Below are 57671 nucleotides of genomic sequence, written 5' to 3'. Positions count from 1 at the left end.
ATCTCCCTTAGTGTAAACATATATGGGATTGCCTTCGAACAGAAACAGCTCCTCGTTATTATTGATGGCACTGTATTTACCGACGAACTTCCACGTTAATCCCCTGTCTGTACTTATTGATACGTCTGATCCATAAGTATAGATGGTATCCGTACCAGGTACGTGTTTTATTCTAATTGTGTTATCGCCCGCACTGACTGGTCTGAAATACACCAGTTTAAAAGTTTTACCTCCGTCGGCAGATCGCAGCAGGGCCGGATCAGAACTAAATCTGGCACCCACAAATACTTCGTTTGCCGAGATAGCCCCCACATAGCTAACATAGATAGTAGCAGCCGTGTCAACGTAAATACTGTTTTTATCAATGTTACTCCATGATATTGGAAGCGGACTAAAGGTTCTTCCGCTGTCAGCAGAATTGTATATTGTATGCTGCTCATCAGAAAAAAGCCCATATGCATGGGCAGGGGTTCCAAAACTAAAGTCATAAATATAACCGTTGGGTGGTAGTCTGTATATCTCTGTCATCTGTGCCCTGGTATGCATAAAGGTCAACAACAGCATAACAGTTACAAAGTATATCTTCGGGATGATAGTCCTGAAATACGAAAAGGGCATTAAGCTTAAGTTTAGGGATTGTCAACGCAAAAGCGCGTTATGTGTTACGCAACTTAATACATTTATGATACAAAAATAGCAATACAGAAATGTAGAATAATAATATACTGAAAGAAAAAGGGTATTATGTGTTTATTTTTTGTTCCCAGATTATCATGTACTGATTGTGGCCTGGAAATGACTGAATTTTAACCAGTGACTGCTTTGCTCCGAATGAAGCACAAAAGCTAACAGGGCTAACTAACGATCGCCAATAAAGATTTAATTTATCAATAATTTTACGTCGTTATTTAACGGCCTCGTGTAACGCAATTCTGTTGCCTTCACTGTCTTCCAGTTCTGCCACAAATCCTAACTCACCATTGGACGTTTTGGGATAAAGGATCTGGCCCCCGTTGGCTAGTACCCGTTTTAAAACGGCATCAATATTTTCTGTGTTAAAGTAAATGACCACCCCATTTTTAGTCGGTTTGTAAATCTCTCCTTTGGCCAATGCACCGGATATCCCGGAATGCTCATCCGAAAAAGGGAATAGTGCCATTTCATTATGGTCGATTATTGTTTTGGAGAAATCAAAATCAAATACTGCTTTGTAGAACGTAATTGCCCTGTCCATATCATCAACCGGAATTTCAAAATAAACAACAGGATTGTGTTTCTTTACCATAGTTTTATTTACTGCTTGTTCCTCGTTTTTTAATTTGTTTTTGCAGGAGCTGATCATTTGACTGAGTAGTCCAAGTGCAAAAATAAGTAATGTGCGTTTTAATGTAACCATTTACATTGCTTGATTTAATGTGGGCTATGAAGCCACAGGACTATTTAAAAATTGACAACCGTTTTGCTTGCCCAAATTGCTAAAATAAGTCTGGAATTTGGAGATTTATTTTTGAGTCTGGCGTTTTGTTAGGAGAAACACTGATTCCAACACTACGGGCTTTTACTGTTATAAATACCTTTTATGCTGTAGTAAACAGGCACGGAATGGCTGGTCAGTCGTACCCAATAAATTGTTATTATACCATGCGGTAATAATGCAGTAGGAATAAATATTATTGCACTGCAGCTGTAGCACAGTCTATGCCGTTAACTCGTGTGAATACAGCTATGCAACCCTATTATTTAGTGTTTTAAAACCCATTTTCCATGAAAAAAAAGTTAATCGCCTTGGGACTGACCTGCTTCCTGTTATTGGCGACCTTGCCCATCTTTGCCATGCAGATTTACATTAAATCGCTTAGTGGCGCTACCATTACACTTGAAGTAGAAGAAACAGACAGTGTTGAAAAGATAAGAGAACTCATTGCTGACAAAACTGATATTCCTCCAGGCTGGCAAAGGCTGATATTTGCCGGCAAACAATTAGAAGACGGCAGAATTTTAAGAGACTATAATATTAAGCATCAGGCTACCATTCATCTGGTTGTAAGATAGGTAGATATTTTGTAAAGCCAGAAAAGTTAAAGTCTTGCATACATGCAAGACTTTAATTGTGCTGTCGGGCGTTCTTTAGTTGGTTATCCTGAAGCAATCATGGCCGCCGGCAGTTATATTTTACTTACCGTGAATAGTGGTGTGGCGGTAGCATCCGAACTCGGATGGGGAGTACCTGCATAAGTTATTGATAACCGTACCCGGGCAACCCATACCAATGGGCCACCTCCGCCGCTCACTTGTAAGGTGCCGGATATAATGCCGGAAAAACTACTCCCGTTCCATGACGCGGAAGAAGTTCCGCCGGGATAGCTGAACAATATGGGTTGGGCTCCGGTCACAGCGACCATGCTAGCCCAGGTATAGTCTCCGATAGTAGGATCGTAGGTCCCATCCCAGATACATCTGTAGGTAACGGAAGTAGTAGCGTATACCGATCCTCCCGGAACGGAGCCGCTCACCGTAAAACCAGTGTTATAGTCTCTTATTACAGACATGGTTGGGTTTTCATCCCTGGCATTATCTGTTTTGCGCTGATCAACGCTTTTTGTAGCTGTTTTAATGGATATATTTTTTTCCAGTTCCCGGAAGGCTTCATAGGCTTCTTTATAGCTGTTGAAATGAGCGGTAGGAACAGCCGTCTGCTGCCCCTGTGGTGCCGGTTGTAAGGTAACCAGGGTGGCCAGTTTTGCTTTGTAATCTGCTTCGGTCTGTACTGGTGCCGTATTTTCTTTTTTGCAGGAAAACAACAGCATGCTGCCCGCAAGCATAAAAATGATCTTCTTCATAAAATTGTTGTGATAAAGGAATTGGATGATAAAATAGATGAATAACAATTGTTTCAGCGATAACCGGGTATTTTAAACCGCTTATAATTTTGTGATGGCGATATTTGCTACAGCGGTGGGGTCGATACCTGGGTGCGTTGAGCCGGTATACGCTACCTGTACATTTACCCGGGCTGTCCATACATCTGTTCCACCATTACTGTTAGTAATGGTCCCGCCTATCGCCACTGAACGGGATACTCCATTCCAGGATACTACATCATTGTAGGAGCTATATGCCAATGATAATGCTTTAGCGCCGGTTACATTGATCGTGCTGCTCCAGATACCTGTTCCCATGCCATCCGGATCGAGGAGCTCATCCCAGATACATTGGAAATATGTAGTTGAAGTGGCATTTACCAATATGCCTCCGGGTGTGGTGCGGCTAATGGAAAAGATGCCTTCAAAGTTTCTGGTGTTGGAGGAACGGGCTAATGGGCCGGCATTAGCTGATAATGGCCGGTTGATAGGTTTAACAGTTACTGGTACCGTGATTGGTTTTTCCAATGAACGGAGTGTCTCGTATGCTTCCTGATAACTGCCAAAGTTATGGGTTGCCGGAACAAACGTCTGGCTACCCGCGGGCGCCGGTTGTAAGGTGACCAATGCCGCCAATTTTGTTTTATAGGCTGCTTCCGTCAGTCCGGGCGATGTATCTTCTTTTTTACAGGAAAAAAGCAGGATGCTGCAGGTCAGCACAAAAATGATCTTCTTCATAAAAATGTTGCAGGAAGTGGGTTAAATAGGGTGATAAAATGGGTTAATAATTACTTCAGGGATAACCGGTTACTTTAAACGAGAGGCAAGTTAGGGGCTGTTGATGAGATGATTTTGCAGCTGTTAGCCTGGAATCTTATCCAGTGCTGCATTTGGGGGGATATAGATAAGGGCTTTTTATTGTGTCGGGTAGGCTGGATTTGAGTGAGCAGCCTTTGTTCAAGCTAGCCTTTGATTTTGTTTATGCTTTCAGTAGCAGGGGGATATCGATTGGTGTCAAGTGTACTCCAATCGATATTCCCTTTCATCATTACACCAAGTGCATTAATATACTTTTTCAGAATAGGGTCAATGTCCGAAGAAAATGGGAATAAGTACCGAATGGATTTTTCAAATAAAATAACCTCTTTGTCATGTACTGTGACAGCTAAATCCAATGCTCTGCTTAGTGTAATATGACGCTCTTTTCTTAGTATCATCACCAGGTTCATCTCATCGCCTTCTTCCAGCTCTTTTTGGTAAGAGAAAATATCATTTGCATAACATACGGAGTCAGCGCAATAGCGTAAAATATTCTGCATTAATGGAAAATCAAAAATATGAGCAGGTATATTTACATCAATCATAATTTCTACCAGATGATTAAAGACATTTGCCCCTCCGATCATACATCTGTTGGACATGTATTCTTCCAATGTTGGGAGCCGGCATTGGTCAATAAGCTCCATCCGCCAAAGGTTTGCCAGGAGCGCATCACGTAAGCTTGAGGCGAATCTATGTTGCCATTCAATACTGGACACCTCACATAACCTTTCCCAAATATCGAGAAAAGCAGTAAGTACTGCTCCCTTTACCTTTACGTAGGGCCTTTCTACAATTTCGATCAATTTGAAAACAAAGCCTTGAAAAAGCAATTTTTTATTTCGTTTTTCAATACCGGTATCCCAATGGTCATCAATTAAAAACAGCCACGCATTAAGGTCCGAGGCAATCTTTAATCGGCTAAACGCTGCATTGGGAAACATTCTGGCTATCATGTGCGAGAACTTTCCTTCTCTGTTGTACCGGATTTCCTGTTCGGTACGAAGCAACGAGAATTGCTGTAACCAATCGTGTGTAGCCTGCTCTAGATGTGCTACATAGGGGTTAATTGCGCCCTGGTAAGGACAATAAAGTGTTGGCATAATAACAGGTTTTTCTTAGGTTAGTGTAATAATAAAAATATTATATATTTCTAATGTAGACAAATGAAAAAAGCCCACTGGTAGATGGGCTTTTGATAAGCAACTTTAACTAAAAATTGTTACTGAAAAGAATAAACATAACATGCAAACAAAGTTTCTGTTGATGTCTTCTCTTTAATGCGAGTAGAGCATCTGACCTTAATCCTAAGCGGTTAATACTATCCCCAAAAATACTTTCATAGTCAGATTAATTATCTATTACCTTATCTGAAAATTACAGATTGGGATGCTTGATAGATGGGGATTGGCCTGTAATGTTCTGTGGATGCTGTCCTCACGGGCAATATAGTGTCCTACCATAATGAAGGGGACGATAACCAACAAATCGTAAACACAAACTTAGCCACCCATCTTATTTTACTATTATTGAATTCTACATCTTGCGTCACCTCCGGCACTGATGATATTGGGATCATCATTACCATTAAGCTGTTCCAGCAGATATCTATAGACAGGAAGTTGATGCGCACATGCCCGTCCGGTTTTCGGATCGTGGTTTACATTTGAATTATTGGTTGAATCAATCCTGAAACCACCAATGACATGTGTATAGATATTATTACCTTTTAAATCAGGCAATACGGGAAGTTTGGGAACGGAATCTTCTTCATTATAAATACGATTGCTTTCACCGATCTTACCAGTGGCGAAAGCCGTAAATGTCTTATCTCCTGTCATCGGTGATGCAAAAGTATCGAGGGAAAGATATTTCTCCAGTTTGAAAGCGGCAGCTGCAGCAAAATAGGTGGCCACAGCGGCTCCCAGACTATGTCCTGTTACCGTTATCTTTTTGGGCCCGCCTGTTGTAGGCATATATTTTTGCGGATCGGCAGCAACCTGGCTTAACGAAACAGGGTTAAAGGTATTGTCTCCCGGCAGGACAATCCGACCAGATTGAAAAATGCTATAAAAGCCTTTTGCTACTAACCCGGTTTTATTATAAATTTCATTGAATTGAACCAGCGCAATTTGCTTGTCTGCTGCGTATTCAAAATCATTTTGCGTACCTCGGAAGACGATCACATAATTGCCAGCTGTCTTATGCTGTGCGATAAAACCAAAATAGGACCAGATAGTAGCGCCGTTGTCATTCTCCTGCACCTGTATATTATATCGTACGTTGTATTTGGTGAGGAATGAAGTGTCTAGCAATAGCGAATAGGCAGGATCTGAAAGGATATCCCGGTATGCAGCCAGGGAAGGATTGAAATCTCCCGCCTTCGCCTTTTTGTTAATGCCGACCGCGATGGCGACGAATCCGGATGTAGCAATAGCTTCAGAAAAAGAAAGGGCTGCTGAGGTTACTTGAGGTTCCATAAAGTATTAATTTTTAGCAATGAAGAATGAAATGATTATTGAGGTATTACATGACAGTTATTTTGAGGTATATCCAATTGAAGTTAGTGTTTTTTTATAATTCCCAATGAACATCACAGTACCCGTAAAATAACCAATAATTAAAATAAGTAGAGGCTATTCTGGAAACTTAAAAAAGAGGAAGTGGTAATAAAATCTAAAGTAAATCGTGTATGCAGAAAATTGGGAACAGGTGTACCTGTTTAGTGATAGCTGTTCCCACTTGTGTATTTGTTGGGACGACCGGACGAGAATCAGTTTGAAAAATAATCAGGTTAAACCATACTACGGCTTCTTTTCCTTTTTCTGATGATCCAGGCTACCGCAAACAAGATTATCAGGAATAAGGTGATTGAAACAATCCATGGCATTAAAGTATTGCTCCTGTCTGGTGCATGTAACAAGCTATTGGGTTTTAGGTAAATATATCCGTTCCGGTTATCCAGCAATACATTAAATCTTTTCAGCAGCCTATTGCCCATTAGCCCCCTGGGACTATCATTCGGCTGCCTGCTTTTAACCAGGGTCTTCACATTACTGAAAAGCTTCCCTCCAACTTCAAATCCCGGCAACACGATTCGGGTGCCCCATAAGCTAAAAGCCTTTTCTACCTTACCATTCAGCTGATGCTTTTCATAAAGAACGGAGGATATACGCAGGTAACCCGAAAAGCCGGTATCAAACATATACCAATCGGTAAACAAGATGCCATTTACTTTTATACTGGCCTGTATAAAAGGTACTACGCCTGCATCTAAAATAATACCGTGCTGAGTATATGCTTTCCCTATTTCGGGCATCGTATCATGAATCACCATAATTTTGCGGTCATAATTCAGTTCTACTACCTTATCCAGAAACAAGGAGTTGCCCAGCAGGCCGTCTTCGCCACGGTCCATATTATCGCCAACAACCCACGTAATGTTATTTTCCCAGCGCATGGAGCCGACTGTCAAGGTATTTTTGCTGCTGGTGGGCACTTCATGGCGGCCATCCGAATTGATGAGGATAGTTTTTCCATCGAATTTCAGTTTGATTTTATCCAGGGATCCCTTTTTAATGATATTTCCGCCTGCTCCTAAATCAAACTGAAAATTTAATGGGGCGGAACCATTTATGCTGCCCGAAATAAAAATCTTATCGTTGCTGCCTATCGTTATCGGTATGGTGTCGCTCTTTTGTGCTTCGGATTTTCTGTTACTCGTAAAATGCAGCAGATCGTTTTCCTTTGCCACAATGCGGGTAAAACAGCTGTCTCTGTTATTTAAGAGAATGATAAAATCGTACACGCCGTTGTATTGCGTATCAAAAGCAATGGAATCTACATCGGTGCGGAACATTACCCGGTGCGGTTTATGCGGAATGATGACATAATACAGATCGGGTTTTTTATCGGGCAGTATGCGCCAGACTCCCTTTCGGAAATCGTCTCCGTCCATTACATCCACTGTTCTGGAAGTAGCCTTGATTACAGGCAGCTTGTCTTGAGCCTGGACAGCCGTATGAATCATCATCAAAACTGAACAGACAATGATGATAAACTTGAATGTCTTCATAATGGAGTATTTAAATACTGGTTTAGGGATCTTGCGTTCCGTTATTGAGCGCTGTAACTAAAAGGAATATTAATTTGAATAAGGACGGCTGGTGGATGGAATTAAATAGACACTACGCTGTTGCACGGATAATCAAGATAGGAAAGAATTGCTAAAGAAGCAACAGGATAATATTTATAACCTGGTAGGCGATAGTTAGCAATAAAGCTGTATAAACCAGTAATAGACTATTAACAGGAGCTCGGAGAAACATCTGGATAGAAAAAGGGAAATTATCTACTGCAGCAGGTTTTAAAAGATAATTATGGACCTGTACATAAGGAAGTGACTGGGGGATTATTAAGAAGAAATGAATAACCATCTTGAAATTAAAAAATCCGGTTGAAACATTTTCAACCGGATTTTTTTGTTATTCAGCAACTTCGCCTTCGCCTTCTCCTTGGCAAGGAGCAAAACAACCGCCGCCACTACAGCAGGTCTGGCAACCAGAACAACGGCTACCTGCATGATAGGTATGGCAGCTGATAATGGAAGTGAGCCCACCAACTACATTGGCCATCTGACTTTTGTTGAGGTTGGCAACAATTCTTCTGTCAAGAGACAAACCTGAACCTGTTTTTTTTAATTCTACTTTTTTCATGGTAAAAGGTGATTTGAGTGGTTAAAAAAAGAACGTATGAATGGAATGAAAAGTCAATAGTGATATATCCCGATAAATCGGGATCGTGACAAAATATATCAGATGATGCGTTAAAATGATGGCAGGAAAAATTTACTACACATGATAGCATTATTCCTATTGCATGAATCTTAGTGTTTAGTGTGAATGGATCTTTTTTCGGAATTACATCGCCGGTGCCTGCCGCATTTCAAGGGTTGTGCCAATAATCGGGATCGTATATTATAGGTCGAAGTTCTGCAAAAAAAAATAACGGTGAATATCAGGTGTTTATCATACTGTTATTGTTGATGTTTTAATTGAGATATTAACGAATGTATTGTTTCTTTATAACATCCAAAAATTATTTTCCCTTTAAAGAAAAGATTTCGCTAAGCAGATGAAGGCTATCATCTCTCAGGGTTACGTCTCTGCTTAAATCCTGGAATATAAACTCATCTACCTCCAATGTTTTTTTCCATTGATATAAAGTTTCCATGAATAATTCCGGTGTACCTATCACGCAATGAAACGGGAATTTTCCTGCTTCAAATTCCGTTTGATATAACTCAATTGCAGTCTCATGATGATGATGGCAGATGCCCGAAAATGCAATACTGACGGTGGGATATGCCTGATGCTGCCGGAAATAATTTTCTCTGAAAGTATCGAGCTTCTCCTTCTCATGATAAATAGCGTTGGCATCATGAAAAACTGATTTCGAAAAATTTATCCTGTTGGATACAGCTATGTCAAGTGAGTTGTAGGAAGAACCAAGTAACCAGCATTCCGGTAGTTCTGAGTTGGTAGGCGCGATCAACACACCAGGTTGTTGATGCACATGTTCATCACGCAGGAACTGCAACGTTTCAGCTACATGCTCGTTGAAAGCGTTGGCTGAAAGTGGCGTAGATGCAGCTTTTTTTAGCATTAATAAAATCTTCTCTTCCGTGACTTTCCCTCTTGCAAAGCCGAGATCTATTTTGCCCGGAAATAAGGCACTCAGTAATTTGAAATTCAGGGCAACACGATAAGGTGAATGCATTTCCATCAGGATTCCTGCTATACCAATTTTCATGTTGTTACACAGTCCTGCAAGTATAGGTAGCAGCATTTCCGGGTTGTTCCATGCAGGACTCAGATTATGATGTTCTGTAAGCCAGAACCGCGAGTAGCCAAGATCATCTGCTGCTATGGCATAATTTAGCACATCCTGCAACACATCCACCGGGGAGGCTGTTGTTGATCGTAGGCCAAATTCCAGTAAACCTATTTTAAACATCTGTATTTGGGTTTTTGAATAATTTGATATATTGCGACAAATATATATTATGGCTGCTGAATTCTATTGTCCCTATTGTTATATTATCCCTTAAGTATTGTTTACCACGAATGAAAAAGAAAGGAAATGCAACGCTGATCACTTACACAGGAATAATTGCAATAACAAGAGAACATCAACTTAAAAATAGGTGCCAATAAGTAAGGACGCGTTGGGCTACTCGAAAAGTATACAAACATGGCCCCCGACGTCGTTAATACCATCGCAATGAAATATTACGACGAATTAAAAACAGTAGTACCTCAAAGATAATAGCAGTCCGAAAAATTATTAATGCATGAAACAGGAAAACTGGCGCCCTATATCGGCAATGCAACCCCATGAGGTCGAAGAAATTGTGTGGAGTATCCATCGCAATATCCAGGCAAACTATGACGACGGATTCAGTTATGAATACGATACATCTCTGATGTATGGAAAGTTTGGCTTTGTACTCTACTACGCCTATGCCTATAAAACTTTCAGGGAAGAAAAATATTATGAACTGCTGACGGAAGCATTGTCAGCGGCGATTGAGCTGTTAAATGAAACAGAGCTGACTTTCAGTTTCGGCAAAGGACTGGCAGGATGTGGATGGGTACTCCAGCATCTTATCAACATGGGATTGCTGAATCGGGAGGATGATGTGATCGTTGCGTTATATGATCACATAAAAACTTATTCCCTGCAGTGTTTTGAGCAGGGTGATTACGATGTGATGCTCGGAGGCCTCGGATGGGGCATGTTGCTGCTGGAAAATACTACTACCAGCCAGGAAGACGTGGACGCCATCGTAGATGAACTATATCATCTTGCTATCACGCATGAAGACGGGTTAATATGGCAGCAACTGCTCGCAGATGCTCCGCCCAGGATTAACCTGGGTATCGCGCACGGCATGCCGGGCATCCTGGTGTTTTTATCTAAATGTCTGCAGAAAAGTGCGGATCCCGAACGTTGTACTTACCTGATCAACAGCGGGATGGAATTCCTCCTGAAACAACGCCTGGTAAACCAGGCATCCATCTTCTCCTATTCCATTAGCAACAACCGGCAGGAAGGAATTACACCGCTAAGATGGTGTTACGGCGATATGGGCACAGGCATAGCTATACTGGTAACAGGTATTAACACCGGAAACGAAGCATGGATAGCAGAAGGTACACGCATAGGTCTGCATTGTGTGAAGCGTTTGGCAGAACTGGATTACATGCCGGATGCGCATATCTGCCACGGAACAGCAGGTCTTGCACATATTTTTAACCGCTTCTTTCACTATACCGGCGATATTGCTTTCAAAGCAGCCGCCCAGCATTGTTTCGACCTTACGCTGAAAAAAATACTCCGGGAAGGAGAGGGGATTTCATTTATTGCTGACAAAGGGGATTTTGGGAATCTCAGGATCAATGGCGTCATGGAAGGTGCCGTGGGAGTAGGACTGGCTTTCCTTGCTGCTACAGCGGATTTTGAGCCTGAGTGGGATGGGATTTTTCTCTTATCATAACCTGTTTCTATGCGCATTTTTGCTGCCGACTTTTATTTGCTCAGAACTCCTATATTATCAATCGGGAACATCTATTCATTTTACAATAATGATGATCATTCCATTGATGCGCTGCTGACTTATTGTTCCGCTCATCCGGTATTACTGGAAGCTATCTTTTTATCTTCTCCGGAGTTGTATGACCAGATCAGAAAATACCAGGCCGGGGAGCTGAAGAAAGAAAAAGATATATGGAAACTCACCAGGGCCGTATATAAATACTTCGCCCGAATGACCACGAGGTGTACGCCTTATGGCCTTTTCGCGGGATGTGCGCTGGGGAAAACGACTGCCGGTACCACGGATATCCGTATCGGTAATATTGAAAGTCACCGCCGTTATTCCCGGCTGGATATGAATATCGTATGTGAGCTGGTGGAAGCTGTCATCGCACTTCCTGGTGTAAAACCACAACTCTCCTATACCAGCAATAACAGCATTTATATTGTTGGGGATCAGCTGAGGTATATCGATTACACATCTGCCCGTAAACTCCGCTTTTATAATATCGTTGAGATAACCGTTTCCGAACCGCTGATGAGTATCCTGGCGTTCTGTAAAACAGCCGTCAGCTATACGCAGATACTGGATTTCCTGATGGAACAAACCGGGGAAGAGGTGAGCCGCGAAGAGGCTGCTGCTTTCCTGGATGAACTGATTGACACACACCTGCTTGTTTCCAATCTGGAGCCTACCATCACCGGTGAAGAATATTTTGCGATCCTGATTCGCCGGTTGTCTGTATTGAATATAGACCCTGCTGTGGTAGCGCATATAAGGGAGATAGAAAATCTGTTGCATGCGGAAGATACCGGCACGGAAAAATATTACGAGATCAGAAAGTTGCTGGGATTGCTGATAGAAACCAGCATTAAGGATATTGTGCAAACAGACCTGTTCGTAGAGACGCCCGTGAACGTGATGGATAAAAAGCTGCTGGATGACCTGGGAGAAAGCATCGCACAGCTGACCGTTATGAGCAGGATAAATAATAATCCTGACCTGGAAAGTTTTACGAGACGATTTTTTGAACGGTATGAAATGCAGGAAGTACCGCTTAATATAGCGCTGGACCCGGATACCGGTATCGGTTATGGACAGAACAGTGCCAATCGTGTGAATCACACGCCACTGGTAGATGATATCCACATCGCTGCTGATTTACCACCATTCAAACCGGAATGGACAAACGTAAGACAGTTTCAGGCAGCGAAACTAAATACGGCCTTTAAAACAGGTAATGATGAAATTGTGATAACGGAAGAGGAACTGAAATCACTGGGAAATCAACAGCCGATGCCTGCCAGCTTCTGTGCGATGGGATCTTTCATCAACCAGCCGGATAGCTGTGATTTCCAGCTGGCGGTTGCTTACGGGCCAACCGGCGCCAATATACTGGGTCGCTTTTGTAGTGGCGATGCGGAGCTGACAAACAAAGTGAAGGAGATGCTGGCATATGAAGAACAACAGGAGAAAGATGCCATCTTCGCTGAGATCGTACACCTGCCACAGTCGAGGGTGGGCAATATCTTAATGCGGCCCCGGCTGCGGGAATATGAGATACATTTCCTGGGTACCTCAGATATTGATGATGATAAAATCATCACCATTAATGACCTCGTCATTTATCACAATGGAAAACAACTGATCCTTAAAAGTAAGCGATTAAACAAACGGATTATTCCGCGGCTCTCTACAGCACACAACTTTTCATCCGGCAACCTGGGTATTTATAAATTCCTGTGTGACCTGCAGGCACAGGGGATGGTTACCAATGTCGGCTGGGACTGGAACGTTTTCCACCAGGAAGTTTTTCTGCCCCGGGTACGCTATAAAAATATTATTCTCCAACGTGCGAGATGGAATATGAGTCGTAATGATGATTGTTTCAACCCCAAAACGGAAGAAATTGATGAAGCAAAATTCAATGTTTTCCGGGAGCAACACCGGATGCCGCGCTACGTTTACCTTTCGGAAGGTGATAATGAGCTGATACTTGATCTCTCCAATGAGCTATGTATGGCTATACTGTCTGAGCAGTTGAAAAAATCGGGCCGGCTGTCGCTCATAGAATGCCTGCACGACCGGGATAACTGTCTGGTGAAACACGAGGTGGGAGTTCATACGCATGAAATCGTGATTCCATTTTATTGTGAGCAGGAACGCAAGCCGGAGGGTAGCTTTAAAATGGATACAACAGCAGCAGTACAGCGTACTTTTCTGCCAGGCAGTGAGTGGCTGTATTTCAAAATTTATGGATCTTCCAATTTCAGTGAACAGATATTAACCGGAGCCATGAAAGAAGCTGCTGAAAGCCTGATAGCACAACAGGTGATTGATTCCTGGTTCTTCATCCGGTACCAGGACCCGGAAAACCACCTGCGGTTAAGGCTGCATCTCGTTGACCCTGTAACAGGGTTACAGGAGGCCATGCATACCATCTATACGATGTTGCAGGATTACCAGCAGCAGGGAGTTATTTCCAGCATTCAGCTGGATACCTATGTGAGAGAGCTGGAACGTTATGGCGGCGCTAATATTATCAACAGTGAAATACTTTTCCACCACGACTCCAGATGTACCGCTCAGTTTCTGGGCATGATCGAAGGAGATGCCGGGGAAGTGTACCGCTGGCAGTTTGCATTGAGAGGTATAAACCAGTTGCTGGATGACTTCCGTTTTGACACGGATAATAAACTGGCACTGTTAAAACAGTTACAGTCGGGTTTCTTTATGGAGTTTGGTGGGAGTACTTCGTTAAACAGGGCCTTAAACGATAAGTACAGGGCCGCCATGCAAAATGTGAAAGCTGCTTTGGAAGAATCTACTGATGAGGATTTTCAGGTGATCAGGGACCTCTTAAATGAACGCTCCGAAGCGACCATTCCTATTGCGGCGGAAATCCTGGCATATTGCAGTAATAATGCGTTGGACAAAACTTTTCTGCTTAGCAGCTATATCCACATGTTCCTTAACAGGTTGTTTAAATCAGAATCACGGAAGCATGAACTGATCATTTACCATTATCTGTTCCGTTACTATGAATCCAGTAAGGCAAGGCAACGCAAAGGCGGCAGCTGAAAAATTTGGGTTTGAGGTCAGTTCGGACGGGATCATCATGTGTGGGTGCATAAAAGAGAATTTTATTATAACTTAGTGAAGAAGAGTAGCAGAACGAATACCTGACTGCAGATTTCGGGTAGCTGCGCTATGAAGATAGGATCAACGGGGGACGCTTGTATTTCCGGCTGGAGATAAAATACTATTCAGAATTTTTAATAGCTATGCTGAAAACCTTATTATTGATTGCATTGGGTGTTGTACTGTATGGTGGCGGCGTGTTTGCCCAGGATACGGTTGCCGAAGATGCGTATTTATCCGCGCATCATTATTCTTTTTCTGTTACAGATGGATTTAGTGAGAAAGCCCAGCAGGCGCTTATAGAAAAATTATCTCCCTATAAAGTGATACTACTGGGAGAAGGAGGTTCGCATTATCTCCGTTTTTATGAACAGGTACAATTGCCATTGCTGAAATTTCTGCATGAGAAATTAGCGGTCAATGCCTTCTTCATGGAGATGGGACATTCTTCCGGCATGGTAGGCACGAGGTTTCTCCGTACCGGTGATACGGTTTTTATGCCGGGATGGAAGCCCCTGAAAGAGAGCGTTTTCTGGACAGGGATGTATCAGTACCTGCTACCGTCGAAGGGGGCGGACATCGCCTGTTTCGGGATCGATTTTGAAAACCCGCGAAATTACGGGAAGGCGATGCGGGCACTGATACCTTTACTTCCGGCGGATGCCCCACTCACGGCACTATTACAGTCGTTGCCGCAACCACTTAACTGTGATAAACTGGTGGAATACAATAAGAAAATAAAGCGGGAGGTGGAACAGGATACCGCGTTGTACCGGCAGCACCTGAAAGGGCAGTATGATGATCTGCTGCTGATCCTCAATAATCCGGGTTCCTGTAAGGATGTGATGAAAGACCGGAATAATAACCTTTATCGTCGCTTCATAGAGGGCGATAAGCGTATCGGCTCTCCACGTTATTACGGGCAAATGGGCGTTGCACATACAGCAAAACACCTGCGCAGCTTCGCAGCGAAGCTGGATAAGGATGCCGCTTTTGAAGGCAAGGTATGTGTGATCAACACCTATTGTCTGGAATGCTCCACCCCCGAAGAAGAAGTCTCGAACTGGCAGCTACGTGCCGTGGAAAAAGATATCCTGCGGTTGCTGGTAAAGTACTGCCAATCTGATTTTACCTTGTTTGATTTCACGGGTGCTGATAAGCGTTTCGAACAATTCCGGAAGATGGGTGAGTTTATCCTGGTGGCGAGGCACCAACATTGAGTCTTTTGCAAAAGTATGAAATGGCATGTCGTGCGACAATAAAAAAGTACCAATCTCTTGAAACGTCACCAATAAGGCCATCAGTTCATGCTGATGGCCTCCTGGAAAGTCGGAATGACGGGATTCGAACCAGCGGCCGCTGGTTTCCTCATTTATTAACTCAGCAACCGTTTTTGTTAGAGGTGCGTTTATAAATTATTTTACTTTCTCGTTCTACATAGTCGCCTGATACGATTGGATATCCATACTTGGGCGCGTGCGACACACTATGGCTTCTTATAATTATCTTGTCGTTGACTTTCAGGCTGTGCAATTGTTGATATTCATTGAAGTTCAAAAAATTCTTGTCAGACTTTTCCGGTCTGAAAGTAAGAATATAGTCGTCACCATTAATCCTGGCCATCACGCCGAAACCGAGTCGTGATCCTGGCGGAAGAGAAAGAGACGTTACAACAGCCTCCATATCGGTAAAAGCACTTATATGCTTCCTTATTTTCGCAGCCCCGGCAAGCACTTTTTTACCTTCGGGAGATGCTTCCCATTTTTTGTACTTGATACCGGCAGGGGTAGCCTCCCATTTTTTCAATTCATCTTTCATTTCAGCAGCAGAGAGTGGCTGAGGGGTTGGTTTTTTAGCAGTTTCATTGTTGATGTCGCGATTAGCAAATACTAATCCGCTGACTACAACCAGCGGTAGGATCAGCGCATAAATAACTTTTTTCATGTTTTTTGTTGGTTTAATTGACATAGATTTATCTCCTGATAAATCAGATCCGTTTAAGGCATTTTTTGTGTTTTTCATATCTTATAAAATTGATTTCAACGAAATTAACTGCCTGTTTTTCAGCCTGGAAATCTGGATTGTAAATAATAATGTAACCTTTGTAAATAAATGGTAAATGGTATGTCGGATCGCCTACATCTCCGCTCCGGGAAACGCAAATACCTGTTCGGGTTGATGCTCCTCTCGTTTGTCTCCATCGTCTGTGTGGCTTTCAGCATGAAAAGAAACGATGATTTTGACGTCGCCAGAAGGGAGGTCTTACTCCGCAAAATCGGACATGAACTGCTTTTACAGTCGGGCGACAGTACGTCAAGGGTACTGCCGGTAAAAACGATCGGAGCGCATGAATACCGGATCAGCTTTGAGCATGCTTTTACTTTTTACCCCGACTCACTGGTAAACATTACGCAGCGTTTGTTGGCAAAAGACCCGCTCGCAGGTGATTATGTTGTTAACATACTTAACTGTGGCAACGCCACTGTAGCCTATGGATTTGCTATTTCCGCAAGTAAAAAAGATGATATTGTAGCATGTCAAGGGAGAAAGCAACCCACAGCCTGCTATATGGTGGACATTAAGTTTAAACCGGCGAATGTAAATATTGTAAAAAAGGTATCTTTTTGGGGTAGCCTATCGGTTTTAGCATTCGCTGGCGTTATTTTTTTGAGGTCTGCCAGGCCGCGAAGAGTCCCACCTGCCAGCCAGCAAATTGGTGTGTTCAATTTGGGGTCGATATCGTTCGATGCGGAGGCGCGCAAGCTGATGATAAATGGGAACACCATAGACTTAACTGCTACGGAAACGCGTGTACTGCACATTTTCGCATTGTCTCCGAACGAGACTATAGAACGAAGCCGGTTGCAGAAAGAGATTTGGGAAGATGAAGGTGTGATTGTAGGTCGCAGTCTTGATATGTTCATTTCAAAACTTAGAAAAAAACTGGAACCTGCCCCAGATATCAATATTGTGGTTGTACGTGGCAAAGGATATAAGCTGGAAATTAGCGCTTAAGAAGAGTTTTTCTGTCCAGACCAGATCAAAATGGATTGTCTCAGGCTTTTGAGACGGCCTATTTGATTTTCTAAGTCGGGGTGACTGGACTGAGTTCGAACCTTATTGTGACAGATTTCCTAAGATTTGGCAACTTTTCTGCTGAAATAATATATTGGGTTTAATAAGAAGAGGATGAATGTCCTGATCAGATAGCAATAAATAACAACAGCGATAATATCTGCGCTATATTTTGTGTGCTTTTAAACTAAGATCCATGCTCACAGCATGATTGGTGATAGCGCCGCATGAAACGAAATCGACACCGGTGCGGGCATATGAAATAATGTTATCGAGATTGATACCGCCCGACGCCTCGGTCTCGTACTTACCGCCAATCAGCTCAATTGCTTCTGCCAATAGTTCCGGCGTGTAGTTATCGAGCATGATGCGGTGTACATTGCCCACAGCAAGCACGCGGCGCACATCGTCGAGGTTACGGGTCTCGATCTCTATTTTCAGATTGCGGTTGTTGGCCGCAAGGTATTCGTTGGTTTTCTGTATGGCCAGCTCTATGCTGCCACAAAAATCGATATGGTTGTCCTTCAACATAATCATATCGTACAAGCCCATACGAAGGTTGTAGCCGCCTCCAATGCGCACTGCCTCCTTTTCGTATTCGCGGAACAGCGGCGTGGTTTTGCGGGTATCGAGTATTTTTGTTTTGTAGTCTTTTATTTTATCGGCGTACTTATTGGTTAGCGTTGCGATGCCACTCATGCGCTGCATGCAGTTAAGCACCAGTCTTTCTGCTTTTAATATGGTATGCACGCTGGCTTCAACGGTAAACGCGGTTTCGCCATTATTTACAGCATCACCATCTTTTTTAGAGAGGGTGAATTTTGCATCTTCTTCCAGATGATGGAAAATATCCTGCGCCAGCTGCATGCCTGCCAGTATGCCTTCTTCCTTTATTTTAAGTACCGCCTTACCTTTCGCATCGGCTGGTATGGATGCCAGTGTAGAGTAATCGCCGCTACCCACGTCTTCAAGCAATGCTGCGGCAATGAATTCCTGTGTTGTCAAACGCGCTGTATTTTAGGACACCAAATTAAGTAAATGCTACTAACTTAACGATAATAATTAATAAAGTTAATTCCAGCTTACTGTTTTCATTGGGCGATACGAATGCGGTATGGTATTTAACTAATTTTAGTTTTGAAAAGCAATTATATATATTTGTTTATCAATTATTAATCATTTGTACAAATGATCAAACTACTTCTTTTGGGGTTAGTATTTAATTCCAACTCTGACAATCCAGGTTTGGAGAAAACCAAACAAAAATATAGAAATGCAAAGCTCATTAGCTATACTCAGACTGCCTACTATCCTCTTCCTGATGTAGATCTCGTGGATTCGAATACGGTTTCTTACACCATTTTTAACCCGGCAAATTATGATTTTGAGTATTTCGCCAGGAGAGGATCAATTGATGAAGCTTATCAAAAAAAGATCTTCACAGAAGTCAGGCATAACGAAAAAACATATTATCGTTACGAAGATACTGTCAACCAATCCGGCTATCTGAAATCTTCTTTACTGAAAAAATATGGCCCGGTTTCTTTGTTAACTCACGAATGGACATATGTGAACGACACACTTATGGCAGGAGTGTCGTACGCCGATTATTCCAGGATTGAAAGCAGCTGGGAATACGAAGGAAAAAAAATTGTTGTAAAGCACCATATCTATATTTCACCGGATTATTCCATTGCCCGGTTTGAAAGAAAAAATTATGTAGAGGGCAAGCTGACTCAAATAGTCATCTATAAATTCTATAATTATGTATTTGAAGCTAAAGCGTCGAAAACTGCGTTTACAACTCCTGAAAAATACTCGTTGAAATATTTTGAAAGGATAAAAAAACTAAAGCCGCTCGAACCGGGCGTGAAAGTTCCGCCTTTTAAGGGCATAGATATCAGAAACAGTGAAATTGAACTGAGTAAGTTTATTGGAAAGAAAACACTGCTGTTATTCTCTGCTACCAACTGCGGGTATTCCCAACTTGTTACGGATCATATTAACCAATCTGATTTTATACTAGAGGGTAATATCAGGCTCATCAATTTTTTTGGATCAGACTTGAAAGAAAGAGTGACAAAGTATTTGAAGAGATATAAAGTGAACTATCCTGTCATAACGGATCGCAAAGATATCGAGACGGAATACGGAATATCCGGCTATCCCATCCTATACATGCTAGATGAGAATGGGATCTTGTCAAAATCACTATCCGGCTCTTCTGACATAATTGGTTTTCTTGATAGCCAGAGAAAGAAATAAGTATTCATCTTTAGGTGTAATCTCTTCTGCTGAAACGCAAAGTAAAAATGGTCAGTATTTCAACACCAGGGGAATATCGATTTGTGTCAAGTGTACTCCAATCGATATTCCCTTTCATCATTATACCCAGTGCATTAACATACTTTTTCAGAACAGGATCAATGACCGAAGAAAATGGAAGTAAATACCGAATGGCTTGCTCAAATAAAACAACCTCTTTGTCATGTACGATGACAGCTAAGTGAAATAGTTAAAACTATGTCAGACAATGTTTCTGCAACAGCTTCATCTAAGACTTTCGGACTGCCCGACTGGAATATTCCGGCCAATGAACGATCCATTAATCTGTCGTTAACGCTGTAACTGACCTTGTAGTCTGTAAAACTTCATATCAGGTGTGGTAAAGAATGTTTGCGAATGCCCTTCCGGAAAGTTATCAATATGGACTACTGTAGCGCCACTGGCTTCCTGCCATGAAATTGCAAATATCCCATCAGCGATTTGATGCCATTCACAAGGCGATTCACCTTTTGCACCTTTGCCTGGGCCATCAGTAATTTCATAACTGACCACATTACCATCTTCCGAGTAAAAATTATTTGCTGAAAGACCGGCATAGTCGACGCGAAACTTACGACCGAAAAAAAAAGTATACAACCATAGAAAGTTGATTAACAATAGTTTTTTGCAATATCCTCAAATAATATTATATTTCCACATTATACATAATATCGGATACTCTAAAACTTAAATCAAATATGTTTGAAGGACAATCACCGGACAACTATGAACAAAAATGTCTCTGCGTACTCGTTGTTGACATATCCGGCTCTATGGCTGGAGAACCTATAAATCAACTGAATAGGGGCTTGCAAGACTTTCATAAAGAGGTGTTGACAGATTTTGTTGCATCACAGCGTTTAGAAGTTAGTATGGTTACATTTGGAAGCACAGCCCAATGTATTCAAGAACCAACATTGGTTAATAACTTTCAAATGCCAACGCTTTTTACAAACGGAAGTACCAAATTGGTCGATGGTGTAAGATTAGCAATGAACTTGATTGAAAATAGAAAGAAATGGTACAAAGAAACGGGACAAAACTATTTCCGCCCAATGATCATATTAATTACCGATGGTGAACCCGATGCGGAACAGGATGTTAATGGGCTTTCAAATGAAGTTTCAAGTGCTATTGGTTCTAAAAAGTTTATGTTCTACAGTTTAGGTGTCCGAGGGTATAATCATCAAAAACTTACCCAAATTTGTTCTACACCTCCACCTTTGCCACTTGATGGATACAAATTCTCCGAATTTTTTAGCTGGTTAAGTAATAGTATAAGCATAATAACCAAATCTACAGAAGGCGAGACCTTATCGCTCCCTCCTATAAGCGATTGGACACAAATTCAAATGTAAAATGTATCAACCGAACTGGATTTTTGCATTCGCTTCTACAATTGGTAGTGGACATATTCTGGAAAAAAAACCTTGTCAAGATGCTTGTAAGGTAGAGTGTTACGATAACTTCTGTATAACAGTTGTTTGTGATGGAGCTGGCTCTTGCCCAAACTCCCATATTGGTTCGAAACAAGTAGCTGAACTTTGCGTATATCATTTTGAAAAGGTAATAACTTCTAAAAATTGGAATTATCAGAAGGAATTGCCTAATCAGGATATATGGCATAAGGTTGCTAAGCAAACTCTATTTGTAATTAGGGAAGACTTGGATAAGTTTAGCATGAGTAATGATTTAGACTTTAGATCATTAGCATGTACGGTTATCTTAACTATCGCTCTTCCCAAAGGACTGCTAGTTACCCATATAGGGGATGGCCGCGCGGGATATTGCAATAATAACCTTGAATGGTATCCAACGATTACACCATTTCATGGCGAATTAGCTAACGAAACTGTTTTTATTACATCAGATATCTGGAACGATGATATTGTTGATAATTATATTGAAAGCAAGGTAGTTATAGATGAAGTGAAAGCATTTTGCTTACTCTCTGATGGTTGTGAAAAAGCATCTTTCGAGTGTAATTTATTTGACAAGGAAAAGGAAAATTATTTTGATCCTAATAGACCTTTCCCTCTTTTTTTTAATCCTAATTTGAGAATTTTGCCGGAATTATATAAACAGGGTAAAAGTCAAGAAGAAATTAATAACCTTTGGATGAATTTTTTAATGTCAGGGAACGAAAAACTAAAAGTAGAAACGGATGATAAAACGCTGATTTTAGGTGTTAGTTTTTCTGAAATAACCAACAGTTAATAGTTAATGTCTAAAATAGTACAATTAAAAAATGGGACAAAACTATTACTAGAAGATAAAGCTTTTGCCAGTGGTGGCGAAGGTGACTTGTTTAGAATTATTAACCCAGTAAGCTTTCAAAAACAGGTTGTAAAAATATACAAACCGGACAAGAGAACTAAAGAACGAGAACAAAAAATAGAGTACTTAGCAGCCAATCTCCCTTTATTACATCAAGATGATCATCATTCAGTTATTTGGGTTAACCAAGTTGTATATGAAAATGGAAAATTTATTGGGTTTACAATGCCTGCTGCCAAAGGTGAGAAGCTAGAGTTGCTGTGCCATGTGCGAATGCCCAAGAATTTGACAGATGAATGGAAAAAGTTTGACTTTTATAATCCTAAAGCAATAGAACTTCGATTAAAGCTGTGTTTTAATATTGCCGTAGCCATTTATCATATTCACAATCTGGGCAACTATGTTTTAGTTGACATGAAGCCCGAAAATATAATGATTCAACCTAATGGGCTTATTTCAATAATTGACATGGACAGTGTAGCTGTTACCCAAAACAACAAAATTCTGTTTCCTGCACCAGTAGTAACACCGGAATATACACCTCCCGAATATTATAAAGGAGTAAAAATTAATAAAGACGGGTTAAATGAAACATGGGATAGATTTAGTTTATCCGTAATTTTCTACCGCTTACTTTGCGGAATACATCCATTTTCTGGTAGCTGTATAACTCCTTATGACAAGTGCAATGGATTAGCAGAAATGGTTGAAAATGGACTTTTCCCCAACGGGCAGAAACGCTCCTTTTTCAAAGTAATCCCTCCACCACATAACAATTTCCATAAATTAGAAACAAGTGTACAAGAGCTTTTCAAACGATGCTTTGAGAATGGGTATACTAATCCAAGTGACCGTCCTTCAGCAGATGAATGGTGTAGGAATTTATCACCTCAACCTGTTATTAAAAGATCCCTTCCTTCAACGCTATTATTTTTCCCGACTTTTGATTATTCAAGAGGTATAAATTACAGTCCCGTTATAAATGTAACCTTCCCAATTGTGAATTATTTGAATCCCTTCCCTTTAAAGGGTTTGAAATTTATAATTGCTAACATTGTGGGAAAATCAAAGCAGCAAAAATTAGAAGATTTAATAAGAACTCGAGAAAATGACCTGAAATACAAGTATGCAATGCAGCAGGTATATGAGCTGGCCTTGAAAGCATTGTTTGATAATTTCAGATCGGATGAAGCTCTTATTTTATCTAAGGAAAAATCCCAAATAGGGCAACTAAAAAGTCATTTTACTGTAGAAATGGCAAATATTGATAAATTAGCGAAAGGATTGCATATTCAAGAAGTACAGGAAATAAAAATAATGTTTGAGATTTTAAAAACAACCCATGCTAAGATTGACCAAGAAATAAAACAGCTATATTCGGACATTTTAGAGAAACGTTATGAAAGTCATGAAATGCAAAAGTCTGCCTTGCAGAAAAATATATATGACTTACAGAAACAAGAACAGATTGATATTAATAATTTAACTCAGAACCCCGCAAAGCTTTCGAAATATAGAATATCAGAGGAAGTGAGAGAAATTTTTGGTTCAAATAATAAACAGGCAGTTATATCCTTATCGTATGTGGGCATTTACACTGCTTCGGATTTTATTGACATTAGCTCAGACGGTAATTTGAAAATTCGTTCTGGCCAATGGATAAAGGCAACAGGTATTGGTTGGAATAGAGCGTATTTGTTGAATGAATGGAGAAAAAAATGTGAAGTAAAAGCAAATGAAACAATTACCAAAACGGTGAAACAAAACTATCAAAATCAATTTGGTGCTTTACATCAGTCATTAAATAATATGGATGCTATTTTTCAAAAAAACATCCAACCTTTTTTGATAGAATATAACAAAGCGAAAGATATGCTAGATACGGAAAAAGCTAAACACAACAAGATATACCAAGAAGAAATTTCAGACATACAATCAAAATATGAAAAACTACATCTGCCATTAACCACACAAGCTAAAGAACTTTTGAATTCAATACCTGCCCAAATTAAAAGCATTACAAATGAAATCCACAGTGCGTTGAATGATAATTTGCAAAAGTACACTTTGCTGTTTGCATCAAAGCAAAATGAGATAAAAGAGTTTATTGTTCAATTAACTATGGAGGCTAACGATTTATCCATCCTTCATCAAGAATTAGCTGTAATAGTTACGATTTGATCCAACAGTCGGGTCAAAATATCATGCAGCTGGCGCCAAGTCGTCCAGCTGTTTTTCTTTAGCCAAAGATAGTGTTTCCTCAAAAGTCTGTAGTGGTGTCCGTCCAAAGCAGTATTTACCAGGATGCATTCTATTGCGATTGTATTCGTTTAGCCAGGCATCAAGGTCGTCCTGCAGCTGTTCGATGGTATTATAGATCTTTTTACGGAAAGCGATTGCGTAGAACTCATCCTGGATAGTCCGATTCAGCCAATCGCAGATACCATTTGTCTGTGGACTTCTGGCTTTGGTTCTGCTATGGTCAATATCCTCCAGAGCCAGATAAAGCTGGTATTCGTGATATTCTCTGGCACCGCAGTATTCTGTACCCCGGTCTGTTAAGACGCGTAGCAGGCGTATACCATATTCTTCATAAAAAGGCAGGACCCTGTCATTGAGCATGTCCGCAACTACAAGCGCATTCTTTCTGTCATAGACTTTGGCAAAAGCAACCTTTGTGTATGTATCAATGACGGTTTGCTGATAGATCCTGCCGATTTCCGGGAAATGAAAACAGAGTACAGCACTAAATTTGAAAAGCTGGAAACCAAACTGAGCACCTTTGACCAAGACCAAGTAAATATTGACGACCTTCTGGACAAGGGACTGAATAACCTTTTGAAGCTGGATCATGCGTATGAAACCGGAGAAATTGAAAAGAAACGGGAAGTAATAAGTTCGATGTATCCTGAAAAATTAATTTTTGACGGATTTTCATTTCGAACTAACCGCATCAATGAAGCGGTACGCATAATATACACGCTGGACAAGGCTTTTAGTGAAAATAAAACAGGACAAAATGGTAATAATTCCACTTTGTCCTGTCTTGTCGGGATGACTGGATTCGAACCAGCGGCCTCTTCGTCCCGAACGAAGCGCGCTACCGGGCTGCGCTACATCCCGTGATGTGTTTACTAATTTAATAACCTTTTTCATAAATAACCAAAATTCTCCCGGAAAAATTATTTATGGCTAACTTTCCCCCATGAAAATGAAACATTACCTGCGGGAGGGTAAATCAGAAAACTACCAGGATGCCGAAGCAAAAGGGTTGTTGAAAGCCGGAGCGGTAGCTGCTGCATTATCCAAACAGTTGAATACGAAGATTGCCGCAAAGGAGCTGGAGGTATTTGCTACGGAGTGGCACCATGCGGGTGTATTCAAAAGCGGCGAAGGACAGGCATTGCGGGGGCGTAAGGTATATTTCTTTTCAGCAGCGGATGTGGCAAAAATTACCCTGGAAAAAATAATGGCGAACCGGCAAAAGGTGGCACGTAAGCCGGCGCCGGATAAAAGGGCGGTACAAGGCTGGTACCCCCGTTATTTTCGTATGACCGACCCCGTTACCCGCAGAACGGTATCGAAATCTTTTATAGGTATTTATAAGGGAACGGCTGATCAGGCGCCGAAAGGTTTTGTAGCCCTGGACGATGCGGCCCTGGCGGTAGCCGAAAAGCAACTGAATAGGGAGCTGAAACCGGGTGTGCCACCGGTATTTTAAGGTAGCTGCCAGCTGGCGGGGAGTGCCTGCCGGGTATGGTGGTATTGTGTGGTGAAAAGTGTAGCGGGTAGCTTTTGTTCCAGCAGGAGCAGGATCGCTTTAAATTGTTTGGTCAAAAAAAAACTCCGGGCGATCGTAAGGGTACGGTCGCCGTAATAGAGGATGATCTGCGGATCATCATATTTTCCCACTGTTTTCAGGTCTACCTGTGTAATATCGTTCCAGTCTATCTCCTGGGATTTCAGGCTGCCTTTGCGTGTCAGCAAGCTATCGGTGAGGAGGAGGTATTGTCGGGTGTAGGCAAACATCGACCAGGCCAGAAACAGGAAGACGGGTAGCACGAAGACCATCACGGGGCTGGTGTTGATAAAGGCGATGGTAAAGGCGCTAAGTCCCAGCATGACTACGCTCAGGACACGGAACAGAATACGGGGAAAGGTGGGAAGCCGGAAAAGCTGTGTAGTATGGAGGGGATTGGACATAAGTACTAATATATATCATTTATATTTGCGCCTTCAAAAAAAGTGACATGAATTATCAGAAAAGGATGGAAGGGGTGAAGGCATATTATCCTTTTGCCGGATGGCGGGAGAAATATTATGGTGATGCGGATGATGTGGGAGGCGTAGAACAATATTGCCCGGAAAACTGTGAACGGGCGGAAGCCATTGCGGATACCCTGATAGCGGAGCTGGTGGCTGCCGGTCAGGAGGCGGGTGAATCGGAGAAGCTGGCCTGTGTGGAAAATGGAGTTGCGGCTTTTAATGAGCTGGCAGAAGAGTTGAAAGGGCTGATTGAGTGGGAAGAGCAGGAAGACCTGTGTGAGTTGTTCGACCGTATCAGCAGGGCTGCCGGATTAACGCCCCAGGACTATGGTACCGGGAGTATCGCGGATCAATGGCGCACCTGGTAGTACGGTAAAAAAGTTCAGGCAGATAGCATGGCGGTTTACTGGTTTTTGCTTAACTTAAGTAAGAAAATATACTACGTTATGAGAAGCCTGTATACCTTGCCAGCTATCACCAGGTATGCCCTGGAACAGCCGCGCTTTACTCTACTGGATTCCGTGGCCAACAGGGTAGCGCTGATTACATTTTGCAGTGTTTTCAGTTTCCTGTTCATGTATATCTTTTTACCTTTCAATATCAACATCTGGTACGAAGGGCAGCAGCTGACGCTGGCCCAGTTATTCCTGCTGTTTACCCTTTGTGGCGTAGGAGCGCTGACGGTCTCCCAGTTTTGGCTGTTCCGGCTGAAATGGCGGCAAAAGCTGACCAATGCCACTTATCTGTGCTGGTTCCTGGGAGAGATGGTGTTGATCGCCTTCCTGGTTACCTTGCTGGATGTGATGCTCATCGATAAATTTCTGCTCACCTGGACAGAATTTTTTAATACCCTGCGCTATACTGCGCTGATCATGCCTTTACCTTATTTAATTGCTTTGCTGTGGTTTTATACCCGGGAAAAATGTGCGCAGTTGCGACAGCTGGAAACAGTTGTGCCGGAAGAGAAAACAGCGGTGCAGCATGCCTGTGTGCAGATCTGCGATGAACATAACCGGCCGGTGCTGACACTGCTGCCGGCAAAATTGCTGCTCATCAGGGCCGAAGATAATTATGTACATGTCTTCTACCTGTCGGGACATACCATCTGTAAACAGCTGGTACGTACTTCGCTGAAAAAACTGGAAACACAGTTGTCGGAAGAAGGATTCACCCGGGCGCATCGTTCCTATTTAATCAATATGTCTAAAGTGGTACTTTTTAAAAAAGGTACAAAAGGATATTTCCTGCAGTTGGAGGGATTGGAAGAGATGGAAGTGCCGGTATCGGCTTCCTGCCTGCCGGTCTTCCAGGAGCGTTTTGCCCCAACAGGCTGATTTTACCCCGTATAGCCTGGTTTTCGCCCCAAAGTCAATGCCATAGGCACTATGGTGCAGTGGATTGAAGTAATATCGCTGGTGTACGACACAACGTGAAAACTAAACCAGGTTATCTAAATCCCTCCAGCCGATGTTAAAATCTGTACTATTCAGTGTGGTCTGCCTGTTCCTGTTACCGGTAGTGGTGATGGCGCAACAGGAAGTCGCCGGTAATATCCGCAACAGTGTCACCCATGAGGTGGTACCCGCCGTATCTGTTGTATTAAAGGATACGCCTAATGGTGATTATACCAATGACCAGGGAAATTTCAGGTTCTCTACCCGGAAGTCTTTTCCATTGACGCTGCTGATTTCAGCCGTTGGTTTTGAATCCCGGGTACTGACAATCACGGCACCCGGATTTCAGCGGATCGTACTGACGCCGGCTACGGTGTTGGGAAAAGAAGTGGTGGTGTCGGCCAGCCGCCTGGTACAGCGGAAAATAGAGTCGCCGGTGACGATTGAAAGGATAGGTACCAAAGATATCATTAACTCGCCGCAGCCGAGCTATTACAATATGTTACAGGGTTTGAAAGGAGTGGATGTAACCACTTCCAGTTTAACATTTACCACGATTACCACCCGTGGCTTTAATACCAGTGGTAATACCAATTTCACCCAAATCGTGGATGGGATGGATAATCAGGCGCCCGGACTCAATTTCCCGTTAGGCGCTGTCATCGGGCTCACGGAATTGGATGTCGATAATGTGGAGCTGCTGGCAGGCGCTTCTTCGGCCTTGTATGGTTCCCGTGGATTGAATGGTACACTGGTGATGACAGGGAAAGATCCTTTTAAATACCAGGGGCTGAGTGCACAGATCACGCAGGGCGTGAATCATATCCGGAAAGGAAAGGGCAATGATCCGCTGGGACCTTCCCCTTACTACGACTGGACGGTCCGCTGGGCGAAAAAGATCAATGACCGGCTGGCATTTAAAATCAATGTGCAGTATACCCGGGCGAAAGACTGGGTAGCGGCAGATACCACCAATACCAACGGCGTCGGCGGCCCTTTGCAGGACCCCAACTACAATGCGGTGAATGGCTACGGCAGCAAAACTTCCATCGATATAAATCCCTTTCTGCAGGGAGCATTGGCCCAGCAGCCGGAGCTGGCGCCGCTGATCAATCCCTTGCTGGGAAAAGGAAGTAATAAAGTGGCCCGTACCGGGTATCCGGAATATGGGTATCTCAGCAGTGAGGCGATCTTGTTTAAAGCCAATGCGGAGCTACGATATAAGATCCGGCCGCAGCTGGAGATGATTGTATCGGGTACTTTTGGTAAAGGCAATGCAGTATACAGCAATGATACCCGATATGCCCTCACGGGTTTCAGCCTCGGACAGTACCGGGCCGAATTAAAAGCGGCCAATTGGTTTGTGCGGGCATATACCAGCCAGGAAAATTCAGGGCGTACGATTATTGCCAGTCCTACGGCACAGCTGATCAACGAAGCCTGGAAGCCCAGCTATCATGAAGCAACGGGTGATGGCTGGTATCCGCAGTATACGGCTGCGTTGCTGACAGCGATGGCAGGTGGTAAGAGCTATGAAGAAGCCTGTGTATGGGCCCGCAGTGCAGCCGATGCCGGCAGGCCGGAAGCAGGCAGTCCGCAGTTTCTGCAGCTGAAAGACAGTATTGCAGGCATTCCTACTTCCAAAGGAGGCACCCTTTTCCTGGATAAGAGTAAGTTGTATAATGTGGAAGGACAATACAATTTTTCTTCTCTCCTGAAATATGTTACGCTGATAGCAGGACTTAACTACCGGCTCTATCGCCTGGATTCCAAAGGCACTCTTTTCCCGGATGAAGCACAGCCGATTGATGTGGCGGAGTATAGCGCCTATGTGCACCTGGCGAAAAAACTGATCCGGGATAAACTCAGTCTGAGTGCCGCTTTCCGCTACGATAAAAATACGTTGTTTGAAAAACCGCGTATGACTTCCCGGGCAGCTGCGGTGTTGGAGGTGAATAAAGAAAGTTTTATCCGTTTCTCCTATCAGAATGCCTATAGCTTTCCTTCCAATATACAGTCGCTGCAAAGTACGCTGATAGATTACAACAGCTTTGCTTCCGGTGGGTCTGCACGATTGCTGCAGGGCGTATATCAGTTCGATCAGTATCCGGCGTATACGCTGGAAAGTGTACAAAAATACCAGCAAACCAACAATCCGGCAGACCTGCAGAAATTTCAGCTCAACGATATCATGCCGCAGTCCGTAGATGCGTTTGAGTTAGGATATGCATCCCTGATCGGCGGCTGTGTGTTGGTGGATGTGTTGGGATATTATGCTACCTGGAAGAATTTTATCGGGTATGTGAATGTGGCCAACACGCCGGGTACGCAGGATATCACTGCTTTTAAAAACCACAGTACCTATACGCAATACAATATTGCCTATAATGGTGCAGAGCATGTCAATACCTATGGATATGCCGCCAGTGTGAGTGTGGATTTGTCGCGGCATTTCCTGGCGAAGGTGAATTTCTCTGCAGATTTTTTAAAGAACAGGAACAATAGCCAGGTCAATAATTTTAATACCCCTAATTATAAGTTCAACATCGATTTTGGTAATACTGGTTTCGGTAAAAAGGAGCGGTATGCTTTTAATACCACTTTCCGGTACCGGCCGGCTTATTTCTACCAGATAGGTTTTGGTAGTGGTACCGTACCCGCATCTGCCGTGATAGATGCGCAATGCAGCTACCGCTTGCTGCAGGCGCATTCAACAATTAAGCTGGGCGCTACCAATCTTACCAATACCTATTACCGCAATGGCTTTGGCAGTCCGGCTATCGGCGGATTGTACTATATCAGCTTTGCCTATAATGTTTTTTAACCTGTAATAAAATCCATGAATGTATGAAAAAGCATCATTTTTATTTATGCCTGATAGCCTTACTGGTGGCTTGTAACGGCGGTGTAAAAGAGGAGGGTGGCGATGGGTATAAAACCCGGCTCACCTTTGGCCCGGGAGAAGAAGCCCGTATTGTAGAGGCGATGCTGTCGCTGACAGACAGCAGTAGTATTACCCTGAAAGAAGGGACTTATCAGTTCGATAACCTGAGTATAGCGCAGGTAAAACATATTCTCATACAGGGCGCCGGCCCGAAAAAAACCATCCTGGATTTTTCGGCGCAAAGCCAGGGTGGAGAAGGCATCCGGGTAACAGATGTGAAAGGTTTTACCATAGATGGGATGACCTTGCGGGACTCCAAAGGAGATCTGATTAAAATCAACAAAAGTGAAAAAGTGGTGGTGACCAATCTGCATGCGATCTGGCAGGTGGCTGATTCTACCAGTGGCGGCTATGCCATTTACCCCGTGTTGTGCAAAAATGTATTGATAGAAAACTGTTATGCAGAAGGTGCATCTGATGCAGGTATCTATGTAGGACAGTCGGATAGTGCTATTATCCGCAAATGCAGGGCCTATAAAAATGTGGCCGGTTGCGAAATAGAAAATACGTCGCATGCAGAAGTATACGACAATGAATTTTATGGCAATACATCCGGGTTCCTGGTGTTCGATCTGCCGGATCTCTCCCAGCGGGGCGGCTACGTAAAGGCCTACAACAACTATATGCATGATAACAACGAACGGAATTTTGCAAAGGCAGGCAGCTTCGGTAATACCTGGGGTGTGGGCAATGCGGCGCCGGGCAGTGGTATTATTATATTGGCGGCTTCTGATGTAGAGTTGTACAATAACCGGATCATTAATAATAACTCCGCGGCTATTGCAGTGGTGTCCGGATTTTTTATAGATGAAAGTGCCGGAGAAAAAATGAATGATAAATATTTCCCCATCCCCCGCAACATACATATCCACGACAACGTCATGGAAATGGGCAATGCTTTCCCCGAGCCGGTATATGCGCATCATATAGGGAAGGTGCTGGTAGGGCTGGATCAGCAGCTGAAAGCGCAGGATCCGGCGCGGAAGGATATGCGGCTGCCATTCATTTTGTATGATGGTATTACCACGAATATACTCACGAAAGGCACTGCAGTAAACCCGGACTCACTCTGTATCCGGCAGCAGGGTACCAACCTGTTTGTAAATATCGATGCATTGAATATCCGGTCAAAAAACTGGCGTCCCAGTACAGATATGACCCCTTTTACTTGTAAATAATGCAGTTAATTTTTCGGGAGATGAGGAAGCTTTGTTTATGGACCAGCCTTTTGATAACAGGTATGATCGTTGGGGTCAGCTGTCAGCAGCAACCCGCTAAAACAACAACGGCAGGCCCTTTTCGTTTCAGGGACCGGTTGTCGGAGTATGGTTTTTTTACCGGGGAACTGCGACAGTTACAACCCCGCAAGGGAGTGGTGAACTACGACCTCACCACGCCTTTGTTTACCGACTATACGGTGAAAGACCGGTTCGTGGTATTGCCGGAAGGCCGCAGTATCAGCTATACGGCTACCGGTGCACTGTCTTTTCCGGATAGCACCTTTATTATAAAAAACTTTGCCTATACAAGTCCGGAACACAGGAAGGTGATGCTGGAAACCCGGTTGCTGTTCAAAGATCCGGCAGACGGGCAGTGGAAGGTGATGAACTACCTGTGGAACGATACACAGCAGGATGCCGTGAAATGGATTGTGGGAAAGAAAATTCCGATGACTTTCCTCGACGACCAGGGCCAGCAGCGGCATACCGTATACCAGATGCCGAATACCAACGATTGTAAACGTTGCCATATCAATAACAGCGTATTGACGCCTATTGGCCCGAAGGCGCGCAACCTCAACTATACCCGGGTGGGAGATACGGAAAATCAGCTGGAGAAACTGGCTGCTGCGGGCTACCTGACAGGGATGCCAGCACTGACCCAGGTACCGCAGCTGCCGGGTTGGAAAGATAGTGTACACTTCACAGTGAGTGAGCGTGCCCGCGCCTACCTGGATGTCAACTGCGCGCACTGCCACACCAAAGGCGGCGATGCCTTCAATACGGGCTTGTTCCTGGAGTATGAGCAAACCAGTCCCGATCGCCTGGGAGTACGCAAATCGCCGGTTTCTGCCGGCGGTGGCGCTGGTGGCCTCGACTACGATATCGTGCCGGGCGATGCGTTGCATTCCATCCTGGCCTACCGGATGAACAGTGCCGAGCCGGGAGTGGCTATGCCCGAGCTGGCCCGTACCGTCGTTCATACGGAAGGAGTGGCGCTGATTACCCAATGGATCAACGCGTTGCCAAATGCTAAAAAATAAGGATTAACAAATGTCCGGATGCCCGCTGCCAGGGCATCCGGATAATAATCAGCCGGGGTAGACAGCGCCTTGCTGCCGGTTTTAGGGCGGGAAAATGTATACTTGCAGCGCCTAATAAAAATACCCCGTATGATACCCGTAAAAAATACCTGTTTATTATTCCTGTTACTGATCATAGGCGTATGCTCCGAAGGGCAGGCGCAACAGGCCCGCTGGACTGAAAAGCGTGCCCACGACTGGTATCAGCAGCAAGGCTGGTTGGTAGGCGCCAATTTTACCCCTTCCAATGCCGTCAACCAATTGGAAATGTGGCAGGCCGCCACCTTTGATACCGCTACCATTAATAAGGAACTGGGATATGCCGCCGGTATTGGTATGAACTGTATGCGGGTATACCTGCACCATGTGGCATGGGTGAGTGATCCGGAAGGATTCAAAAAACGGATGCACCAGTACCTGGCTATCGCCGGCCGGCATCATATTAAAACCATGTTTGTTTTTTTTGATGATTGCTGGAAAGATGATTACGCCCCGGGGCCGCAACCTGCTCCGGTGGCGGCCACCCACAACAGCCGCTGGCTGAAAGATCCGGGTAACCGTATAGATTCGTTGCCGCTGCTCATGGATACCTTGCACCGGTATGTAACCGACGTGCTGGAAACATTCAAAAAAGACAAACGCATATTGTTATGGGACCTCTATAATGAACCCGGGCACTTTGGGCATGGCGATAAAAGCTGGCCCCTGCTGAAAAATGTGGTGGCCTGGGCACGGGCAGTAAAGCTCACCCAACCTATCTCTATTGGTATCTGGCGGGATGATTTTACCGCTTTTAATGCTTACCAGCTGGCCCAGTCAGATATTATTACTTTTCATAATTACCGCGATTCCGCCTCCATGGCGGGCGCTATTGATAGCCTGCAACGCTACAACCGCCCCCTCATCTGTACAGAATATATGAAACGCCCCAACAAAAGCTTTTTCAGCAGCCATCTGCCTATGATGAAGCAAAACCGGGTGGGAGCCATCAACTGGGGCCTGGTGGCCGGTAAAACCCAAACCAACTACCCACAGGGCAAGCCGGAAGTACTAACGCCACCGGTGATCTGGTACCACGACATCTTCCATACCGACGGAACCCCCTTTGACGCTACCGAAACCGTATTTATCCGGCAAATGACGAAAGCGGAATAATGGAGTCTTGATAATTTCCCGATTGCGTAAATCATTTTCCTGATTCGCGTAGGGGTATCTGTGCAAAAGTGTCTTACTTCGCGCAAAATTACTCCGCTAAACATTTATTAATTGAGACATTTATACTTGATCGTCAGTTTGATATTGTTCAACCTGGCTGTATTCGCGCAGAACGGTAGCATTAAAGGAAAAATCTCCACGTCAGACGGCCAGCCGGCAGCATTTGTAACGGTTGGGTTAAAAGATACCAAAAAAGGTACGCTCACCAACGAAGAAGGGGTATTTACCCTGAAAAATGTAAAACCAGGCGCTTATCACCTGGTCATTTCCTATACAGGGATGAAAACCCTGGAAAATAATGTTACGGTTACAGCCGATCAGGCCACAGATGTGACCTACACGCTGGAATCCTCTTCCAGCCAGCTGAATGAAATTGTGGTAGAAGGTACCCGTACCAGAACCATTAATAAAAGACCTGTATCGATCGGTAAATTGCCGGTTCCGGCGATGGACCTGCCACAGAGTGTAGCCATCATCGGACATGAAGTACTGGAAGACCAGCAGGCGCAACGCCTGAGCGATGTGGTGAAAAATGTAAACGGTGTTTACATGGCTTCCCAGCGCGCCGGTACCCAGGAAACCTTCAATGCCCGTGGCTATGGCTTCTCCAGCACCAATATGTTCAAAAATGGTATCCGGGTAAATACCGGTGTGATGCCTGAAATGAGTTCCCTGGAAAGAGTAGAGGTATTGAAAGGTAGCGCGGCTATCCTGTATGGTAACGTGTCTCCGGGCGCCGTGATGAACATGGTGACCAAACAACCTAAATTCAATTTCGGTGGCGAAGTAAACCTGAGAGCCGGCAGCTATGGCCTATTAAAGCCATCTGTAGATGTGTATGGTCCTTTGTCTTCCAAAATAGCCTACCGCGTAAACGGTACCTTTGAAACGGCAGACAGCTACCGCGATCAGGTACATTCCAAACGTTATTATGTAAACCCTTCCTTGCTGTTTAAACTCAGCGACCGGACGGAATTGCTGGTACAGGCAGATTACCTGAAACACGATTTTACACCTGATTTCGGTATCGGTAGCATCGCAGATAAAAATATTCTCGACGTTCCCCGCAATACCTTCTTTGGCGCGCCATGGCAGTATGCCCACACGCAGCAAACCAGTGCATCTGCGATATTGCGCCATAAGTTCAACGATAACTGGGCCCTGACCGGTACCATCGGGTATTCCAAATACCAGCGTGACTATTACGCCATCGAAAGAATTCAGGCGAAGGCAGACAGCACCTGGCAACGGCCACTGGGTAGAAATGCCAATAACGAAGATTATTACTCCGCTCAAATAGATGTTACCGGTAAATTCCATACGGGTAGCCTGGAACATACGATCCTGGCTGGTGTGGATGCCGACCGGTACCTGTCTGGCAGCTACACCTATGGGGTGCCTTCTGTATTGGGAAAGGTAAAAGGTATTTATGATATCATTAATGTATATACGTTCGATCGCAATGCCTTACGGACAGATATGCCTGTAGATACCCTGCTCTCCAGAACCAATTCGCCGATTAACCGTATTGGTGCCTATGTACAGGATCTGATCAGCATCTCTCCTAAACTGAAATTACTGGCGGGCGTACGTTATTCTTACCTGCAGACGAATGTACCGGAAACCTATAACTTCCAGACCGGCACCACTACCACCAGCAGTACGGCTACAACCCGCTACGATCAGGCATTTTCTCCGCGTGTAGGACTGGTATACAAACCGATTCCTACAACTGCAGTATTTGCGAGCTATACGACTTCCTTTACGCCTAACAATGCCAATGATATCTACAATGTGCCTTTACCTGCTTCTATTATCACGCAATATGAAGTGGGAGTGAAGAATGATTTCTTCAAAGGATTATTATCTGCCAACCTGACTTTATACCGTATCCGGAATAATAATTATGCACAGACAGCGCCTTTCGATAAAGACGGTGGCATCAATACCAATGCGGCTTTTAAAGCATTGATTGGCGAAACCCTGAGCCAGGGTGTGGAAGTGGATATTGCCGGTCATCCGTTGCCAGGACTGGATGTTATCGGTGGTTACAGCTACAACAATATCACCATTGAAAAAGTACCCGAAGGGGTAGTAGGGGCATCTGTTTCCGGCGAACGCCTGGTAGGTAACCCGAATCATACTGCTAATGCGAGCGTATTCTATACTTTCCAGCAAACAAAGGTAAAAGGCCTGAAACTGGGTGCCGGTGTGTATTATATCGGCCAGCGTTTCGCCGGATGGAACAATACCGTGGTGAAAGGGACTGAGGTCACCAATCGTCTGATCTCCGTACCAGGCTTTACGACCCTGGATTTCACCGCCGGTTATACCTTTAAACGTTTTGCGATCCTGGGTAAAGTATCCAATATCACCAATGCATATAACTATTACGTGCACGAGAATTACAGCATCAACCCGATTCCGCCGACCCAGTTTGTTGGAACGGTTTCCTATAAATTCTAGGATAGCGTTATCCTGAGATTAAAAAAGGATGTAATAGGGAGGATAGATAAGCGAAGATAATCCGCTTATCTATCCTCCTTCTTGCTTAATTGCTGATTCTTAATCCTCCTTTTCGTACTTTTGCCCCAAATGCAAAAAGAAAACTACAGCTTAGGTAATATTCTTACCAATCTCAAAATTGATTCACTCAATGAAATGCAGCAGGCATCGGTAGATGCAAATCGCCAAAAGGCCGATGTCATCCTGTTGTCTGCGACCGGTTCCGGTAAAACGCTGGCTTTCCTGTTACCGGTACTGGAAAAACTGGATGCTGCCAATAAAGATACACAGGCCCTGATTGTGGTGCCTTCCCGTGAACTGGCGCTGCAGATAGAAAAAGTGTTTAAGCAGATGGGTACCGGATTTAAGATCACGGCCTGTTATGGCGGACACCTGAGAGAAACAGAAGAAAACAACCTCATACAGCCACCAGCCGTTATTGTTGGTACGCCTGGCCGTCTGGGTGATCACATCCGCCGGGAAAACATTACCACGGCGGCTATCACCACCCTGGTGCTGGATGAATTTGATAAAACCCTGGAACTGGGTTTCCAGGAAGAAGTATCTTTTATCACCGACTCGTTGCCGGCGATCAACAAACGTATCCTCACCTCCGCTACGGAATCCGTGGATATCCCGGATTTCCTGGCTTTGCAGGACCCGGAAAAACTCAACTTCCTGCCGGAAGAAGGTACACCGGCCGCCCGCCTGGAAATAAAACAGGTACTGGCACCGGAAAATGATAAGGTAGAAACCCTGTTTCGCCTCATCTGCTACCTGGGTAACCGCTCTACCATTGTATTCTGCAATCACCGCGAAGCCGTGGAGCGTACCAGCAAAATGTTGTCGGAAAAAAGTATCATCAATACCTTCTATCATGGCGCTATGGAACAACAGGAGCGGGATGCCGCCCTTTGCAAATTCCGCAACGGCTCCGTGAATGTACTGGTAACGACTGATCTGGCTGCCCGCGGCCTGGATATTCCGAATATCCGCTACATCGTACATTTCCATTTACCACATACCGAAGACAGCTGGACGCACCGCAACGGACGTACGGCCAGAATGGAAGCCAGCGGCACCGCTATCGTGATCCTGTCGCCGGAGGAAAAACTGATGCCATACATTGCCAATGAAGCGGTGATCACCATTGAACTGCCGGAAACGGCTGTTTTACCGGAAAAACCAAAATGGACCACCCTGTTCATTGCGGCTGGTAAAAAAGACAAGGTGAATAAAATAGATATCGTAGGTTTCCTCGGTAACCGGGGTAAACTGAAAAAAGAAGATATCGGCTTAATCGAAGTAAAAGACTTTTTCTCTTTTGTAGCAGTGGTAAAATCCAAAGTAGGACACGTACTGGAGCTGATCAAAAATGAAAAGATCAAAAACAAGAAAGTGAAGATCGATATTGCCCGTTAATACGGTAAAGGATATACGAACCCGTTCAGTAACCCTGAACGGGTTTTTTTATGCCGGTTCCCGGTGATAGGATTGAGTGACTTCAATAAGACCGATGATATGACCATTGAAGGCATCCAGGTCTTCCGCAGGTATCCATAATTCGTTGTGCAGGTCGCTGCCTACATTTTCTACCGTGTATTTTTCCAGGAAGGCGCTGGCTACGGCAAACCGGGTGACAAAGCCGCTGCCATAGGCCGGCACATTCCATTCGGTGGTGATCTGAATGGCATAGGCTTCATTCATCACCGGATAGAAAATAGGCTGATCCGGTCTGCGGGGCGGAAACCGCTTCCAGCCGGACTGTTCTATCAATACCAATTCGTCGGGGCCTACCGGCCGATATAAGGTGGTGTATGTCATGGGGATAATTTGTGATGATATCAAAGATAGGCATTCCCGTTATACAGGTTTACCAATCCACTTCCACATAGTTTTTGTAGAGCTTACCATAGGTGGGCTGGTCCTGGATACCCTGTATGATAGGATCATAAATGCGGGCAGCTGCATCTGCGAGCGTCAGCGGTGGTAAAAATCCCTTTTCTTCCAGCCGGGTTTTCTTTTCAATCGGGTTGCCGGTAGACACCCATCCCACATCTACACTGTTCATATAAATACCGCTGGCTGCATAGTCGGCAGCGCTGGTGCGGGTCATCATATTGAGTGCGGCTTTGGTCATATTGGTATGTGGGTGGAAAACGGTTTTGCTGGCATAGCTGAACTGTCCTTCGGAAGAGGTGACATTGATAATGAAACGTGCGGCAAAGGAAGACTGTAGCAACAAGGGTTTCAGGCGACTGTTAAGCATGAAGGGCGCAATGTTGTTCACCAGGTTGGCAGACAATACTTCTGCGGTATCTACTTCATGCAGTTTCATGACCCAGCTGTTGCTGCTTCTGGTATCCAGTGGCTGATGGAAGTAATCCAGCTGTCCTTCCGGAAAATGACCGGAAAGTGCCGGCAGGGCAGCGGTGTGGGAGGCCGGAGAGGCAATACGGGCACGGTCTGCCGCCGGCAAGGCGGGCAGGAGGGCTTGTCGCGCTATCAGCGGGCGGTAGTATTCCGATGGATACGAAAGCGTTTGTGCGGCATTGTTGATGATGATATCCAGGGTAGGAAAGGTTGTCAGCATAAACTGAATAAACTGTTCTACTTGCGGGATGCTGATCATATCCAGCTCATAAATGGTGAGTCGTTCTTTCCATACCGCATAGTCTGGCTCAGCGGTGTAATGCAGCAGGGCATCGGCGGCAAAGCGGGTAGTGGCAATCACCCGCGCGCCATCCCGCAGGAGGCGGAGGGCGGTGGCATAGCCTATTTTCATGCGGGCGCCGGTAATCAGCGCTGTTCTACCGGTAAGGGATACACGTTGTTCCAGTTTTTGCAGGTGAGTAGCGGCGCAGGTACTGCATAGCCGGTGGTAATGAAAATGTACTGTGTGATAAGGCTGGCGGCAGGCATAACAGATCGCCGCTTTCTCCAGCTCCTGTTGCAGGGGCAGGTAAACGGTGGGCGGCGCCGGCTGGTTGCTGACAGCTGGTTGTAAGCCCATTTGGAACACAACGGTCTGCTGCAATTTTGCCTGGTCGGAAGCTTTGCGTTGTTCGCTGGCTGTCCGCTGAATATCTTTCCGGGCTGTTTTGTATATTTTGGTAACCAGTCCTTTCAGGCGTTGGGTATCCGGGGAGGCATCCGGTTTTTTGCTGAGGTATTGCAGGATGTTGTAGAAATGATCCCACTGTTCCTGTGTAAACTCCTGTGTGGCCATGATGATAGATAGTTGGAAAAGGTAGCCGGAAACGGAATCGAACCGCTATCCCCTGTCATGCAGTGACAATGCTCTTCCTTTGAGCTACCCCGCTACCGTGGGCAAAGGTAGTATTTTTAGTATATACGTATACGTTAGTTAACAGCTAAAAAGGCAACAGGACTCGAACCTGTATCTTCTCCTGGCGGGAGAGATGTTTCCACTACACCATACCTTTTCTGGTACGAATGTAAAGGAAAGTTCCGATGAACGCAAGGAAACAGGCCAGGTATGGTCTTAGGGGCGGAGGGCTTTGACTACCAGGTCAAAGGTCTGTCGCATATTTTCTTCGCTGAGGGAAAAAGGTTTGCCAGACATCGTCTGATTATCAAGATGGAATTTTACCAGCGTGTAAAAAGGGCCATAGGCAACAGACCAGAATACCTCCGGCGGGAGGGATACCAGCTGTTGCTTTTCTTCGGCATGTTGTATAAACTTCCGCATGGTTTTGCGGAAAGGATCTTCCAGTTCTTCCTGTTGTTGTATCAGCGGGGAGTTACGGAACTGTTCCGAAAACCGGAAGTGCAGCGGATATTTGAGGATGTGTTGGTACCGGTTTTTCCATTGCAGCCACAGCCCTGCTTCAAAATCCATCTCCGGATCAAAGTCCTGCAGGGTCACCGTCGTGAACACTGCTGCTACATTGATGTACAACTGATTCAGCAGGTCTTCCCTGTTTTTGAAATAGATGTAGATAGTGGAAGCAGAGATATTAACGGCTTTCGCCAGCTTGTGCATACTCAGGCCATCAAACCCTTCCTGCACAATCATTTCCATCGCTTTTTCGCGGATGGCTACTGCTTTATTTTCATCCCGGTTACGCATAGTACAAATATACGCGATTAAAGTTCCAGTTGTATGGAGTGGTTTTACCGCAGTGTAGCCAGGCTGCTGCCCGCTTCCAGTTCATACGGTATTTTGCCTGCTTCAAAAATGCGGGCAGAGAGGGTGCCGGCGAGGGTAAGGGTATCCCCTTTTGCATAAATCCAGCTGCCTTCCCGCAGGCCCACTACCGGTGTACTGTGCTGGGTGTGGAACTCCCCGATACGTGTTTCGCGGGTTTCGCCCATATGTTGTACACCGGGAATGGGATCCAGGTAATGCGGATTCAGGTTGAAAGGTACCAGTCCCATCGTGTCAAAGCTAGGTGGATATACAATCGGCATATCGTTGGTAGTTTGCATGGAAATACCGCCGATATTACTGCCGGCGCTGCAACCCATATAAGGTTTGCCGCTTTCTACAGCTGCTTTTAAAACAGACATGAGTCCTTGTTCATGCAGTTGTTTTACCAGCAGGAAGGTGTTGCCGCCACCGGTGAAAAATCCCTGTGCCGCCTGGATGGCTGCTACCGGATCTGCAAAAGTATGCAGGCCACGTACGTTGATACCAATAGCTGCAAAGGCTGCCGCCGCCCGGGCCGTGTAATCATCGTGCGAAATGCCGCCGGGGCGGGCAAAAGGAACAAAGATCACTTCTGTAACGCCTTGATATAAGGTGGTCATGGCCGGTTGTAAATAGGCCAGATAGTTCTCTCCGTAAAGAGTGGAGGTGCTTGCCAGTATAAAGTGCTTCATGGAAAAAAATAAAACAAATGTAGGGCATCTCCCTAAAAAATAATGCAATGTGTGTACACTTATGATGATATATTGCAGTAGCATGCGCTGGTAGCTGATCCCATACCTGCCATTTATCACATTAATACCGCTTTTGTTTTTTGTTGCCCTATTTTGTTCGTTGGCTAATCAGAATAAGGAAACCTATGACATGTAAACCATTTGCGGTACTAATTTTTTTAATGATGCATGTGATGCTGGCCACTGCCCAGCAACGTATTACCGGCACCGTTACCGATCAGCAACGACAACCGGTTGCTTTTGCCTCTATCGCCATTACAACTGCCGGAAAAACAATCGGCCAGACATTCTCCGACAGCACCGGTGTTTTTCTGGTGAAAGGAAAATCCGGCCATGCCTATCAGCTGAGTATTGCGGCGATTGGTTATCAGCCACGCCTCATACCTTTTGTACTTCACAAAGACACCAGCATACAGGTAGTGCTGGAAACGGCTGTCACCAGCCTCGGAGAGGTGGTGATCTCCCGTCGCCGCCCTACGATCGAACAGCAGGCAGACCGCACCATCTTTAATGTGGAAAACAATATTACCGCGGCAGGTAATAATGTGATGGACCTGTTTTCCAGGATACCTGGTGTGAAAGTATCCGGCAACAGTGTGTCTGTCGCCGGTAAAGGCGCTGTGAGGGTAATGATCAACAACCGCCTGGTACAGCTGTCCGGCGAAGACCTGGCCCGTTATCTGGGCTCACTGTCTGCCAACGATATCGCGAAGATTGAGGTCATTACACATCCGCCGGCGCGTTATGATGCAGAAGGCAATGCAGGGCTCATTAATATTGTGCTCAAAAGAAACCGCCGGGAAGGATATACCGGTAGTGTACAGGGTGTTTATAAACGCGGCAACTTCGACCATGAGTCATTGGGCGGAAACCTCAATTACAATCACAACAACTGGTCGCTGTATGGCAATGCGAATCTATACAACGGCCGTATCCTCGAAGGATTTGAAACATCCGTTTTTTATCCGGACCGTTCCTGGATATTATCGGATACCGGCGATTATAAAATCCGCAGCGCCAACGTGTCGCTGGGCGCCGATTACCAGCTGAGTCCAGCTACAACGATCGGTATCGGCTATATGGGCGGTACGGTACAGGTAACGGGGTCAGACCATGTGTTTAATCCGTTGTTGAATAAGGGCGGGCAGACAGACTCGGTATTACGTACCTATGCTGTGTATAATCCCGTAGCTTTCAACCATGCGATCAATCTGCACCTGGTGACAAATCTGGATACTGTGGGTCGTAAACTGTCCATCGATGCGGATTATTTTAATTTCGACCGTTCCGATGAATCCGATTTTGAAAGCAACAGCTATAGTCCCGGTGGTGTAGCAACGCCCTGGGGACAGGCACTGTATTACACTACCGCCCAACAGCGCATCAATATCTACACCTTAAAAGCAGATCTGGAATTACCCGGTCGCGTGGCGAACTTTACGGCCGGTTTTAAAACCAGCTATATCAATAACTACAGCAATGCTTTCTACGACAGGATACTGGCTAAAGGCAGGATGTTCGACAGTACACGCAGTAATGAGTTCCTGTATAAGGAGTATACCAATGCGCTGTATGTGAGTGCGGAAAAATCGCTGGACAAATGGAATATCATGGCCGGGCTGCGGGGAGAGTGGACGCGTACTTCCGGGTATTCCTATATGTTGCAGCAGCAACATGACCGCGACTACCTGAAACTGTTCCCTTCCTTACTGGTCACTTATAAGCCGGGCAATGAACAGACCTGGGCGCTGGCTTACAATAAAAGAATCAGCCGGCCGGATTTCTGGGCGCTGAATCCCTATAAGTCGCTGACGACTGCCTATAGCTATTTTCAGGGCGATCCGGCCCTGCAGCCGGAATACAATACCAATATTGAGTTGTCGCATACCGCCCGTATATTCCGGACTACCGCCTTTTTAAGTATTACCAATAATGGCTTTGAAAATGTTACGATTGCCCGGCCGGACACCAATCTGGTATACAGAACACCCCTGAACTTTATCACCACCTACCGGTCCGGTATAACGGAAACGATTACACTGAATCCGGTGTCGTGGCTGGAAAGCACCAATCAGCTGACGATATATCATACCGCTGCCGTGTCCGCCCTGCCGCAGATTGCCAGCCTGCGGGCCTTCAGTGCGTATGTGTCTACCAGCAATAATATTAGCCTGAACCGCAGCGGTACCCTCAGTGCAGCCGTTAATTTCTGGTGTCAGTTTCCGGAAGTACAGCATGTCAGCAAAACCAATACCTACTATAAACTGGATCTGGGCCTGAGATGGCTCACGTGGAAAAAACAGCTGGCGGTGTCCCTGAATGGTAACGACCTGCTGGCTTCTTCTGCGCCTATATTATATACAACGGTAGATAACCTGCCGCAGCGGTATGTGAACTTCCAGGTATATCGCAGCGTAAGCCTTACCCTCAATTATAAATTTGGTAACAGCCAGTTGAAAGTGAAAAAACATACAGCTGGTAACGAAGAAGAAAGAGGCCGCGCGCATTAAGTATTTGCAGGGCATTTTCAGGATATGAAAATGCCCTGTTTTTAAACTGATATTTTAATTGTTATAATGACAATTATTTTATTTTTGAGAAGATGATGTTGGGGTGAAATGTTAATACGGAAATGGTGAGGTATCCATAGCATTCATTCTGTTCAGTTTTGCGTAAATTGTTTGAGGTTCGGGAGATTATCCCGATATTTAATATTCATTTTATCACCCAATACGCAATACGTTATGGATATCAACCTCAGGGTGCTCCCCGCCCTATTGCTTGCAGGTAGCGCTATGCTGGCTTCCTGCAACAGTAATACCTCCGCCAGGCAGGTGGAGGGCAGTAACGCTACCGATTCCGCTGCAATCAGCCAGGAAGCAGCCCCCGCCAGCTACGGCAACTACGACGGACAGGAGATCCGGCAATATACCCTGAAAAATGCGGCCGGTACAACGGTAAAAATCCTGAACTATGGTGGTATTATTACCGATATTATTACAGCCGATAAAAACGGAGAGAAAGGAAATGTGGTATTGTCCTATGATGACCTGGCAGGTTACCAGCAGAAAGGACAGCCCTATTTCGGCGCCCTGATTGGTCGTTACGCGAATCGCATTGCCCAGGCTAAATTTAAACTGGATGGCAAGGAATATCCGCTGGCAGCCAACGATCATGCAAACACGCTGCACGGCGGCATCAAAGGATTCGATAAAGTAGTATGGAACGCAGAACAGGCCGGCGACAGCAGCCTGCGGCTCACCTACCTCAGTAAAGACGGGGAAGAAGGGTATCCCGGTAACCTGCAGACGAGCATTACTTACACCCTAACGCCTGCGAATGCCCTGCAGATCCAATACCAGGCCACTACCGATAAACCCACACCCATCAACCTGACCAACCACACCTATTTTAATTTATCTGCCGGTAAAGACAGCACCATCCTCGGACAGGAACTGTCACTGAAAGCCAGCCGCTATACACCGGTAAATGACCAGCTCATTCCGGATGGCCGCCTGCAGCCGGTAAAAGGTACGCCCATGGATTTTACCAATCCTAAAAAAATAGGCGCAGAAATAGCGCAGGTGAAAGGAGGATATGATCATAACTGGGTGCTGGACAAAAAAGAAGGCGTACTGGAAACCATCGGTTCCCTCTATGATCCCAACAGTGGCCGTTTGATGGAAGTAGCCACCACGGAGCCAGGTATTCAGTTTTATACCGGTAACTTCCTGGATGGCACCCTTACCCATACCCGCGACGGTAAAAAGTATGTACAACATGCCGGATTATGCCTCGAAACACAGCATTTTCCGGATTCACCCAACCAGCCGGCGTTTCCTAAAGTAATACTGAAACCAGGTGAAACCTATACACAAACGACCGTGTATACTTTCTCTACAAAATAATAGTTGTCGATTCATTGGTACCCTGCCTGTGAAATAAGGATAAATTAATAATGAGGTTGTCGTGTAAAACAAAAGAGGTGGTATCATAGGATACCACCTCTTTCATTGTTATCATCCGTATTTAGTAATTAGGATTTTGTACGAGTACGCCTTTACTGCGGTCGATGTCTGTTTGCGGTAACGGGAAGTAGTAGTGTTTGGGCCGCTGGAAGGTACGCGCCGCCCCGCCCCGGGTAATCTCCGCACCATTATAGGCCAGCTTGGGTTGTTTGTAGATAGCCGCAATATCTACCAGCTTCGCCTTATCCCAGCGGATCAGATCCTGATGCCGCTCATTTTCTCCACATAGTTCTACCCGGCGCTCATGCATCAATGCTTTCATATCAGCGCCACTGACAGCCGGTAAACTGGCTGCCGCACGTTTACGTACTGCCATGATTTCCGCATCGCCGGCACCCGGACCAGACTTGCGTATTTTGGCTTCTGCTACCAGCAGGTATACATCTGCAGATCTTAACAAAGGTGTTTTTAAAGAGTAATTCAAACCACCGGAAGGCTTCCAGCTGGTGAACTTATTGTAGTGGTAACCGCTCCAGGAAAGATCGGCCGTATAGGTAGCGGTTTCTGTACCTATATTGATACGGTCACCGGGTTTCATGATACAGATGTCTTTCCGCGGATCGCCATTTTCAAATTCGTCCACCAGGCTTTTGGTAGGATAGAAGAAGCTCCAGCCACCCCAGGCACGAGGTGCATGGTAGGTGCTGAAATCGGAATAGCCCGCACCGTCCAGTGTTTGCACGGCCAGCAACATTTCGGTATTGTTGCCGGTAGCTACGCTGAAATTGTCCTGATAGTTGGGCGCCAGTGCATAATGGGCATTGCCTGTTACCTTGCTGCCATATTCAATAGCTTTATCCAGCTGATCGCCGTACAGGTAAAATTTGCACAACAGGCCCCAGGCCGTTCCTTTGCTTACCCGCCCTTTATCATTGCTGCTGTAGGTTTCAGGCAACAGGTTCGCTGCTTCCAATAAATCGTTTTCAATGAGTGCCCGTATTTCGCTGATACTTTTTTTAGGTTGATTGTAATTACCAGCCGTTACATTTTCGGTGGTAATAACAGGTACTTCTCCATATATCAACAACAAACGCCAGTAGGCAAAAGCACGCAGGAAACGGGCTTCTCCGAGGCAACGGTTTTTAATGGCGGCATCTATATCTGTAATCTTCGGGATATAGATGAGGGCATTATTGGCGCGGTTGATCAGCTCATATTTCCATCTCCAGCCTACCCTTACACTATAGGTGGAAGCATCATAGGAAAAGCTTTCAATAGCCGCATCATAGTCGTGGTCGCCACCGCGTACCTGATCATCAGAACAGTTGTTAAAAACAAATTCATTGAATCCGGTAAAATCTTCTTCCAGTAAAATATTATAGATACCGGTGATACCATCTACGGCATCACTTTGATTACGCCAGTAATTACCCGTGGTATAATTTCCCTGGGGATGAAGGTCCAGTACATTTTTGCAGGCAGTAAACAACAACGCTGCACAAAGTATTCCGGTGATATATTTAATCCGTTGCATAATAATGTTTATCAGGAGTGATTAAAAGTTGAGGGTCGCGCCGAAGGTAAAGCTCCGTGCCTGTGGATAGGCGGCTACATCTACGCCCCGTTGGCGGTTACCATCCGTAACAGGACCATTGTAACCCAGTTGGGGAGACAGTCCGGAGTAGCCTGTGAGCATGAACAGGTTTTGCGCGGCCACATATAGGTGGATATCCTGTATACCGGTATGGCCCCATACTTTGGCTGGAACCGTATATCCCAGCGAAACATTCCGCAGGGTAAAGTAATCTCCGTTTTCAATAAAACGATCGGAAGTGCGGTTGTTCTGATTGTCGTTGCTGAGGGTCATGCGGGGTACGCTGTTACTGGTACCGGCGCCATGCCAGCGGTTCAGGGCATCTGCATAGAGGTTAAAAGGGGCGTTGTTGTCCATACCCTGCATCTTGTCTGCATTATACAATTGTACGCCGCTGACGCCCGCAAAGGAAAGGTTCAGGTCAAACCCTTTGTAGCTGGCGCTGGCCTGAATACCATATACCATTTTAGGGTTCGGGTTACCCAGGTTTACGCGATCTTCTTCATCAATGATACCGTTGTTGTCCATATCCAGGAAGCGTACATCGCCTGGTTTGATTTTAGCCCGTTTGGGATCTTTGCTGATATTGGGATCGGTGTCGATTTCTGCCTGCGATTGGTAGATGCCGCCTGTCTTCCAGCCATAGAAGGCCGCCAGCGGTTCGCCTGCATAGGTGCGGGAAATTTCCTGTTCCTGTCTGCCATACAAGGCTGAGCCGATAAAGGAATTCGGATCGTATAACTGTTGTACTGTGTTTTTAATGAAAGAAGCATTGGCGCCGATGTTGTAATGAAACTGTTCATTACCGCCGGTGTAGTTTACTTCTATTTCCCAGCCTTTGTTGTTCAGCTGGCCGAGGTTGCGGTCCGGAATAGCGGAGGTACCGTGTAAATCCAGTTCCGGTGCCGGTACCAGCATATCGCGGGTATTTTTGTTGAACCAGGTAATGGTGGTATTCAGTTTATTGTCGAAGAAACCAGCTTCCAGACTGATGTTGGTCATCTCTGCTTTTTCCCACGTAATATCCGGATTGGCCAGCCGGGAATTCCAGATACCGGTAAAGGGATTATCGCCGAAATTATAGCGCCTGTTTTTATTAACCGGCGCCAGGTATTGGAATTCCGTTACGTTTTGATTACCCAGCTGTCCCCAGCCACCCGTGATTTTCAGGTTGCTGACGAATTTCACGTGTTCTTTGAAAAAGCTTTCATCAGAGATGCGCCATCCGGCAGAGAAAGCCGGAAAATAACCCCAGCGTTTACCGGGTGCGAAACGGGAAGAGCCATCGGCCCGGAAGGTAACGGTCAGCAGGTATTTGTTGCGGAAGCCATAAAAGCCCCGTACAAAAGCGGAAGCAAGACCAGACTCCGGTTTGAAATTACCGGTGGCATCATGTATTTCGTTGCCGTTGTCAAGTACCCGCTGATCAGTGGCTTCATCGTTGTAACCCCAGCGGTCACCGCGGAAAAAGTAGCCGTTGCTGTATTGCTGGGAATAGCCACCGGTGAAGGTCAGGTGATGCTGTTGGGCCAGTATTTTATTATAGGTCATGAAGATCTCACCGATCTGGGTACCATTGGTTTCACTGCGATTCCATAATTCTGCACGGTCGCGCGTGCGGGTTTGATGCAGCACTTTGGGGAGGAAACTGTATTGGGTATTCAGTTCGCCTTCGTAGGCGTAGTTACCCCGCAGCGTGAGGCCATCAAGGATGGTCAGTTCGCCGTAGATATTAGCCAGCATACGATAGGCTTTTATCCACCCGTCGGAGGTTTCGGTAGTGAACAGCGGGTTGTTGATATCACCGAGTTCATTGCTGGCCTTGGAAGAGCCATAACTGCCATCCGGATTTTTTACGGGGATAGCGGGATTAAAGCGGAGTGCACTGAAAATAAGACCGGTTTGGGACGAAGAGGTATTAAACCCGTTGTCTTGTTTATAGGTGAGCTGTAGATTTTCGCCTACTTTGAAGCGTTTACCCAGCTTGTGTTCTGAGTTGATGCGTACAGTATATCTTTTAAAATAACTGTTGGCGATGATGCCTTTTTCGTCGTAATAACCAGCACTGAACAGGTAGTTGGAAACGTTGTTTCCGCCCCGCAGACTCACATCTGCATTCGTTACCTGGCCGGAACGGAGGAGGGCCCGTTGCCAGTCGGTGCGTTGTTCGGCGTAATAGGGATTTTTCCAGAAAGGATCTATGGGCACGCCATCATTGGTATAACGTTCCTGTTTCATGGCTACCAGTTCCGGCGCCGTGAGCAAGGGGATATAACGGATGGCGTTGGAAGTACCATGGTATACGTTAACGGAGGCTTTCAGCTTTTCGCCGTAGTTGCCTTTGCGCGTGGTGATGAGGATAACACCGTTGGCTGCACGGGTACCATAGATGGCGGAAGAAGAAGCATCTTTCAGGATTTCCATGGAAGCAATATCATTGGGATTGACGTCGCTGATACTGGTGGAAGGTACCCCATCTATGACGACCAGCGGATCGGCATTGTTGATGGTACCGGTACCGCGTATACGAATACTGGGGGCGGCGCCGGGAGTAGCGTTGGAGCGTACAATGTCTACGCCGGTAACGCGGCCCTGCATGGCCTGCGCCGCATCGCTGACAGGCAGGTTTTTAATATCGGCGCCTTTTACGGAAGCAATGGTACCGGTAACATCGCGGCGGGTTTGTACGCCGTAACCGACTACCACTACTTCGCCCAGCCCTTTGCTGGTGGACTTGAGGCTTACTGCTAACGTGGTTTTGTTGCCAATCGGCACTACCTGTGGTTCATATCCCAGGAAGGAAAAGGAGAGGGTAGTGGCGGCAGCTGGTAACTGCAGGCGGAATTGTCCTTTGCTATCGGTAGTGGTACCACTGCTGGTACCGGGTACGGTGATGTTTACGCCGGGCAGTGGCTGGCCGTCTTCTGCACCGGTAACCTTGCCGGTAATACTGCTTTGTGCGAAGGTGGCAACAGCCAGGCACAGTAAAACCGGCAGCAGACATAGTTTTCTTAATAGGAAATGTTGCATAGTCGAAGATGAATAGTTGATGAGTAAAGATGGTATAGCGTTTTAAGGTTTATCGTTGCTGGTTGATAATGTGGGGGCGATAGACTTGGACAGGTGGAGAAGTACCTGACTAAATCGTTATTGCATCTGCCACATGACACGGGGCCGGATCTTCACAGGATTTTTTTGGGTATTAATAAGCGTGGATGAAACAGCCGGTTTTTCAAAGCGCTGTTGCTGACCGGCAGGAGAGGACCTGCCGCAGCAAAGATAGCGAACCAAATGTAAGGAGCTCCTGCCTGATCCGGATAGGACAGCAGGTTAACTGTACATTAATTAATGACGATCAGGTAGGTTGCTCATGTTCTTCGATTTCTTCATACTCACGCAGGTAGGTGCGGGGCGATTTACCTGTAACGGTTTTAAACACCCGGTTGAAATTGGCGATGCTATTGAATCCGCAGTTGTAGGCTACCGTGGCGATACTGTCGAACGAGCCGCCGGCCAGCTTTTTACAGGCTTCATTCACCCGCACTTCATTGAGAAACGAAACAAACGTAAGCCGGGTATGTTTCTTGAAATACCGGCAGAAAGCCTGTGGGGTCATGTGCGCTTCCTTGGCAATATCTTCCAGTTTGATATCTGTATCATAATGCTGCATGATATAGTTGTAGATATAGCCGATACGGATACCTTCCTGCTCGTTGACTACCGATAGCGGCGAACCGGAAATCAGCGGCTCCGGACTTTTGATCTGCAGAAAAAGATGCAGTAATTCCGTGAATGCCAGGAATTGCGGAATACCCTGACTTTGGTGAATGCGGAGCATCCGGCTGGAGATATCTGCTACAAAGGATTCCGGTATTTTAAATCCGCTTTTGCATTGTGTGATAAAAGCACTGATTTTTTTGAATTCAGGTAAGGCCAGTACCGGTGATAATTTTCCATCCGGATTGAAGAATAACGTGAGCGCCTGTACGTTTTTTTTGTTTTTACCGCCGGCAGGCGGAATTTCACTTTTCAGTACATGTGGCTGGTTGCTGCCTATCCAGTAAATTTCGTTGGGCCAGAAGGCATGCATATTGTTTTCAACAATGAGGGTGCCGTGGCCATGCTGTATCCAGGTTAATTGTATTTCTTCATGTCTGTGCAAATGCGGATAGAAAAAAGGCATTACATCCTTTTGTGTCATGATGGTTTTATCATGCGCTACGGGAATGGTAAACTGTAGTACTTTCATGGTTGTGGAATGCTGCGTTTATTAACCTGATATGGTTATTTCGACCTCAAGATAGGTCAATATCTGAGAAAAAGTGATTAAAAACCAACAATTATTTCAAACAGGATCCACCTACTTTTGACAAACATACTGGTGTTGTAAAAAAGCAACAGTACCCCCTTCTATTGAGCTGTGGGCCGGCAATAGTGTCGGCTACACAGCCTTTATTTTATACCTGTAGTAATTATATGACAGCTGCAAAATAAGCGCATAATCCGGCATGTTTGATGTGTGTATCGGCAGCTGCGTCTTAAAATTTATTTATACTTTGTAATGCAAAGTACTTTTTGTTGCATATATTTGTCGGGTATTTAAAATCCGACACATGGATAACCGTCTGGCGAAAGCCTTCCCTATGCCTTATCAGGTAGGATTAATAGCCCTGTTGCCCGCCCTGGCCGGCCTGCTGTTACCTCTGGTAATTGCGGCTGACATCACCGCCCCCTTTTTCCTGATCAATCACGTGGTCAGTTTGTTATATGTTTTTCTGTTATTGTTGGGGAAGTACCTGAAAGCATGGCCGGGCAGAAGGAAAGTGATGTCGGTATTCATCGTGATTATTTTTATAAACGCCTATTCCCTGAACAGAGAAATGGATGTGTTCCGCGAATCGGTAGGGTGGTACATCGTTATGGCAACGCTGCTATGTATGAATATCCTGTTGTGGCCCTTTTTTGAGCACATGCCCAAAGCCGTCCGGTACCTCCAGTGTATCCTGATGGGACTTACTTTCCTGATACCGGTATACCTTATCTGTTACCTCATGCGTATGTACCTTATCAGTTTGTTGGGATTATTGGCGCTGGGGATCTCCGTATATACCTTTTCTCCTGTTTTTATTTTCCTGTATAACCTGAGTGTGATAAAGGAAATGATCTGGCCCCACCGGATATACCGGTGGTTGTATCTGGGGGCACTGGCCGTAGCGACATGTTTTGTCATAGCTTATTGTGTTTGTTATGTGGTGGATAAAAATGAAACAGACCGGATTTACCGGGAAGCAGACATGCAGAAAGATCCGGAAATGGTTTCCTGGCTCACTGTGGCGCAGCAACTGCCTGCGGGTAGTATGTCGGAAAAAATCCTCAAGACAGATGTGGTGTACGCCAGTCCGGAAAACGGAGAGAGCCGCAGCGATTTTATGAACTTACCCTCAAGGATATACGAAGATGGTTCCCGCCATGATCCCCTCTTTATGACGGCTGCTTTCTTTAGTGGTACAACAGCTATCCCGGAATCTGACCGGTTGAAAATACTGGACGTTATTTATGATAAACGCCACTATACCGAAAAGAGGCTATGGTCCGGTGAAGACCTGGTAACCACGCACGTAACCGCCCGTGCAGATGTATGGCCAAAACTACATATCGCCTATACGGAATACACCATCACGGTAGCAAATGAGCCAAAGCAACGATGGTCCGGCCAGCAGGAAGCGATCTATACTTTCCACCTGCCGGAAGGCGCTGTCGTAACTTCCTTGTCTTTGTGGATGAAAGACCGCGAAGAAAAAGGAATACTGACAACAAAAGAGAAAGCCACCCAGGCTTATGACACCATCGTAGGCGTACAATACCGCGATCCCTCCGTGGTACACTGGCAGGAAGGCAACCGCGTAGTAGTACGGGTATTTCCGGTAGAACAACAGGAGAAAAGAACATTCAAACTGGGCGTGACTACGCCGCTACGGCTGGAAAACCAACGCCTGCATTATACGCCCGTATGGCTGGAAGGACCTTCCGGTAAACAGGCCGGTCAGGATGTATCGCTGCGCTTCGATACCTGGCCATCCGGTATGCAATTGCCCGCCGGATTCCATAGCGGCCAGGAAAAAACGGTTACTTACCATGGCACCTACAACGCTGACTGGACACTCAGCTTTGCAGAAGAAGGATTGACCAATGGCTCCTTCCATTTTAACGGAAAAGACTATACGTTACTGCCCTATCAACCTGCCTATACTACTTTTGTACCGGAACAGTATTACCTGGATATCAACAACGGGTGGAAGCAGGAAGATTACAACAACATCTGCCGCCTGTTACAACAACAGCAGGTTTGGGTAGCACATCCGGAGAAAGGGATGATCCTGATCACCCGCGATAACCAGGGAACGCTGTTTGAAGAATTGCGCCGGTACCGGTTTTCGTTATTCCCTTTCTACAAAATACCTGACCCGGAAAAAGCCCTGGTGATCACGGCCTCCAATGGCATTTCTCCGCAACTCGATGAACTGGAAGAAACGAGGTTCCGTTGGCATGTGTATGATTTTCTGAAAGAACACAGGGTGCGGGTTTATGATATCGGAGAAGTGGCTTCTCCTTATCTCACCACCTTACGGGATACACGTGTGTTGCTGTATGAAAAAGGAACGCCGGCAGACCTGTTGTCGCAGCTGCAAAAACACAGTTTCCTGCAGCCACAGGAAAACGCGCAGCAGCTGGTACTGCATCATGCGGGTATCCGGATTGTGCAATCGGCCGGAGGTGTACCCGTTACAGCGCCGGATCACCTGGCCCGGCTCTTTGCCTATAATGATATTATGCGGCAACTGGGCATGCGTGCCATCGCTGAACAAAACCGCTACGACTCCGCTCTTATACAGGTAGCGAAGCAGGCGTATGTAGTGTCGCCGGTATCGAGCCTGATCGTACTGGAAACAAAGGCCGACTACGAACGGTTCGATATCAGCAATGATGTGAATAGCCTGAAAAATGCCGCATTGCAGGGCCACGGATCGGTACCGGAGCCGCATGAATGGGGGCTTTTTTCCATCGCCATGCTGGTATTGATATATGTAAGATTTGAAAAACTGTTCCGGAGAAAGAAAACCATAACATGCTAACACTACCGGCTATACGTAAAAAAATAAATACGGGTAAATGGTTATCTGCCGGTTGGCTGCTACTGTATATCGTACTGGCTTGCTGGCAGCTGCAACATTACTTTGCCTGGCGCACCGCTGCTTTTCTGCTGGCCTTGATAACCCTGTTCACCGTGGTGCGTATCGATAATACCGTGAAGGGGAGTTCGCGATGTGGATATGTAGCCATCGTATTGTTGTTGCTCACCTGGCAGTTGCCGGTAATGACCCTCAAATATGCGACCCTGGCGGCGGCTGTATTTTTTGTCATAGAGTATGGGTACGGCCGCCTGAACCGGCTTACCTTTATCACCGCCATCCTGATTACGCCGGCAATGGATTATGCGGCCGGTATCTTCAGCTTTCCGCTGCGTTTATGGCTAACCGGTATTGCCGGTAAAATATTGTCGTTACTGAATGGGGCTGTGACTACTTCCGGCAATATGATCCTCCTGCATAACGAAGAGTTCAGTGTAGACACTGCCTGTATGGGATTGCAACTGCTCACGGTGTCATTCCTGTGCGCAGTGATGCTGGTAGGATGGTATGAACGCCGGTATCAGCAACAATTACCGCTATATCTCCTGGCCGCTTTACTGGCGGGTGTACTGTTACTGAATATACTGGCCAACCTGTCCCGGATTGTTTGTCTCGTACAATTTGGTTATCCGCCGGCTACCATGGCACATGAGCTGATGGGCATCCTTTCGTTGCTGTTTTATGTTATACTGCCACTACTGGCAGGTACGGGCTGGCTGGTGAAACGTTACGGCCAAATCAGTCGGGCAACGCCGGTAAAACATCCCGGATATAAACGCGGATATATCCTGCAAGGGATCATTGGCATAGGCGTGGTGCTGGTTTGTTGTAAAACACCGGCAGTAGCTACCGATAGCCATGCTTCACCACTACGGGTAAATACCTTGCCGGAATATACCACCACCTTACTATCGGAAGGAATTACCAAAATGGTAGCCACCCATAGCCTGGTGTATGTGAAGCCGGTTCCCGGATTTTATTTTACAGATCATCAGCCGATGATATGCTGGAAAGGAAGTGGTTTTGATTTTCAGCAGGTGAAGGAAGAAAAGAAATATGGTGTTACCATGTATACCGGCCTGTTACGGAAAGAGAACAGTACGTTGTATACCGCCTGGTGGTACGACAACGGCTACCGGAAAAGCTGTAGCCAGCTGGAATGGAGATGGGATGCCCTCCGTAATGGTCATCCGTATTTTCTGGTGAATATTACGGCGGATAATCCGGCTATACTGGATAAGAAAATAGAAGCGTTGCTGCAGGCAAAGCTGATACCGGGCATGCCCTGATTATTGCATGGCGTACATGATAATATTAACGCCGAATTTGGTATTGTCTTCTACCAGAAAACGTTTGTTGCGGAAATCATAATCCCATTCACAGCCATAATCCTTGTTGCTGTATAATACGCCGATACGATCGTTGACGGTAATGGCTTTCAGGTAGTCATGCACCAGGTCGTCTCCCCAGCCGTTCAACTCAAAAGTGGTATTGGGTGGTCCTTTTTCGAAATGAAAAAAGCTATTGTAGATGGCATGGGTATTAGGTATCTTTTTTAAGGCAGTGGGCCCAAACAATTTACTCATCTGCGTTTCAAACGAACGGGCAAATAAGCCGTCTATATCGTGATTACAATCATCTACCAGCACGAAGCCCCCCCGTTGTACATATTGCTTGAAATTCGACGCTTCTGCGGTATCAAACTGTACCAGTTTATGTCCGCTCAGATAACAGAACGGATACCGGAATATTTCCGGACTGCTGAGATCAATTACTTTTTCCTGCGGTGTTACCGGGATGGTGGTATACTCAATCAATGAATTGAGTATGTTGGCCGGCATACGCTGATCGGTATCCCAGTCGCCGGAACGGTATCTTAATCGTACAAACGTGAATGTATTCCCTTGCATGCGTTTATCATTGGCTGTTACCGCCAGTCTATTTTTTCTTTAAATTTCATCTTTTTATTTATAATTTAAAACTTCTTCCTATTTGAATATTCCGAAGAGACAGGTTTAAAGACTGCTTATGCTTAATGAGAACACGTTACAACGATTGTTGGAAAAGCTCCCTCAGCTGAAACAGGAAATACAGAAAGTCATTGTAGGGCAGGAAGCCGTACTGGACGAAGTACTGGTAGCCTTGCTGGCCGGTGGCCATTGTTTACTCGAAGGCGTACCCGGACTGGCTAAAACGTTGCTGGTGCGCACACTTTCCCGGGCATTGCATTTGTCGTTCCGCCGTATACAGTTTACGCCTGATCTCATGCCAACAGATATTATCGGCACGGAAGTACTGGAAGAAGACCATGTTACCGGCAAACGTTTCTTTAAATTCAACAAAGGCCCGTTGTTTGCCAATATTATTCTGGCAGATGAAATTAACCGTACGCCACCCAAAACACAGGCGGCCCTGCTGGAAGCCATGCAGGAAGCGGAAATCACCTATGCCGGACAAACCTACGCACTCGATAAACCGTTCTTTATACTGGCTACCCAGAACCCGATTGAACAGGCAGGTACCTATCCGCTGCCGGAAGCGCAGCTGGATCGTTTTCTCCTGTACATCAAAATAGGTTATCCTTCAGAACACGAAGAAACAGCTATCTTATCCGGTACAACCGGTATCCGCACCACGCAGGTACAGCCGGTGCTGGATGCTGCGGAAATACAGCAATTACAGCAGCTGGTCAGGGAAGTAACGATTGATGCCGACCTGGTCCAGTATGTGAGCAAGCTGGTACGTGCTACCCGTCCGGATACCACAACGATCGATTATGTGAAGGAGTGGGTGAGGTGGGGCGCCGGTCCCCGCGCCGGACAGGCACTGATCCTGACAGCCAAGGCATTTTCGTTGTTGCATGGCCGTTATGCCGTTACCATGAATGATATTGCTGTCATGGCCTATCCGGTATTACGCCATCGTATACTGATGAACTTCCGGGCAGAAGCAGAAGGGGTATATCCTGACAAAGTAACCGCCGTACTGCTGCAACAGATAGAACGTACCGTGACCCGCTTATCCTGATTGATATGAGCCGCCTGCTGCAACCAAAAACACTACTGGCTATTAAAGACCTGTCACTCGCCGCTAAAACAGTGGTGGCCGGTTTTATGTCGGGTATCCATGCCAGCAGGCTGAAAGGCGCCGGACAGGAGTTCAGTCAGTATCGCAGCTATCAGCCAGGTGATGACCTCCGCTGGCTCGACTGGAAAATGTATGCCAGATCCGATCGTTACTACATCCGGGAATCAGAAATGGAAACCAGCATATCGGTACACTTCCTGGTGGAT

At 45.4% G+C, this 57671-nt stretch carries 45 protein-coding genes, 3 tRNA genes and 1 pseudogene (2 of these 49 only partly in view); 24 read left to right on the top strand and 25 right to left on the bottom strand.

From position 1 onward, the window contains the following. Positions 1–282, bottom strand: partial view of an FG-GAP-like repeat-containing protein gene (locus tag OL444_RS26255; RefSeq protein ID WP_264728565.1) — the beginning only. Its footprint begins 5550 nt before the window's first position; the window shows 282 of its 5832 coding nt (coding positions 1–282); its start codon is at positions 280–282; its stop codon lies off the left edge, out of view. Between the two features lie 622 nt (positions 283–904). Then, positions 905–1396, bottom strand: coding sequence for a VOC family protein (locus OL444_RS26250; protein WP_264728567.1), 492 nt, complete (start codon positions 1394–1396; stop codon positions 905–907). Positions 1397–1764: 368 nt separating this feature from the next. Between OL444_RS26250 and OL444_RS26245 the strand changes: the two genes are divergently transcribed. Further along, positions 1765–2052: a ubiquitin-like protein gene (locus OL444_RS26245; protein ID WP_264728569.1), complete on the top strand. Its 288-nt coding sequence runs from the start codon at positions 1765–1767 to the stop codon at positions 2050–2052. A 113-nt stretch (positions 2053–2165) separates the two neighbouring features. On the opposite strand, the gene OL444_RS26240 is transcribed toward OL444_RS26245, so the two are convergent. The 7 genes from OL444_RS26240 to OL444_RS26210 form a co-directional block, all read right to left on the bottom strand. After that, positions 2166–2840 carry a hypothetical protein gene (locus OL444_RS26240; RefSeq protein WP_264728571.1) on the bottom strand — a complete coding sequence of 225 codons (675 nt, stop codon included), beginning with the start codon at positions 2838–2840 and terminating at the stop codon, positions 2166–2168. Positions 2841–2921: 81 nt separating this feature from the next. Further along, complete coding sequence (locus tag OL444_RS26235) at positions 2922–3599, bottom strand: hypothetical protein (RefSeq protein ID WP_264728573.1); 678 nt, start codon at positions 3597–3599, stop codon at positions 2922–2924. Between the two features lie 224 nt (positions 3600–3823). Next, the gene (locus OL444_RS26230) at positions 3824–4783 is read right to left on the bottom strand and encodes a terpene synthase family protein (RefSeq protein ID WP_264728574.1); all 960 of its coding nucleotides are present in this window, start codon (positions 4781–4783) and stop codon (positions 3824–3826) included. A 423-nt stretch (positions 4784–5206) separates the two neighbouring features. Further along, positions 5207–6160 (bottom strand): lipase family protein, encoded by a 954-nt coding sequence (locus tag OL444_RS26225; protein WP_264728575.1) that lies wholly within the window; start codon positions 6158–6160, stop codon positions 5207–5209. A gap of 314 nt (positions 6161–6474) precedes the next feature. Beyond that, on the bottom strand, positions 6475–7755 hold the full coding sequence (locus OL444_RS26220) for an aspartyl protease family protein (RefSeq protein WP_264728576.1): 1281 nt from the start codon (positions 7753–7755) through the stop codon (positions 6475–6477). Positions 7756–8164: 409 nt separating this feature from the next. After that, positions 8165–8395, bottom strand: a complete 231-nt coding sequence (locus OL444_RS26215; protein ID WP_264728578.1) for a class I lanthipeptide — start codon at positions 8393–8395, stop codon at positions 8165–8167. A gap of 382 nt (positions 8396–8777) precedes the next feature. Further along, entirely contained in the window at positions 8778–9695 is a 918-nt protein-coding gene (locus OL444_RS26210) for an LLM class flavin-dependent oxidoreductase (RefSeq protein WP_264728581.1), read from the bottom strand. Between the two features lie 337 nt (positions 9696–10032). On the opposite strand from OL444_RS26210, the gene OL444_RS26205 reads away from it, so the two are divergent. From OL444_RS26205 to OL444_RS26195, 3 genes are all read left to right on the top strand, one after another. Then, entirely contained in the window at positions 10033–11238 is a 1206-nt protein-coding gene (locus tag OL444_RS26205; RefSeq protein ID WP_264728583.1) for a lanthionine synthetase C family protein, read from the top strand. 9 nt (positions 11239–11247) lie between these two features. Next, a complete protein-coding gene (locus OL444_RS26200) occupies positions 11248–14358 on the top strand; it encodes a lantibiotic dehydratase (protein ID WP_264728585.1) in 3111 nt (1036 codons plus the stop codon). 203 nt (positions 14359–14561) lie between these two features. Then, the gene (locus OL444_RS26195) at positions 14562–15638 is read left to right on the top strand and encodes a TraB/GumN family protein (RefSeq protein WP_264728586.1); all 1077 of its coding nucleotides are present in this window, start codon (positions 14562–14564) and stop codon (positions 15636–15638) included. Between the two features lie 160 nt (positions 15639–15798). Here the strand turns inward: OL444_RS26195 and OL444_RS26190 are convergent, their stop codons facing one another. Continuing rightward, complete coding sequence (locus tag OL444_RS26190) at positions 15799–16440, bottom strand: hypothetical protein (RefSeq protein WP_264728587.1); 642 nt, start codon at positions 16438–16440, stop codon at positions 15799–15801. Between the two features lie 102 nt (positions 16441–16542). Here OL444_RS26190 and OL444_RS26185 point away from each other — a divergent pair, with 102 nt between their 5' ends. Beyond that, on the top strand, positions 16543–17433 hold the full coding sequence (locus tag OL444_RS26185) for a winged helix-turn-helix domain-containing protein (RefSeq protein WP_264728588.1): 891 nt from the start codon (positions 16543–16545) through the stop codon (positions 17431–17433). A 225-nt stretch (positions 17434–17658) separates the two neighbouring features. Here the strand turns inward: OL444_RS26185 and nadC are convergent, their stop codons facing one another. Next, positions 17659–18498 (bottom strand): carboxylating nicotinate-nucleotide diphosphorylase, encoded by an 840-nt coding sequence (gene nadC, locus OL444_RS26180; RefSeq protein ID WP_264728589.1) that lies wholly within the window; start codon positions 18496–18498, stop codon positions 17659–17661. Between the two features lie 183 nt (positions 18499–18681). On the opposite strand from nadC, the gene OL444_RS26175 reads away from it, so the two are divergent. Beyond that, positions 18682–19758, top strand: coding sequence for a TlpA family protein disulfide reductase (locus OL444_RS26175; protein ID WP_264728591.1), 1077 nt, complete (start codon positions 18682–18684; stop codon positions 19756–19758). Between the two features lie 351 nt (positions 19759–20109). On the opposite strand, the gene OL444_RS26170 is transcribed toward OL444_RS26175, so the two are convergent. Continuing rightward, positions 20110–20415 (bottom strand): MoaF-related domain-containing protein, encoded by a 306-nt coding sequence (locus OL444_RS26170; protein ID WP_264728593.1) that lies wholly within the window; start codon positions 20413–20415, stop codon positions 20110–20112. Positions 20416–20516: 101 nt separating this feature from the next. Between OL444_RS26170 and OL444_RS26165 the strand changes: the two genes are divergently transcribed. From OL444_RS26165 to OL444_RS26155, 3 genes are read left to right on the top strand one after another with little or no spacing between them, the layout of a single operon-like run. Further along, on the top strand, positions 20517–21176 hold the full coding sequence (locus tag OL444_RS26165) for a vWA domain-containing protein (RefSeq protein WP_264728595.1): 660 nt from the start codon (positions 20517–20519) through the stop codon (positions 21174–21176). 1 nt (position 21177) lies between these two features. Then, the gene (locus OL444_RS26160) at positions 21178–22035 is read left to right on the top strand and encodes a PP2C family serine/threonine-protein phosphatase (protein ID WP_264728597.1); all 858 of its coding nucleotides are present in this window, start codon (positions 21178–21180) and stop codon (positions 22033–22035) included. Between the two features lie 6 nt (positions 22036–22041). Then, positions 22042–24276, top strand: coding sequence for a protein kinase domain-containing protein (locus OL444_RS26155; RefSeq protein ID WP_264728599.1), 2235 nt, complete (start codon positions 22042–22044; stop codon positions 24274–24276). A gap of 21 nt (positions 24277–24297) precedes the next feature. On the opposite strand, the pseudogene OL444_RS26150 reads toward OL444_RS26155, so the two are convergent. Both OL444_RS26150 and OL444_RS26145 read right to left on the bottom strand, forming a co-directional pair. After that, positions 24298–24813, bottom strand: a pseudogene (locus OL444_RS26150) (integrase core domain-containing protein); the annotation flags it as partial. 331 nt (positions 24814–25144) lie between these two features. Further along, positions 25145–25218 (bottom strand) — tRNA-Pro (locus OL444_RS26145). Positions 25219–25300: 82 nt separating this feature from the next. Between OL444_RS26145 and OL444_RS26140 the strand changes: the two genes are divergently transcribed. Beyond that, positions 25301–25816 (top strand): hypothetical protein, encoded by a 516-nt coding sequence (locus tag OL444_RS26140; RefSeq protein WP_264728602.1) that lies wholly within the window; start codon positions 25301–25303, stop codon positions 25814–25816. Here the strand turns inward: OL444_RS26140 and OL444_RS26135 are convergent. Next, positions 25813–26298 carry a hypothetical protein gene (locus tag OL444_RS26135; protein ID WP_264728604.1) on the bottom strand — a complete coding sequence of 162 codons (486 nt, stop codon included), beginning with the start codon at positions 26296–26298 and terminating at the stop codon, positions 25813–25815. The two genes, OL444_RS26140 and OL444_RS26135, sit on opposite strands and share 4 nt — an antisense overlap. 47 nt (positions 26299–26345) lie before the next feature. Here OL444_RS26135 and OL444_RS26130 point away from each other — a divergent pair, with 47 nt between their 5' ends. The 8 genes from OL444_RS26130 (at position 26346) to OL444_RS26095 (ending at position 38143) form a co-directional block, all read left to right on the top strand. After that, on the top strand, positions 26346–26729 hold the full coding sequence (locus tag OL444_RS26130; RefSeq protein WP_264728605.1) for a hypothetical protein: 384 nt from the start codon (positions 26346–26348) through the stop codon (positions 26727–26729). 78 nt (positions 26730–26807) lie between these two features. Next, entirely contained in the window at positions 26808–27695 is an 888-nt protein-coding gene (locus OL444_RS26125) for a LytTR family DNA-binding domain-containing protein (RefSeq protein WP_264728607.1), read from the top strand. 133 nt (positions 27696–27828) lie between these two features. After that, complete coding sequence (locus tag OL444_RS26120) at positions 27829–30579, top strand: TonB-dependent receptor (RefSeq protein ID WP_264728608.1); 2751 nt, start codon at positions 27829–27831, stop codon at positions 30577–30579. Between the two features lie 23 nt (positions 30580–30602). Continuing rightward, positions 30603–31877, top strand: coding sequence for a parallel beta-helix domain-containing protein (locus OL444_RS26115; protein ID WP_264728610.1), 1275 nt, complete (start codon positions 30603–30605; stop codon positions 31875–31877). A gap of 20 nt (positions 31878–31897) precedes the next feature. Continuing rightward, positions 31898–32962, top strand: a complete 1065-nt coding sequence (locus tag OL444_RS26110) for an SO2930 family diheme c-type cytochrome (protein ID WP_264728612.1) — start codon at positions 31898–31900, stop codon at positions 32960–32962. A 129-nt stretch (positions 32963–33091) separates the two neighbouring features. Further along, positions 33092–34156 carry a glycoside hydrolase 5 family protein gene (locus tag OL444_RS26105; RefSeq protein ID WP_264728615.1) on the top strand — a complete coding sequence of 355 codons (1065 nt, stop codon included), beginning with the start codon at positions 33092–33094 and terminating at the stop codon, positions 34154–34156. Between the two features lie 111 nt (positions 34157–34267). Further along, a complete protein-coding gene (locus tag OL444_RS26100) occupies positions 34268–36682 on the top strand; it encodes a TonB-dependent receptor (protein WP_264728617.1) in 2415 nt (804 codons plus the stop codon). Positions 36683–36811: 129 nt separating this feature from the next. Next, positions 36812–38143: a DEAD/DEAH box helicase gene (locus OL444_RS26095; protein WP_264728619.1), complete on the top strand. Its 1332-nt coding sequence runs from the start codon at positions 36812–36814 to the stop codon at positions 38141–38143. Between the two features lie 48 nt (positions 38144–38191). Here the strand turns inward: OL444_RS26095 and OL444_RS26090 are convergent, their stop codons facing one another. From OL444_RS26090 to pepE, 6 genes are all read right to left on the bottom strand, one after another. Then, complete coding sequence (locus tag OL444_RS26090) at positions 38192–38545, bottom strand: ADP-ribosylation/crystallin J1 (RefSeq protein WP_264728621.1); 354 nt, start codon at positions 38543–38545, stop codon at positions 38192–38194. A gap of 49 nt (positions 38546–38594) precedes the next feature. Next, a complete protein-coding gene (locus OL444_RS26085; RefSeq protein WP_264728623.1) occupies positions 38595–39950 on the bottom strand; it encodes an SDR family NAD(P)-dependent oxidoreductase in 1356 nt (451 codons plus the stop codon). Positions 39951–39972: 22 nt separating this feature from the next. Beyond that, positions 39973–40044 (bottom strand) — tRNA-Ala (locus OL444_RS26080). A gap of 54 nt (positions 40045–40098) precedes the next feature. Then, positions 40099–40167 (bottom strand) — tRNA-Gly (locus OL444_RS26075). Between the two features lie 59 nt (positions 40168–40226). Beyond that, positions 40227–40814 carry a TetR/AcrR family transcriptional regulator gene (locus tag OL444_RS26070; protein WP_264728625.1) on the bottom strand — a complete coding sequence of 196 codons (588 nt, stop codon included), beginning with the start codon at positions 40812–40814 and terminating at the stop codon, positions 40227–40229. Between the two features lie 44 nt (positions 40815–40858). After that, positions 40859–41566, bottom strand: a complete 708-nt coding sequence (pepE, locus tag OL444_RS26065; protein ID WP_264728627.1) for a dipeptidase PepE — start codon at positions 41564–41566, stop codon at positions 40859–40861. 221 nt (positions 41567–41787) lie between these two features. On the opposite strand from pepE, the gene OL444_RS26060 reads away from it, so the two are divergent. Then, entirely contained in the window at positions 41788–44136 is a 2349-nt protein-coding gene (locus OL444_RS26060) for an outer membrane beta-barrel protein (protein WP_264728630.1), read from the top strand. 234 nt (positions 44137–44370) lie between these two features. Further along, positions 44371–45534: an aldose epimerase family protein gene (locus tag OL444_RS26055; protein ID WP_264728631.1), complete on the top strand. Its 1164-nt coding sequence runs from the start codon at positions 44371–44373 to the stop codon at positions 45532–45534. 121 nt (positions 45535–45655) lie between these two features. On the opposite strand, the gene OL444_RS26050 is transcribed toward OL444_RS26055, so the two are convergent. The 3 genes from OL444_RS26050 to OL444_RS26040 all read right to left on the bottom strand — a co-directional run bounded on the left by OL444_RS26050 (position 45656) and on the right by OL444_RS26040 (position 51437). Beyond that, on the bottom strand, positions 45656–47128 hold the full coding sequence (locus tag OL444_RS26050; RefSeq protein ID WP_264728634.1) for a RagB/SusD family nutrient uptake outer membrane protein: 1473 nt from the start codon (positions 47126–47128) through the stop codon (positions 45656–45658). Between the two features lie 21 nt (positions 47129–47149). Then, a complete protein-coding gene (locus tag OL444_RS26045; protein ID WP_264728636.1) occupies positions 47150–50218 on the bottom strand; it encodes a SusC/RagA family TonB-linked outer membrane protein in 3069 nt (1022 codons plus the stop codon). Positions 50219–50543: 325 nt separating this feature from the next. Continuing rightward, complete coding sequence (locus OL444_RS26040) at positions 50544–51437, bottom strand: AraC family transcriptional regulator (protein ID WP_264728638.1); 894 nt, start codon at positions 51435–51437, stop codon at positions 50544–50546. A 364-nt stretch (positions 51438–51801) separates the two neighbouring features. Here OL444_RS26040 and OL444_RS26035 point away from each other — a divergent pair, with 364 nt between their 5' ends. Next, positions 51802–54321, top strand: coding sequence for an XrtN-dependent VIT domain-containing protein (locus OL444_RS26035; RefSeq protein WP_264728640.1), 2520 nt, complete (start codon positions 51802–51804; stop codon positions 54319–54321). After that, positions 54315–55667: an exosortase N gene (gene xrtN / locus OL444_RS26030; RefSeq protein WP_264728642.1), complete on the top strand. Its 1353-nt coding sequence runs from the start codon at positions 54315–54317 to the stop codon at positions 55665–55667. Before OL444_RS26035 ends, xrtN begins: the two co-directional genes overlap by 7 nt. Here the strand turns inward: xrtN and OL444_RS26025 are convergent, their stop codons facing one another. Next, positions 55668–56288 (bottom strand): DUF4159 domain-containing protein, encoded by a 621-nt coding sequence (locus OL444_RS26025; RefSeq protein ID WP_264728644.1) that lies wholly within the window; start codon positions 56286–56288, stop codon positions 55668–55670. A 118-nt stretch (positions 56289–56406) separates the two neighbouring features. Between OL444_RS26025 and OL444_RS26020 the strand changes: the two genes are divergently transcribed. Further along, the gene (locus OL444_RS26020; RefSeq protein ID WP_264728646.1) at positions 56407–57405 is read left to right on the top strand and encodes an AAA family ATPase; all 999 of its coding nucleotides are present in this window, start codon (positions 56407–56409) and stop codon (positions 57403–57405) included. Positions 57406–57410: 5 nt separating this feature from the next. Beyond that, positions 57411–57671, top strand: the 5' end (the start) of a protein-coding gene (locus OL444_RS26015) for a DUF58 domain-containing protein (protein WP_264728648.1). Its footprint extends 624 nt past the window's final position; the window shows 261 of its 885 coding nt (coding positions 1–261); it begins with the start codon at positions 57411–57413; its stop codon lies off the right edge, out of view.

It is taken from the genome of Chitinophaga nivalis (assembly GCF_025989125.1).
In the GTDB taxonomy this organism is placed as follows: domain Bacteria; phylum Bacteroidota; class Bacteroidia; order Chitinophagales; family Chitinophagaceae; genus Chitinophaga; species Chitinophaga nivalis.
This window is presented reverse-complemented; position numbering and strand designations above follow the sequence as displayed.

What these genes read in the sequence shown, in the direction of transcription:
- OL444_RS26250 (WP_264728567.1), bottom strand. Translation starts at nt 1,396, where the DNA reads ATGGTTACATTAAAACGCACATTACTTATTTTTGCACTTGGACTACTC.
- OL444_RS26245 (WP_264728569.1), top strand. Translation starts at nt 1,765, where the DNA reads ATGAAAAAAAAGTTAATCGCCTTGGGACTGACCTGCTTCCTGTTATTG.
- OL444_RS26240 (WP_264728571.1), bottom strand. Translation starts at nt 2,840, where the DNA reads ATGAAGAAGATCATTTTTATGCTTGCGGGCAGCATGCTGTTGTTTTCC.
- OL444_RS26235 (WP_264728573.1), bottom strand. Translation starts at nt 3,599, where the DNA reads ATGAAGAAGATCATTTTTGTGCTGACCTGCAGCATCCTGCTTTTTTCC.
- OL444_RS26230 (WP_264728574.1), bottom strand. Translation starts at nt 4,783, where the DNA reads ATGCCAACACTTTATTGTCCTTACCAGGGCGCAATTAACCCCTATGTA.
- OL444_RS26225 (WP_264728575.1), bottom strand. Translation starts at nt 6,160, where the DNA reads ATGGAACCTCAAGTAACCTCAGCAGCCCTTTCTTTTTCTGAAGCTATT.
- OL444_RS26220 (WP_264728576.1), bottom strand. Translation starts at nt 7,755, where the DNA reads ATGAAGACATTCAAGTTTATCATCATTGTCTGTTCAGTTTTGATGATG.
- OL444_RS26215 (WP_264728578.1), bottom strand. Translation starts at nt 8,395, where the DNA reads ATGAAAAAAGTAGAATTAAAAAAAACAGGTTCAGGTTTGTCTCTTGAC.
- OL444_RS26210 (WP_264728581.1), bottom strand. Translation starts at nt 9,695, where the DNA reads ATGTTTAAAATAGGTTTACTGGAATTTGGCCTACGATCAACAACAGCC.
- OL444_RS26205 (WP_264728583.1), top strand. Translation starts at nt 10,033, where the DNA reads ATGAAACAGGAAAACTGGCGCCCTATATCGGCAATGCAACCCCATGAG.
- OL444_RS26200 (WP_264728585.1), top strand. Translation starts at nt 11,248, where the DNA reads ATGCGCATTTTTGCTGCCGACTTTTATTTGCTCAGAACTCCTATATTA.
- OL444_RS26195 (WP_264728586.1), top strand. Translation starts at nt 14,562, where the DNA reads ATGCTGAAAACCTTATTATTGATTGCATTGGGTGTTGTACTGTATGGT.
- OL444_RS26190 (WP_264728587.1), bottom strand. Translation starts at nt 16,440, where the DNA reads ATGAAAAACACAAAAAATGCCTTAAACGGATCTGATTTATCAGGAGAT.
- OL444_RS26185 (WP_264728588.1), top strand. Translation starts at nt 16,543, where the DNA reads ATGTCGGATCGCCTACATCTCCGCTCCGGGAAACGCAAATACCTGTTC.
- OL444_RS26175 (WP_264728591.1), top strand. Translation starts at nt 18,682, where the DNA reads ATGATCAAACTACTTCTTTTGGGGTTAGTATTTAATTCCAACTCTGAC.
- OL444_RS26165 (WP_264728595.1), top strand. Translation starts at nt 20,517, where the DNA reads ATGTTTGAAGGACAATCACCGGACAACTATGAACAAAAATGTCTCTGC.
- OL444_RS26160 (WP_264728597.1), top strand. Translation starts at nt 21,178, where the DNA reads ATGTATCAACCGAACTGGATTTTTGCATTCGCTTCTACAATTGGTAGT.
- OL444_RS26155 (WP_264728599.1), top strand. Translation starts at nt 22,042, where the DNA reads ATGTCTAAAATAGTACAATTAAAAAATGGGACAAAACTATTACTAGAA.
- OL444_RS26140 (WP_264728602.1), top strand. Translation starts at nt 25,301, where the DNA reads ATGAAAATGAAACATTACCTGCGGGAGGGTAAATCAGAAAACTACCAG.
- OL444_RS26135 (WP_264728604.1), bottom strand. Translation starts at nt 26,298, where the DNA reads ATGTCCAATCCCCTCCATACTACACAGCTTTTCCGGCTTCCCACCTTT.
- OL444_RS26130 (WP_264728605.1), top strand. Translation starts at nt 26,346, where the DNA reads ATGAATTATCAGAAAAGGATGGAAGGGGTGAAGGCATATTATCCTTTT.
- OL444_RS26125 (WP_264728607.1), top strand. Translation starts at nt 26,808, where the DNA reads ATGAGAAGCCTGTATACCTTGCCAGCTATCACCAGGTATGCCCTGGAA.
- OL444_RS26120 (WP_264728608.1), top strand. Translation starts at nt 27,829, where the DNA reads ATGTTAAAATCTGTACTATTCAGTGTGGTCTGCCTGTTCCTGTTACCG.
- OL444_RS26115 (WP_264728610.1), top strand. Translation starts at nt 30,603, where the DNA reads ATGAAAAAGCATCATTTTTATTTATGCCTGATAGCCTTACTGGTGGCT.
- OL444_RS26110 (WP_264728612.1), top strand. Translation starts at nt 31,898, where the DNA reads ATGAGGAAGCTTTGTTTATGGACCAGCCTTTTGATAACAGGTATGATC.
- OL444_RS26105 (WP_264728615.1), top strand. Translation starts at nt 33,092, where the DNA reads ATGATACCCGTAAAAAATACCTGTTTATTATTCCTGTTACTGATCATA.
- OL444_RS26095 (WP_264728619.1), top strand. Translation starts at nt 36,812, where the DNA reads ATGCAAAAAGAAAACTACAGCTTAGGTAATATTCTTACCAATCTCAAA.
- OL444_RS26090 (WP_264728621.1), bottom strand. Translation starts at nt 38,545, where the DNA reads ATGACATACACCACCTTATATCGGCCGGTAGGCCCCGACGAATTGGTA.
- OL444_RS26085 (WP_264728623.1), bottom strand. Translation starts at nt 39,950, where the DNA reads ATGGCCACACAGGAGTTTACACAGGAACAGTGGGATCATTTCTACAAC.
- OL444_RS26070 (WP_264728625.1), bottom strand. Translation starts at nt 40,814, where the DNA reads ATGCGTAACCGGGATGAAAATAAAGCAGTAGCCATCCGCGAAAAAGCG.
- pepE (WP_264728627.1), bottom strand. Translation starts at nt 41,566, where the DNA reads ATGAAGCACTTTATACTGGCAAGCACCTCCACTCTTTACGGAGAGAAC.
- OL444_RS26060 (WP_264728630.1), top strand. Translation starts at nt 41,788, where the DNA reads ATGATGCATGTGATGCTGGCCACTGCCCAGCAACGTATTACCGGCACC.
- OL444_RS26055 (WP_264728631.1), top strand. Translation starts at nt 44,371, where the DNA reads ATGGATATCAACCTCAGGGTGCTCCCCGCCCTATTGCTTGCAGGTAGC.
- OL444_RS26050 (WP_264728634.1), bottom strand. Translation starts at nt 47,128, where the DNA reads ATGCAACGGATTAAATATATCACCGGAATACTTTGTGCAGCGTTGTTG.
- OL444_RS26045 (WP_264728636.1), bottom strand. Translation starts at nt 50,218, where the DNA reads ATGCAACATTTCCTATTAAGAAAACTATGTCTGCTGCCGGTTTTACTG.
- OL444_RS26040 (WP_264728638.1), bottom strand. Translation starts at nt 51,437, where the DNA reads ATGAAAGTACTACAGTTTACCATTCCCGTAGCGCATGATAAAACCATC.
- OL444_RS26035 (WP_264728640.1), top strand. Translation starts at nt 51,802, where the DNA reads ATGGATAACCGTCTGGCGAAAGCCTTCCCTATGCCTTATCAGGTAGGA.
- xrtN (WP_264728642.1), top strand. Translation starts at nt 54,315, where the DNA reads ATGCTAACACTACCGGCTATACGTAAAAAAATAAATACGGGTAAATGG.
- OL444_RS26025 (WP_264728644.1), bottom strand. Translation starts at nt 56,288, where the DNA reads ATGCAAGGGAATACATTCACGTTTGTACGATTAAGATACCGTTCCGGC.
- OL444_RS26020 (WP_264728646.1), top strand. Translation starts at nt 56,407, where the DNA reads ATGCTTAATGAGAACACGTTACAACGATTGTTGGAAAAGCTCCCTCAG.